Source organism: Chengkuizengella marina, assembly GCF_009910845.1.
GTDB classification, from domain to species: domain Bacteria; phylum Bacillota; class Bacilli; order Paenibacillales; family KCTC-33759; genus Chengkuizengella; species Chengkuizengella marina.
The window spans coordinates 173,015-230,685 of record NZ_SIJB01000029.1 but is presented as its reverse complement, the minus strand read 5'-3'; the positions used below and the strand labels follow the sequence as shown (position 1 = coordinate 230,685).

Annotated in this window: 54 protein-coding genes (1 of these 54 cut by a window edge); 13 read left to right on the top strand and 41 right to left on the bottom strand. The window is 34.1% G+C overall.

The genetic code is table 11. The features are described from left to right. The 4 genes from ERL59_RS14600 to ERL59_RS14585 all read right to left on the bottom strand — a co-directional run. A protein-coding gene (locus ERL59_RS14600) for a DEAD/DEAH box helicase (protein ID WP_160646959.1) crosses the window boundary here: on the bottom strand, nucleotides 1-282 show its beginning. The gene continues 2,997 nt to the left of window position 1, outside the view; only the first 282 of its 3,279 coding nucleotides appear in the window; the start codon lies at nucleotides 280-282; the stop codon falls past the left edge of the window. A gap of 245 nt (nucleotides 283-527) precedes the next feature. After that, nucleotides 528-845 carry a hypothetical protein gene (locus tag ERL59_RS14595; RefSeq protein ID WP_160646958.1) on the bottom strand — a complete coding sequence of 106 codons (318 nt, stop codon included), beginning with the start codon at nucleotides 843-845 and terminating at the stop codon, nucleotides 528-530. A gap of 69 nt (nucleotides 846-914) precedes the next feature. Beyond that, nucleotides 915-2,072, bottom strand: coding sequence for a D-alanine--D-alanine ligase (locus tag ERL59_RS14590; protein ID WP_160646957.1), 1,158 nt, complete (start codon nucleotides 2,070-2,072; stop codon nucleotides 915-917). Nucleotides 2,073-2,204: 132 nt separating this feature from the next. Next, nucleotides 2,205-3,209: an amidase domain-containing protein gene (locus ERL59_RS14585; RefSeq protein WP_160646956.1), complete on the bottom strand. Its 1,005-nt coding sequence runs from the start codon at nucleotides 3,207-3,209 to the stop codon at nucleotides 2,205-2,207. Nucleotides 3,210-3,431: 222 nt separating this feature from the next. Here ERL59_RS14585 and acnA point away from each other — a divergent pair, with 222 nt between their 5' ends. Both acnA and rraA read left to right on the top strand, forming a co-directional pair. Beyond that, entirely contained in the window at nucleotides 3,432-6,143 is a 2,712-nt protein-coding gene (gene acnA / locus ERL59_RS14580; protein WP_160646955.1) for an aconitate hydratase AcnA, read from the top strand. Between the two features lie 117 nt (nucleotides 6,144-6,260). After that, complete coding sequence (rraA, locus tag ERL59_RS14575) at nucleotides 6,261-6,740, top strand: ribonuclease E activity regulator RraA (RefSeq protein WP_160646954.1); 480 nt, start codon at nucleotides 6,261-6,263, stop codon at nucleotides 6,738-6,740. 98 nt (nucleotides 6,741-6,838) lie between these two features. On the opposite strand, the gene ERL59_RS14570 is transcribed toward rraA, so the two are convergent. From ERL59_RS14570 to ERL59_RS14560, 3 genes are all read right to left on the bottom strand, one after another. Continuing rightward, nucleotides 6,839-8,131 carry a homocysteine synthase gene (locus ERL59_RS14570; protein ID WP_160646953.1) on the bottom strand — a complete coding sequence of 431 codons (1,293 nt, stop codon included), beginning with the start codon at nucleotides 8,129-8,131 and terminating at the stop codon, nucleotides 6,839-6,841. A gap of 255 nt (nucleotides 8,132-8,386) precedes the next feature. Then, a complete protein-coding gene (locus ERL59_RS14565) occupies nucleotides 8,387-9,130 on the bottom strand; it encodes an IclR family transcriptional regulator (RefSeq protein ID WP_160646952.1) in 744 nt (247 codons plus the stop codon). A gap of 141 nt (nucleotides 9,131-9,271) precedes the next feature. Continuing rightward, nucleotides 9,272-10,678, bottom strand: coding sequence for a LysM peptidoglycan-binding domain-containing protein (locus ERL59_RS14560; protein ID WP_160646951.1), 1,407 nt, complete (start codon nucleotides 10,676-10,678; stop codon nucleotides 9,272-9,274). A 237-nt stretch (nucleotides 10,679-10,915) separates the two neighbouring features. On the opposite strand from ERL59_RS14560, the gene ERL59_RS14555 reads away from it, so the two are divergent. Next, nucleotides 10,916-12,043, top strand: a complete 1,128-nt coding sequence (locus tag ERL59_RS14555; protein ID WP_160646950.1) for a Fe-Mn family superoxide dismutase — start codon at nucleotides 10,916-10,918, stop codon at nucleotides 12,041-12,043. Between the two features lie 9 nt (nucleotides 12,044-12,052). Here the strand turns inward: ERL59_RS14555 and ERL59_RS21130 are convergent, their stop codons facing one another. The 9 genes from ERL59_RS21130 to ERL59_RS14515 all read right to left on the bottom strand — a co-directional run bounded on the left by ERL59_RS21130 (nucleotide 12,053) and on the right by ERL59_RS14515 (nucleotide 19,881). Next, nucleotides 12,053-12,946, bottom strand: a complete 894-nt coding sequence (locus tag ERL59_RS21130; RefSeq protein WP_235929906.1) for a translation factor GTPase family protein — start codon at nucleotides 12,944-12,946, stop codon at nucleotides 12,053-12,055. 36 nt (nucleotides 12,947-12,982) lie between these two features. Further along, entirely contained in the window at nucleotides 12,983-14,029 is a 1,047-nt protein-coding gene (locus ERL59_RS21125) for a GTP-binding protein (protein WP_235929905.1), read from the bottom strand. A 158-nt stretch (nucleotides 14,030-14,187) separates the two neighbouring features. Continuing rightward, nucleotides 14,188-15,675: an amidase gene (locus ERL59_RS14545; protein ID WP_160646949.1), complete on the bottom strand. Its 1,488-nt coding sequence runs from the start codon at nucleotides 15,673-15,675 to the stop codon at nucleotides 14,188-14,190. Between the two features lie 63 nt (nucleotides 15,676-15,738). Continuing rightward, entirely contained in the window at nucleotides 15,739-16,590 is an 852-nt protein-coding gene (locus ERL59_RS14540) for a helix-turn-helix domain-containing protein (RefSeq protein ID WP_160646948.1), read from the bottom strand. Between the two features lie 193 nt (nucleotides 16,591-16,783). Further along, a complete protein-coding gene (gene folE, locus ERL59_RS14535; RefSeq protein ID WP_160646947.1) occupies nucleotides 16,784-17,377 on the bottom strand; it encodes a GTP cyclohydrolase I FolE in 594 nt (197 codons plus the stop codon). A 32-nt stretch (nucleotides 17,378-17,409) separates the two neighbouring features. Next, nucleotides 17,410-17,619, bottom strand: coding sequence for a YneF family protein (locus tag ERL59_RS14530; protein ID WP_160646946.1), 210 nt, complete (start codon nucleotides 17,617-17,619; stop codon nucleotides 17,410-17,412). Nucleotides 17,620-17,703: 84 nt separating this feature from the next. After that, a complete protein-coding gene (gene queG, locus ERL59_RS14525; RefSeq protein ID WP_160646945.1) occupies nucleotides 17,704-18,879 on the bottom strand; it encodes a tRNA epoxyqueuosine(34) reductase QueG in 1,176 nt (391 codons plus the stop codon). Nucleotides 18,880-18,885: 6 nt separating this feature from the next. Next, nucleotides 18,886-19,329, bottom strand: a complete 444-nt coding sequence (rnhA, locus tag ERL59_RS14520; protein WP_160646944.1) for a ribonuclease HI — start codon at nucleotides 19,327-19,329, stop codon at nucleotides 18,886-18,888. 183 nt (nucleotides 19,330-19,512) lie between these two features. After that, complete coding sequence (locus ERL59_RS14515; RefSeq protein ID WP_160646943.1) at nucleotides 19,513-19,881, bottom strand: GNAT family N-acetyltransferase; 369 nt, start codon at nucleotides 19,879-19,881, stop codon at nucleotides 19,513-19,515. A gap of 283 nt (nucleotides 19,882-20,164) precedes the next feature. Between ERL59_RS14515 and ERL59_RS14510 the strand changes: the two genes are divergently transcribed. Both ERL59_RS14510 and ERL59_RS14505 read left to right on the top strand, forming a co-directional pair. Next, nucleotides 20,165-20,368: a hypothetical protein gene (locus ERL59_RS14510; protein WP_160646942.1), complete on the top strand. Its 204-nt coding sequence runs from the start codon at nucleotides 20,165-20,167 to the stop codon at nucleotides 20,366-20,368. Nucleotides 20,369-20,522: 154 nt separating this feature from the next. Further along, nucleotides 20,523-21,134 (top strand): superoxide dismutase, encoded by a 612-nt coding sequence (locus ERL59_RS14505; protein WP_160646941.1) that lies wholly within the window; start codon nucleotides 20,523-20,525, stop codon nucleotides 21,132-21,134. 382 nt (nucleotides 21,135-21,516) lie between these two features. Here ERL59_RS14505 and ERL59_RS14500 read toward each other — a convergent pair whose 3' ends face one another. From ERL59_RS14500 to ERL59_RS14485, 4 genes are read right to left on the bottom strand one after another with little or no spacing between them, the layout of a single operon-like run. Beyond that, a complete protein-coding gene (locus ERL59_RS14500; RefSeq protein WP_160646940.1) occupies nucleotides 21,517-22,452 on the bottom strand; it encodes an ABC transporter ATP-binding protein in 936 nt (311 codons plus the stop codon). 3 nt (nucleotides 22,453-22,455) lie between these two features. Next, nucleotides 22,456-25,350, bottom strand: a complete 2,895-nt coding sequence (locus ERL59_RS14495; RefSeq protein WP_160646939.1) for an ABC transporter permease — start codon at nucleotides 25,348-25,350, stop codon at nucleotides 22,456-22,458. 12 nt (nucleotides 25,351-25,362) lie between these two features. After that, nucleotides 25,363-26,619 carry an efflux RND transporter periplasmic adaptor subunit gene (locus ERL59_RS14490; protein WP_160646938.1) on the bottom strand — a complete coding sequence of 419 codons (1,257 nt, stop codon included), beginning with the start codon at nucleotides 26,617-26,619 and terminating at the stop codon, nucleotides 25,363-25,365. Continuing rightward, nucleotides 26,588-27,319: an ABC transporter ATP-binding protein gene (locus ERL59_RS14485; RefSeq protein ID WP_160646937.1), complete on the bottom strand. Its 732-nt coding sequence runs from the start codon at nucleotides 27,317-27,319 to the stop codon at nucleotides 26,588-26,590. The genes ERL59_RS14490 and ERL59_RS14485 overlap by 32 nt, the downstream gene beginning before the upstream one ends. A 336-nt stretch (nucleotides 27,320-27,655) precedes the next feature. On the opposite strand from ERL59_RS14485, the gene ERL59_RS14480 reads away from it, so the two are divergent. Then, on the top strand, nucleotides 27,656-28,714 hold the full coding sequence (locus ERL59_RS14480; RefSeq protein ID WP_160646936.1) for an endonuclease/exonuclease/phosphatase family protein: 1,059 nt from the start codon (nucleotides 27,656-27,658) through the stop codon (nucleotides 28,712-28,714). Nucleotides 28,715-29,152: 438 nt separating this feature from the next. Here ERL59_RS14480 and mutY read toward each other — a convergent pair whose 3' ends face one another. The 4 genes from mutY to ERL59_RS14460 all read right to left on the bottom strand — a co-directional run bounded on the left by mutY (nucleotide 29,153) and on the right by ERL59_RS14460 (nucleotide 34,186). Continuing rightward, nucleotides 29,153-30,274 carry an A/G-specific adenine glycosylase gene (mutY, locus tag ERL59_RS14475; RefSeq protein WP_235929903.1) on the bottom strand — a complete coding sequence of 374 codons (1,122 nt, stop codon included), beginning with the start codon at nucleotides 30,272-30,274 and terminating at the stop codon, nucleotides 29,153-29,155. A gap of 44 nt (nucleotides 30,275-30,318) precedes the next feature. Further along, nucleotides 30,319-31,545 (bottom strand): MDR family MFS transporter, encoded by a 1,227-nt coding sequence (locus ERL59_RS14470; protein WP_160646935.1) that lies wholly within the window; start codon nucleotides 31,543-31,545, stop codon nucleotides 30,319-30,321. Nucleotides 31,546-31,737: 192 nt separating this feature from the next. Further along, nucleotides 31,738-33,804 (bottom strand): heavy metal translocating P-type ATPase, encoded by a 2,067-nt coding sequence (locus ERL59_RS14465; RefSeq protein ID WP_160646934.1) that lies wholly within the window; start codon nucleotides 33,802-33,804, stop codon nucleotides 31,738-31,740. A gap of 49 nt (nucleotides 33,805-33,853) precedes the next feature. After that, on the bottom strand, nucleotides 33,854-34,186 hold the full coding sequence (locus ERL59_RS14460) for an ArsR/SmtB family transcription factor (protein ID WP_235929902.1): 333 nt from the start codon (nucleotides 34,184-34,186) through the stop codon (nucleotides 33,854-33,856). Between the two features lie 211 nt (nucleotides 34,187-34,397). On the opposite strand from ERL59_RS14460, the gene ERL59_RS14455 reads away from it, so the two are divergent. Next, nucleotides 34,398-34,889 carry a hypothetical protein gene (locus ERL59_RS14455; RefSeq protein WP_160646932.1) on the top strand — a complete coding sequence of 164 codons (492 nt, stop codon included), beginning with the start codon at nucleotides 34,398-34,400 and terminating at the stop codon, nucleotides 34,887-34,889. A gap of 110 nt (nucleotides 34,890-34,999) precedes the next feature. On the opposite strand, the gene ERL59_RS14450 is transcribed toward ERL59_RS14455, so the two are convergent. The 4 genes from ERL59_RS14450 to ERL59_RS14435 all read right to left on the bottom strand — a co-directional run bounded on the left by ERL59_RS14450 (nucleotide 35,000) and on the right by ERL59_RS14435 (nucleotide 41,917). Further along, nucleotides 35,000-37,132 (bottom strand): molybdopterin oxidoreductase family protein, encoded by a 2,133-nt coding sequence (locus tag ERL59_RS14450; protein WP_160646931.1) that lies wholly within the window; start codon nucleotides 37,130-37,132, stop codon nucleotides 35,000-35,002. Between the two features lie 132 nt (nucleotides 37,133-37,264). After that, nucleotides 37,265-37,615 carry a nitrite reductase small subunit NirD gene (nirD, locus tag ERL59_RS14445; protein ID WP_160646930.1) on the bottom strand — a complete coding sequence of 117 codons (351 nt, stop codon included), beginning with the start codon at nucleotides 37,613-37,615 and terminating at the stop codon, nucleotides 37,265-37,267. A gap of 43 nt (nucleotides 37,616-37,658) precedes the next feature. After that, nucleotides 37,659-40,079 (bottom strand): nitrite reductase large subunit NirB, encoded by a 2,421-nt coding sequence (gene nirB / locus ERL59_RS14440; RefSeq protein WP_160646929.1) that lies wholly within the window; start codon nucleotides 40,077-40,079, stop codon nucleotides 37,659-37,661. 359 nt (nucleotides 40,080-40,438) lie between these two features. Beyond that, the gene (locus ERL59_RS14435; protein WP_160646928.1) at nucleotides 40,439-41,917 is read right to left on the bottom strand and encodes a NarK family nitrate/nitrite MFS transporter; all 1,479 of its coding nucleotides are present in this window, start codon (nucleotides 41,915-41,917) and stop codon (nucleotides 40,439-40,441) included. Nucleotides 41,918-42,422: 505 nt separating this feature from the next. Between ERL59_RS14435 and ERL59_RS14430 the strand changes: the two genes are divergently transcribed. The 3 genes from ERL59_RS14430 to ERL59_RS14420 all read left to right on the top strand — a co-directional run bounded on the left by ERL59_RS14430 (nucleotide 42,423) and on the right by ERL59_RS14420 (nucleotide 44,532). Beyond that, nucleotides 42,423-43,019 carry an ANTAR domain-containing response regulator gene (locus tag ERL59_RS14430; RefSeq protein WP_160646927.1) on the top strand — a complete coding sequence of 199 codons (597 nt, stop codon included), beginning with the start codon at nucleotides 42,423-42,425 and terminating at the stop codon, nucleotides 43,017-43,019. Nucleotides 43,020-43,034: 15 nt separating this feature from the next. Continuing rightward, nucleotides 43,035-44,048 (top strand): anthranilate phosphoribosyltransferase, encoded by a 1,014-nt coding sequence (locus tag ERL59_RS14425; protein WP_160646926.1) that lies wholly within the window; start codon nucleotides 43,035-43,037, stop codon nucleotides 44,046-44,048. Between the two features lie 142 nt (nucleotides 44,049-44,190). Next, entirely contained in the window at nucleotides 44,191-44,532 is a 342-nt protein-coding gene (locus ERL59_RS14420) for a c-type cytochrome (RefSeq protein WP_160646925.1), read from the top strand. Nucleotides 44,533-44,639: 107 nt separating this feature from the next. On the opposite strand, the gene acpS is transcribed toward ERL59_RS14420, so the two are convergent. The 11 genes from acpS to ERL59_RS20785 all read right to left on the bottom strand — a co-directional run bounded on the left by acpS (nucleotide 44,640) and on the right by ERL59_RS20785 (nucleotide 53,744). Then, nucleotides 44,640-45,032 carry a holo-ACP synthase gene (gene acpS, locus ERL59_RS14415; RefSeq protein ID WP_160646971.1) on the bottom strand — a complete coding sequence of 131 codons (393 nt, stop codon included), beginning with the start codon at nucleotides 45,030-45,032 and terminating at the stop codon, nucleotides 44,640-44,642. 7 nt (nucleotides 45,033-45,039) lie between these two features. Beyond that, entirely contained in the window at nucleotides 45,040-45,849 is an 810-nt protein-coding gene (nadE, locus tag ERL59_RS14410; RefSeq protein WP_160646924.1) for an ammonia-dependent NAD(+) synthetase, read from the bottom strand. A 152-nt stretch (nucleotides 45,850-46,001) separates the two neighbouring features. Beyond that, a complete protein-coding gene (locus ERL59_RS14405) occupies nucleotides 46,002-47,102 on the bottom strand; it encodes a sensor histidine kinase (RefSeq protein ID WP_160646923.1) in 1,101 nt (366 codons plus the stop codon). After that, nucleotides 47,092-47,778: a response regulator transcription factor gene (locus ERL59_RS14400; protein ID WP_160646922.1), complete on the bottom strand. Its 687-nt coding sequence runs from the start codon at nucleotides 47,776-47,778 to the stop codon at nucleotides 47,092-47,094. Before ERL59_RS14400 ends, ERL59_RS14405 begins: the two co-directional genes overlap by 11 nt. A gap of 110 nt (nucleotides 47,779-47,888) precedes the next feature. Next, nucleotides 47,889-48,890 (bottom strand): acyltransferase, encoded by a 1,002-nt coding sequence (locus ERL59_RS14395; RefSeq protein WP_160646921.1) that lies wholly within the window; start codon nucleotides 48,888-48,890, stop codon nucleotides 47,889-47,891. After that, nucleotides 48,877-49,965, bottom strand: coding sequence for an alanine/ornithine racemase family PLP-dependent enzyme (locus tag ERL59_RS14390; RefSeq protein WP_160646920.1), 1,089 nt, complete (start codon nucleotides 49,963-49,965; stop codon nucleotides 48,877-48,879). Before ERL59_RS14390 ends, ERL59_RS14395 begins: the two co-directional genes overlap by 14 nt. Before the next feature lie 2 nt (nucleotides 49,966-49,967). Further along, nucleotides 49,968-51,335, bottom strand: coding sequence for a UDP-N-acetylmuramoyl-tripeptide--D-alanyl-D-alanine ligase (locus ERL59_RS14385; RefSeq protein ID WP_160646919.1), 1,368 nt, complete (start codon nucleotides 51,333-51,335; stop codon nucleotides 49,968-49,970). Next, entirely contained in the window at nucleotides 51,332-52,408 is a 1,077-nt protein-coding gene (locus ERL59_RS14380) for a D-alanine--D-alanine ligase family protein (RefSeq protein WP_160646918.1), read from the bottom strand. The genes ERL59_RS14385 and ERL59_RS14380 overlap by 4 nt, the downstream gene beginning before the upstream one ends. 196 nt (nucleotides 52,409-52,604) lie before the next feature. After that, nucleotides 52,605-53,042: a BrxA/BrxB family bacilliredoxin gene (locus tag ERL59_RS14375; RefSeq protein ID WP_160646917.1), complete on the bottom strand. Its 438-nt coding sequence runs from the start codon at nucleotides 53,040-53,042 to the stop codon at nucleotides 52,605-52,607. Between the two features lie 117 nt (nucleotides 53,043-53,159). Next, on the bottom strand, nucleotides 53,160-53,579 hold the full coding sequence (locus tag ERL59_RS14370; RefSeq protein WP_160646916.1) for a DUF3905 domain-containing protein: 420 nt from the start codon (nucleotides 53,577-53,579) through the stop codon (nucleotides 53,160-53,162). Nucleotides 53,580-53,597: 18 nt separating this feature from the next. Next, nucleotides 53,598-53,744, bottom strand: coding sequence for a hypothetical protein (locus tag ERL59_RS20785; RefSeq protein ID WP_201763574.1), 147 nt, complete (start codon nucleotides 53,742-53,744; stop codon nucleotides 53,598-53,600). A 176-nt stretch (nucleotides 53,745-53,920) separates the two neighbouring features. Between ERL59_RS20785 and mgrA the strand changes: the two genes are divergently transcribed. Further along, nucleotides 53,921-54,916 carry an L-glyceraldehyde 3-phosphate reductase gene (gene mgrA, locus ERL59_RS14365; RefSeq protein ID WP_160646915.1) on the top strand — a complete coding sequence of 332 codons (996 nt, stop codon included), beginning with the start codon at nucleotides 53,921-53,923 and terminating at the stop codon, nucleotides 54,914-54,916. 187 nt (nucleotides 54,917-55,103) lie between these two features. Here mgrA and ERL59_RS21625 read toward each other — a convergent pair whose 3' ends face one another. Continuing rightward, a complete protein-coding gene (locus ERL59_RS21625) occupies nucleotides 55,104-55,187 on the bottom strand; it encodes a putative holin-like toxin (RefSeq protein WP_407925719.1) in 84 nt (27 codons plus the stop codon). Nucleotides 55,188-55,333: 146 nt separating this feature from the next. Between ERL59_RS21625 and ERL59_RS14360 the strand changes: the two genes are divergently transcribed. Next, a complete protein-coding gene (locus tag ERL59_RS14360; RefSeq protein ID WP_160646914.1) occupies nucleotides 55,334-56,599 on the top strand; it encodes a BaiN/RdsA family NAD(P)/FAD-dependent oxidoreductase in 1,266 nt (421 codons plus the stop codon). Between the two features lie 62 nt (nucleotides 56,600-56,661). On the opposite strand, the gene ERL59_RS14355 is transcribed toward ERL59_RS14360, so the two are convergent. Continuing rightward, nucleotides 56,662-57,054 carry a hypothetical protein gene (locus ERL59_RS14355; protein WP_160646913.1) on the bottom strand — a complete coding sequence of 131 codons (393 nt, stop codon included), beginning with the start codon at nucleotides 57,052-57,054 and terminating at the stop codon, nucleotides 56,662-56,664. Between the two features lie 176 nt (nucleotides 57,055-57,230). On the opposite strand from ERL59_RS14355, the gene ERL59_RS14350 reads away from it, so the two are divergent. Then, a complete protein-coding gene (locus tag ERL59_RS14350; RefSeq protein WP_160646912.1) occupies nucleotides 57,231-57,557 on the top strand; it encodes a hypothetical protein in 327 nt (108 codons plus the stop codon). Nucleotides 57,558-57,671 lie beyond the last annotated feature (114 nt).

Genomic DNA, 57,671 nt, shown 5'->3' with positions numbered 1-57,671 from the left:
TAATAAGGTAGCAATGATATGTTTACAATAATTATAATATCCATTATGCGCCGGGCAATCACACTGTACATGTAAATCTTTAGAATGATCATCCATTTGAACACGGACATTATATTTATGATTTCCTTCTACAAGAGCCTCACATAACGTTTCTCTTCTTATAAAATTTAGTTTCGTCACATAACCATTTTTCCAGTAAGAATAACCGCGATTATAAACGGTCATATCATCAGCTAGATTCTGAATTTCTTCTACTGTTAAACCAAATAAAATCCCATTCATTTAAATATCATCCTATTAATATAATTTTTAGTCATGCTATATGTTTCGTTCTTTGTTATATCCTCCTATTCTTTCCATTCTAAAGGTACAAAAACCTTCATGCAAGAAAATTTATATATACCCCTGAAATCTGTATCCTTATTACTAACTATAGATCATTATACTTTCTGTTACATTTAAAAAGGCTCCTTAAAATTGGAGCCTTATCAAAAACACAAATTCAAATTACTTGCAAAGTTGAAATGCTAAGTATTATCTTTGAAGAACATTTCATAGGCTAAATCTGTCTGAATTTTTGCCTCATGTTCTGTTAACTTTCGAACTAAATCCATTTCCACTTTCGTTAATTCTTCACCTTGAAAGGTAATTTCTGCAATAGAAGCAGTAATTTTCACAATGGCTACTGCTTCGTTATTCGGTGTATAAGCGATCGCTTTTTGACCTGTTGGATACACTCGAAAACCTCTTTTAACCATTGCCGTTTTCCCGTATTCTAATAAGTCATGAAGCTCTTGTTCAGATTTAAATTTACACACTGAATTAAATTCTGATTGAAAACCCATAGATCCCCACCCCTTTATACCTACAAAAGTAACGAGATGACTTCGAAGTTTATCGGAAGACTCCTGAGATTATTCTACATCAAATCCATATTGTAGTTCTTGTTTTTCATTATATCTAAGAATGGCCAAATCAATCAAACGATCCAATAGTTCCTGATATGGAACACCTGTATGTTTCCATAATAACGGGAACATGCTAAACGGTGTGAATCCAGGCATCGTATTAATTTCATTTATGAATACTTTGTTATCAGATTTATCTATAAAAAAATCTACACGAGACAGACCCGTTCCTTCAATAGATTGAAAAGCTTTAATCGCTAATTTTTGTATAAACTCTGCAGTATCCGAATCAACTTCTGCAGGAATGGTCATGATAGATTCTCCATCCACATACTTTGCTTTATAGTCGTAAAAATCATTGGAAGATTTAATTTCTCCTAGTACAGAAACTTCCGGTTCTTCATTACCGATCACACCCACTTCAATTTCACGTGCTTCTATAAATTCTTCAACAATGACCTTATGATCATATTTAAAAGCTTCTTGAATTGCTTTAATTAACTGTTCACGTTCATTTGCTTTGGATATGCCAACACTAGAACCTAAATTAGCTGGTTTCACAAAACAAGGATAACCTATTGATATTTCAACATCCATAAGATAATAAGACTGATCTTTTTTCCATTGATGTTTTGTAAAATAACGATAAATACATTGTGGGAGACCCTCATGAGCGAAAATCTTTTTCATTACTGTTTTATCCATACCCATAGCAGAGGATAAAACCCCAGCACCTACATATGGAGTATTCGCCATTTCAAACATCCCTTGAATCGTACCATCTTCACCGTTTGTGCCGTGTAACAAAGGAAAAATTACATCCACTGCATTCATACCTTTTGAATTTTCATCAGAATGAAATTCAAATATGTCATTCAGTTGCTGTGAGGTAGAAAGTGAGGGCATTGAAGATATTACTGCTTTATCAGACGATGCTTTTGCATCCTTTTTATCATCTTCTAACAATAATAGTTTTTTATTCTCAACAGGAGCTTTTAAATAGGGACCTTTTCTCCAACTTCCCTTTTCTGTAATATATATAGGTAAAACATCATATTTTGAATAGTCAAATGACTGAAGTACTGCAAAAGCTGTTTCCAAAGAAACAGCATGTTCACCAGATTTCCCTCCATATATTAAGCCAACTTTAATTTTCTCCCCCATTTAGTCGTCCTCCAAGTAAATAATATTTTCAATAACAAAATGATTACTTCTATTCCTTCCAGTTTGAAAATGATCTAGACTAAAACCAGTCACTTCGATCATCTTAACCAGCAAATTATTAGTATTAGTTTTTTAAATTGTATCGTAAATATGGCAGAAGCTATACTTTGTTCTTTCAGACCAAGCATATGAATCTTTATAATCCCAATATCTGTGTTTGCTATTTACCGTTCTTGCATTAACGAGTGGCATGCCATTATCATCTTTGTCTGTCACTATTGCACTATGTTGAAATTTTGAATCTCCGTCCCAATCATAAAAGATAACGTCACCAATCTGCAATTGTCTTGGATCTTCCACTGTTTCAGCCCGAAGTCCATTTCGATTAGATATTAAATAATTTTTCAAGCATTGAGATACGGTCCAACTAAAACTCCAACCATCTTTTTCTCTAGCTGAATTATACCACCATCCTGAAGCCCTACTCTTAGTATAATTCATTGAAGCACCGCCTGCATAGATACATTGTGAGACAAAATTAGTACAATCATCGTTAAACGATCGAAAATCTGGATTGGGATTTTCCCACCAAACATCTGCATATTCTTTCACCTTTGAACGTAGGTAACGATAACTTTTCTTTGAAGATCTATTAAATATTTGCTCATTAATAAATGGTACAGAGTGTTTATCATATGGAAATAAGCTGGTTTGATTATTTATGTGAGGATTTGATGAAGTTACTGGTGGGTTTTTACAATACTTACGTTCAGGAACAGGAATATCAATTTTCTCAATCATCCATTTCCCTCTTTGCTTCTTTAGAATAATGTGTTGTTGCTCTATCCTCTCCTCCTCATATTTTTTATAGTTACCTTCATATAAAAAAAATCGTTTAAGTAGAATGTCCACTTCTGTACGATCATACCCGCTCTGTAATTTGATTATTTTCATTCTTGTTTCGTTTTTTTGTAGGTTAAACTTTTTGTCCTGAATTCTGTATAATCTTTTGTATTGCATATCCTTGTATTGTTCGTCCAATAATAGAGGAAGTAACGGATCTATGGAACAACGACTTTCAAATTGGTTATACATTCTTACATATTCATTTAATGTTGCTCTCCAATGTGAGCTCATAAGTGTCCCTCCATCACATTGTATTATAAAGATTGTTCAAAAAGTTCCTTTTTAAAGCATATTACCTCAGAGAACCAGCGCTGTATATACTATATGTTTTTATAGCTTATCACATGAAAAAAATCTTTACGTCCTGCTATTAAACCGCTATACTTAAATTAAAGATATTTTTGAAATTAAGTTTCATTAGATGAAACTATGAACATTTAAGGAGGAAATTTGATGACTAACAAAGATCAATTTAACGTTCGCACTCAACTAACTATAGGAGATAAGTCATATACTTATTATTCTTTACCTGAGTTAGATAAAGCGAATGTAGGAAATATCTCAAAGCTTCCATTTTCCATTAAAGTATTATTAGAAGCAGCAGTCCGTAAATTTGATGGTCGTGCGATTACAGAAGGACATGTAAACCAAATTGCTAACTGGGCAGAAAATAAGGGACAAAACAAACAAGAAATTCCTTTTGTTCCTGCTAGAATCGTTCTTCAAGACTTCACAGGTGTACCTGTAGTTGTTGACTTAGCAGCTATGCGTGATACAGTTGCCAAAGCAGGTGGAGATCCAGATAAAATCAATCCACTTGCCCCAGTAGATTTAGTTATCGATCACTCTGTTATGATCGATGCTTTTGGTTCTGAAAATGCATTGGAATACAATATGAATGTAGAATTTGAACGCAACGAAGAAAGATACCGCTTCTTACGTTGGGCACAAACTGCATTTGATAATTTCCGTGCGGTTCCACCAGCAACTGGGATTGTTCATCAGGTTAACCTTGAGTACTTAGCTTCCGTTGCAGCTACAAAAGAAGTAAATGGGGTAACAGAAGTATTCCCTGACTCACTTGTGGGTACAGATTCACATACTACCATGATCAACGGTTTAGGTGTTGTTGGTTATGGTGTAGGTGGGATTGAAGCTGAAGCAGGAATGCTTGGACAGCCATTATATTCAGTGACTCCTGATGTAATTGGCTTTAAATTAACTGGAAGTTTAGCGGAAGGCGCTACGGCAACTGACCTTGCACTAACCATTACAGAAACACTACGTAAAAAAGGTGTTGTTGGTAAATTCGTTGAATTCTATGGTTCTGGATTAAGCAACATTAGCTTAGCTGATCGTGCTACAGTAGCAAATATGGCTCCTGAATATGGAGCAACTGTTGGTTTCTTCCCAGTAGATAATGAAACATTAAACTATTTAAGAGGAACTGGACGTAGTGAAGAGCAAATTGCACTAGTTGAACAGTATTATAAAACACAAGGATTATTCCGTACGGATGATACTCCAGATCCAGTATTTACAGATACAATTGAACTAGATATATCTACTGTAGTTCCCAGCCTTTCTGGACCAAAACGTCCACAGGACCGTGTAGAACTAACAGAAATGAAACAAAAGTTTAACGAAGTTGTACGTAAGCCAGTTGATCAAGGCGGTTTAGGAATTTCCGAAGACAAAATCAAAGAATCTGTAGAAGTAAAACATCCAAATGGAGAAACGACTACTCTAACTACTGGTTCTGTTGTTATTGCTGCGATTACAAGCTGTACAAATACTTCTAACCCAAGTGTTATGCTAGGTGCCGGCTTATTAGCTAAAAAAGCAGTTGAAAAAGGGCTAAAAGTACCTGCTTATGTAAAAACAAGTCTAGCTCCTGGATCTTTAGTTGTTACTGAGTATCTTAAAAAAGCGAACTTACTTGACTCTTTAGAAGAGCTTGGATTCTATGTAGCAGGATACGGTTGTACGACATGTATTGGTAATAGCGGTCCACTTCCAGATGAAGTTTCCAAAGCGATTGCAGACAATGATTTAACAGTATGTTCTGTATTAAGTGGTAACCGTAACTTTGAAGGACGTGTTCATGCTCAAGTAAAAGCTAACTATCTTGCGTCACCTCCATTAGTTGTTGCGTATGCCTTAGCAGGTACAACTGATATTGACTTAACTACAGAACCCATTGGACATGATGAAAATAATAATGCAGTATACCTAAAAGATATTTGGCCTTCTAATCAAGAAGTAATAGATACTGTTAATCAAGCGATGAGCCCTGAACTATTCCGTGATAAATATCAAGATGTATTCCGTGCTAATCAACGTTGGAATGATATTCCTGTTCCTGAAGGTAAATTATATGAGTGGGATGAGAAGTCTACTTATATTCAAAATCCACCATTTTTTGAAGGTTTAACTCCTGAAGTTGGTGATATCGCAGATATTAATGATGCAAAAACATTAGCACTTATGGGTGATTCAGTAACTACAGACCACATCTCCCCTGCTGGAAATATCGCTATGGGCAGTCCAGCTGAAAAATATTTAACAGATAATGGTGTTGAACGTAAAGATTTTAACTCTTATGGATCTAGACGTGGAAATCATGAAGTCATGATGCGTGGTACATTTGCAAACATTCGTATCCGTAACCAACTTGCTCCTGGTACAGAGGGTGGAGTCACAACTTACTTGCCAACAAATGAAGTGATGCCAATTTATGATGCGGCAATGAAATATAAAGAAGCGGCTACACCACTTGTAGTATTTGCAGGAAAAGAATATGGTACTGGAAGTTCACGTGACTGGGCAGCAAAAGGAAGTAACTTGTTAGGTGTTCACGCAGTTGTTGCTGAAAGCTTTGAAAGAATTCATCGAAGCAACCTAGTCGGTATGGGTGTATTACCACTTCAGTTTGAAGCAGGACAAAGCTGGAAGTCCCTTGGTATTACTGGAAAAGAAACATTTAACTTCGTTGGTCTAAACAATGATGTTAAACCAGGGCAAATCGTTAAAGTTGAAGCGACTCGTGAAGATGGTACAAAGTTTGAATTCAATACGATTAGTCGTTTAGACAGTATGGTCGATGTAGATTATTACCGTAATGGCGGAATTTTACAAACTGTACTTCGCCAATTAATGAATTAACATTTAATACCCAGCAACCATTAATTTAATAATTGAATCAGTTTAATACAAACGTCCTAAGAGATTGCATCAATTAGGACGTTTTTTTAACTTATACGTAAGGAGGAAATGAAACAAATGGGTTTCAAAACAACAGATTTATGTGATGAATATGCGGAAGAATTATCAATATGCCAAACAGAATTTCGTTCATTTGGTAAGAAGCAAGCTTTTTTTGGCCCTATTGCAACAGTAAAAATATTTGAAGATAATGTTTTACTTGAAGAAGCCTTGAAAACGGTTCCTGAAAGGTCAGTTTTAGTAGTGGATGGAGGTGGATCAAAAAAATGTGCTCTGATGGGTGATCGTTTAGGTGAAATTGGCGTATCTAGGGGACTTAGCGGTATTATAATTAATGGATGTGTACGTGATTCAGTAGATTTATCAAAGTTAGAGTTCGGTATCAGAGCACTAGGTACTAATCCTTTAAAAAGTAAAAAAGAAGGTAAGGGAACAATGAATGTCATACTCAAATTTGGTGAGATGACTTGGGTACCAGGTGAATATGTATATGCTGACGAAGATGGCATCATTGTATCTCCTAGAAAGATCTTATAATTCTATATACATTTATTTATAATTGCTTAGTTTAGCCCATATTTCTAACAAAATAAACGCCCTATCGACTAGGGCGTTTTGTTATATAAAAGAAAAATTTATTTTTGACTTTTAAGTAAAGCTTGATCTAAATCATAAATTAAATCATCGATAAACTCTGTACCAATAGACAATCGAATCATTCCAGAAGTTACTCCAGCTGATAATAAATCATCACCTTTTAGTTGGGCATGAGTCGTGCTTGCTGGATGAATAATTAAAGATTTACAATCTCCAATATTGGCTAAATGTGAGAAAAGCTCTACAGAGTTAATTAATTTTTTTCCTGCTTCAAGCCCACCTTTCACCTCAAAATTCATCACAGCCCCCTGTCCACTAGGTAAATATTTCTTAACTAGATGATGTGTAGGATGACTTTCCAAACCTACATAACTAACCGTTTCAACAAATTCGTGATTTTCTAAGAATCTTGCAATCTTCATCGCATTTTCACTATGTCTTTCCATACGTAAATGTAAAGTTTCTAATCCTTGCATTAGTAAGAAAGAATTGAATGGTGAAATTGAAGCCCCCATATCTCTCATCAATTGAGCACGTGCTTTAACGATATATGCAATAGAACCTACGGCCTCTGTATATCTAACACCATTATAACTTGGATCTGGTTCAGTTAGTCCAGGGAATTTTCCACTAGCTTCCCAATCAAAAGTACCCCCATCAACAATAATCCCTCCCATTGAAGTACCATGACCACCGATAAATTTAGTAGCGGAATGTACAACAATATCTGCACCATGTTCAATTGGACGTAATAAATAAGGGCTAGGAATCGTATTATCAACTATGAATGGAAGGTTATGTTCGTGAGCAATTTTTGCAACTGCTTCTATGTCTAATAAATCACCTCTAGGATTTCCTAAAGATTCTGCGTATAAAGCTTTTGTTTTATCCGTAATTGCTCTACGGAAGTTTTCTGGATCATTAGGATCAATTAACTTAACGTCAATACCCAGCCTAGGTAAAGCTGTTGAAAACAAATTATAAGTGCCGCCATACAAACTTGAACCAGATACGATTTCATCCCCTGCACCCGCTATATTAAAGATTGAATAAGTGACTGCAGATAAACCAGAAGAAGTTGCTAAAGCTGCTTGACCACCTTCTAATTCAGCTACTCTTTTCTCAAAAACATCTGAGGTTGGATTATTTAGTCTAGTGTAAATATTCCCAAATTCCTCTAACGCAAAAAGTTTTGCAGCATGTTCAGTGTCTTTAAATCCATAAGCAGCGGTTTGATAGATTGGAAGTGCGGATGACATCGTAGTTGGATCAATCTCTTGACCTGCATGTACTGATAACGTTTCTAAACCTAACTTTCGTTTTTCTGACATAAATTGTCCCTCCATGATTTCCAAAAATATGTACTAATTAAACTCAATAAATACATTTATATCCAATATATATAAAATAATTTATCAACATATATATTATACTATATGTTACATATATTCAATAGGAAGGACTTCATAATGAAGGTGTTTTAAATTACACTTCTACACATAAAAAACCGAATAATGAGAACACTTCAATCCATGTCTCCTTATTCGGGTACAGTTTACAAATATGACTTTTATAATTTTATTTCATTAGGGTCTAATCATTTTCCCCATTCGATTTGCTGTTTCAATCATAATCCCAGCATGTTCTTTCATATTTTCTAATGTTAAACGATTTACCGGACCTGAAACGGATAAAGCAGCTACCAATTGATGCGAACTATTAAAGATGGGAACTGAAACAGCTGCGACACCAGGCTCCCTTTCTTCAATACTTGTGGCATATCCAACCTTTCTAATTTCTGCTATTTGATCCTTATAAGCAGAGATGTCTATTAGTTCTCTCCATTCTTTGATCATGTTTTCTTGAGTGTCCATATTATCAAATGCAATTAAAATTTTACTGGATGCACCAACATACAATGGTAATCTAGCACCTATCGGTGCAACTCTTCTAATAGAATGTTTACTTTGCACTGCTTGTATACGAATTCTTTCATTATTATCACGAATGTATAAACTAATGGTTTCACCTAAGATATCTCTTAATCGCTCCATTTCTGGTAAAAGAATCGTTGCTGGATCATCAGATTGTGATAAGTTTGCAGATAACTCCCAAATCCGAAAACCTAATCTATACTTCTCTGTAACAGAATCACGAATCACAAACCCTTTCACTTCTAAGGAAGCTAATAAACGAAAAACGGTGCTTTTATGTAATCCTGTCTTTTCTGCTATTTCCGTCAAACCTAAATCAATTTCATCTGTAAAACATAACAAAATATCTAATGCTCGTTCAACTGCACGAACTGTTCCACTTTTTGTTTGTTCCATAAATTACACCACCCTTGATATGTGTTTCACATGATGAAACTCTGTTACAATAATTATACCTTATTTAGTTTAAAATTAAAACTTATTTTGGGAAATTTCAGTCAATTTATACCTATCATAACTGGGTGATGGAAGTATGTTTTATTCTTCTGTTTGTTTTGTAACCGTAAAATTGTCTTCAAGCAATACCCAATTCTGTGGAAATGGATAACCTAGAACCCAATAACTAATTCCTTTTAAATTATAATCTTTTACGGTATCAAATTTGGCTTGTGCACTTCGCGCATCTTCAAACCATACCTCATGCATTCTGCCTTGTTCATCTCTGTAACGATAATATGGCGACTGAGTTATATTATCGTATTTAATATCTGCTCCGTACTTTATAGCCCTTAATATAGCTTCCTGAGAACTAAATGTTTCAGCCTCTTGACCTTGTACATGAGGAAGCAACCAATCTCGTGCATAGATTTGAAAGCCAAAGTATATTTTGTCTCTAGGTATAACTGTGACTGCGTAATCCAGAACACGTTTAATTTGATCTATTGGTGAGATAGCTTGTGGAGGTCCAAGTCTGTAACCCCATTCATATGTCATTAATATGACAAAGTCAGCAATTCTGCCATGTGCTTCATAATCATATGCATCATTTTTAGGACCTACTTTTGGTACTAAGGCACTTGAAACAAAATAACCTTCTGGATGTAAACGATCTACAACAAGTTGAAGAAATTGATTATATGGCTCACGGTCTTCTGGGAGAACATTTTCTAAATTTACATTTAAACCTTGATACCCTTTCTCTTTCATCGTCGTTAAAATGTTTGTTATCAATTTCTCTTGTAATTCTTGATTATTTAGAACATCATGTGCAAGATCTGACCCTGGATCTGTTGCAGTAAAATTTGTAATCGACATCATCGGTACAACATTTTCTTCAAGGCTAGTCTCAATGGCTTGAGAATCCTCAATTTGTTGAAGACTCCCATCTTCTTTAATCACATAAGCAGAAGGAGTTAAATAAGTTATATATTCACCAACTTCTTTGACGATTGGAATTGCCTCATCCCCTAGTTTGTAAATATATGCATTCACATCAACAGCAGGTTTTTCTTTTCGGGGGATGATTAACATCATACCTGGATATATAACATATGGAGGTTTAATATCGTTTACACTTATTAATGTTTGTAATGAGATCCCATAATTCTGAGCAATTTGCCACAACGTATCTCCAGGTCTAACATAATATCGTGGTGCTGGAATATACAACCTTCCCCCTGGAAAAATATTTGCAGGATCACTAATTTGATTTGCCTGTACTATCGTTTGAACTGATGTCCCATAATTTTGAGCAATTTTCCATAATGTTTCTCCTGGCTTAATAATGTGAACAAAATCTTCTGTTGGTATTACTATGGATTGACCGACCACTAATTTATTTGGATCTGGTAATTTATTAATTTCAATTATTTTCGCCATCGGTACACGATAAGATGTTGCAATTTGCCACAGTGTTTCGCCTGGGTTTATCGTATGAATTACCATAAAGTACCCTCCTCTTTTTTTATATAAGTATTCAAAATGTTTTAGAGAAATGACGTTAAATATATACATTCAATATAGATGTAACGACTGTTATAAAAGAGGAGAGTGCTCTTTATAGACATAGTTTTCTTTTTTTCTTCATATGATTTCACATACAACCTTTTTTTTAAAAAGGCAGGTCATCACGATTGATCACTATTGAACAAGCTTTTTTCTATTTTATAGGGGGAAAACTTTATGCTTAAAGTGTATGGCAGTTTAATGCCACTTCGAATTTTAGAGGAAATTCGTTTTTGGAAAATGCAAGAAAAGGAACATACGGTTGTTATACGTGAACTCGCTCCTGATTTAGAGGAACAGTATGTCAAACTACTTCAGGAATGGGAAATCGTCTTTGCTAAGATGGAAAGTGCAGCTCAACAATGGATCGAATCTATTATCCGATCACAAAACCAAAACCATAAATTAGAACATATGGAGCAATTTATTGAGAGCAGTATTACACAATCACAGCAATTCATTAAACAGTTATATCAAATGATGGATCAAAGTGAAGTAATTAAAACCAATCAAACGCTCGTTACTGTCATGTTACATATTATTCGCGAATCTGACTATTTCTTAGGAGTACTTAACGGATATTTACTAACTCCAACTGATTCTCAAATGGATAATACGAATGAGTCAGTTCGAATCTCAACAGACTCACAAGAAGAAGAAAGTGTAATAACAGAACAGCCAGTTCCAATCGGAAAGCATACTTTACCTCCTCTACCTTATTCGTATGATGCATTGGAGCCATATATAGATGAAGAAACAATGAAAATACACCATGATAAACATCATTTAGCTTATGTAAATGGTTTAAACAATGCTGAAATACAATTAGAAAAAGCTAGACAATCAAACGATTTCTCTTTAATTAAACATTGGGAAAGAGAGTTAGCTTTTAACGGGGCCGGTCATTATCTACATACCATCTTTTGGAATATCATGTCCCCAGAAGGTGGGGGGGATGCTTCCGGGGCAATTAGTAAGCAAATCACGAAAGATTTTGGCAGCTTTGATGAATTCAAAAAACAATTTTCCGCAGCTGCTAATAATGTTGAAGGGGGAGGTTGGGCTATTTTAGTGTGGAGTCCAAGAAGTCATCGACTAGAAATTTTACAAGCAGAAAAACACCAAAATCTATCACAATGGGATGTTATCCCATTGCTTGTATTAGATGTGTGGGAACATGCCTATTACTTGAAATACATGAACAATCGACCAGAGTATGTTGATGCTTGGTGGAATGTGGTGAATTGGGAGCATGTGAATGAACGTTTTGCACAAGCTAGAAGGTTGAAATGGGTGGCATACTGAAATCTGCAACTATGAAAGTGCCTTACGAACACTTAATATATATTTGGACTGATCCAAGGGGTTAATACCTCTTCTTTCTCTAGTAACCAACACCCCTTCTGGACATTCCTGATAACCGTGAAAAAAGGTTGTCATTGTTCCCCTTCCTTTTGTTAAAGAAGCAAGTTCAACGGAATATTCCATCGAAGTAGACAATGGTATGATTCCTTCTACAATCAATCGATCTTCTTGCTGCATCGGTGAATCAAATGTTGCTCTCATCTGAGACAGATCATGAAGAATCTTTCCTCCAAATTGTTCAGGAACAGATATTCTAAAGTTCAACATCGGTTCCAACAACTTCGTTCCCGTTTGATTCAAACCATTCATAATTCCCATAGGTGTAGCTACAGCGAAATCGAGTGGATGAGTATGAACTGCATGATGCTCCCCTTCTATTAATGTGATTTTTAAGTCTACTACATTCCATCCGTACAACCCTTGTTCCAATGCTTCGGGAACTCTCCGAGACACCTCATTCTGATAGCGCTCTAACAAATCTTCTTTACGTACAATAGAATGATAAGTCACCCCACTCCCTCTCTCACCAGGTTCAATTTTAAATCGTAATACTGCCCAACAAGGTTTTGGCATCGTATAACGAATAATTCCTTGTCCTATTTGTTTTGGTGTCTCCTTGTATATTACAGACGGCTGTCCAAATTTGACATTTAGCTGAAAACGGCTTTTTATTAAACTTGTTAGGATTTCAAGTTGAATTTTCCCCATTACTTTAATATGAAGTTCTCTATCCTCTTGATGCCACTGCAAATTTAATAGTGGATCCTCATCAGACAATTCTTGCAATGCTTTAACAACAGCTGGATATTCCTCTTCTTCCCCCCATTCTACTTTTACTGTCAAAAGAGGAATAGCCATGTGAGGGTGTAAAGGAACACCTTAAGCACTGCCTAATATATCTCCAATCTTTACATGACTCAAACCGCTAAGTGCAGCAATATCTCCTGCATGGAGCTCTCCCAAGTCTTCACTTTTATTGCCATGGATTTTCCGGATTTGTGTTACTTTCTCTTCAATAGCTTGTGTAACATTATAAATTGAATCTCTATTTTGAATACTGCCTTGATACAACCTGACATAAGCCAGCCTTCCTAACTTATGATCTCTATCGATTTTAAATACAATCCCAGACAAAGGAGCATCCTTTAATCCTTCAGGATGCGGGAGGTAATCAATCATGGCATCCATAAGCTCCTGGATTCCTATTCCTTTATTTGAAGCACCAAATAATACGGGAAAGACCTGCCCATCTTTTGATAATAAAGATAATTTCTCCTTAAGCTGTTCGTTTGATATATGTTCACCTTCTAAATACTGATTTAAAACGGAGTCATCGTGTTCTGAAACGACTTCTACAATTTGATCATAAAGAGGTTGTTCAGACACCTGTTCTTGTTCATGCCAAAAACAAACACCTTCAAAAGACTCTTCTACCCCCTGAATATTTTGTATCGGAACAGCAGTTGTTGATAACTCATGATGAATATTCTTAATCACTCGATTAGGATCAGCCCCTATCCGATCTATTTTGTTAATATAAATCAAAGTTGGAATGTTAAGTTTACGAAGAGCATGCCAAATAACCTCTGTTTGAGGCTGAACACCTTCAACTGCAGATATGATAAGTATAGCTCCGTCCATCACTCGTAAGCTTCTTTCTACCTCTGACAAAAAATCAACGTGTTCCGGAGTATCCACAATATTAATAAAAGTATTTCTCCATATTAACTCTATTGTCGCCGCAAGCACCGAAATACCGCGTTCTCTTTCAACATCCAACCAATCCGTCTGTGCTGTTCCTGTATCTACACTTCCAAGGGAGCGAATTTGCCCCCCCTTAAATAACATCTGTTCTGTTGTAGTTGTTTTTCCAGCATCTATATGTGCAAAAATTCCAATATTTCTTCTATTAAATGAATTTAACAAATCTGTACCACCTATTTCTTGAGTCTTTTCAATGCTATTTTCTATACTAAATAGTATTGTATCAGTAGATATTAGTTGATTACAACTGAACTAAGACTTACTACATAAAATACAGCCATCTTATTAGATCTCGACTATTAATAAGTTTAAAATATGTTCTAAAATGGCACTTTTGGAACATCCATATTCAATTCATTGACGATCTGATTCACAGTGTGTAGTAACTTGAAGTCATCCCATCTCTTTCCGACACACTGTACTCCTACGGGCATATTATCTTTATTTAATCCAATAGGTATGGTTACAACTGGATTAGCTAATACATTAAATAAATTTGTATAGGCTCCAGTCGCCTGCCAATAGTTCATCGGTTTATCATCGACATACACTGGGTTTTTATAAATTGGCTGATATCCTATTAGTTTGTCTTTTTTAATATGTGGAAAAGCTGCCGTAACACTAACTGGCAAAATAAACATTTCATACGATTGCATGAACGCTTCAAATGATGAAATAAGATCTTCCCTCTGTGTTAAAGTTCTCATATAATTTTTAAAAGTTAGAGGTATTAATTTACTTGAAGTTGGATATTTTTTCTGAAGATTTCTTGTAAAGAAGTGCTCAATTCCCCTTATAAGTGATGGTTTACCTGAATTCAACTCTGCATCAATCATTTTCCCCCATGTTTGCCAAACTTTGTTTGTACTCACTGGAAACTGCTCTATTTTTACAGTTTGTATACCAAGCGATTTAAGCTTTTCTACGTATCTATGAATATAATCTATAACTTCCCTGTCAGCAGGAACTTCTTCAAGCTGATCCATCCAAGCGATTTTAAAATTGCTTAAATTTAACTTTTCTATTTTGTGATTGTTTAGAGGAGGCACTTTCATATCATTTAGATCGGAACCAGTTATTGTGGAATAAGCTAAAATTAAATCATCAATAGACCTTGCTAAAGGGCCATAACAAGCAAGGTGTCTTGATGAGCGATATTCAGGGGGTTTTGACTTTTTCGGCATAGGAAAATGTCCGAATGCTGAAACTGAATGTTCTGTGGGCTTCAAACTATACACACCACAATAATGAGCAGGTATTCTTAATGAGCCACCTATATCACTTCCTATATCTAAGTAACTAAAACATGCAGCAACTGCTGCAGCTCCACCACCACTGCTCCCTCCGGGTGTACGATTCAAATCCCAAGGATTATTTGTTCTTCCATAAATCTCATTATCGGTTTGTAAATCCATCAACAGTGGTGGCACATTTGTTTTACCTATAATGAGCGCTCCAGCTTCCTTTAAACGACGTACAACAGTAGCATCATATTCAGTAGTATATTCTTTGAAAGGAGTATACCCAATTGTTGTTTTCATACCTTTGATGGCATAAGATTCTTTTATTGTGATGGGAACTCCGTGAAGTGGTCCACGAACTATACCCTTATTCAGTTCCCTATCCGCTCTCTTTGCATCATTTATTAGTTTTTCTAAATCCTTGTTCACAACTGCATTTACTTTTTGATCATATGTGTGAATCCTTTGAATTAGTGCGCTTGTCACCTGCTCTGAAGTCAACTCTCCTCTTCGAATTAATTCGGCAATTTTTGTAGCAGAATAAAATAAAAAATCATCTTGTTTCATGATCATCTCTCCCTTCATATTTAAAGATACAGGAGAAAAGATATAAAAACTTGATGATTAGTGCTATACTTTTTGAACAGGTATGCAAATTTCAATCACTGGATTTGATCGATCTGCAAATGAATGATATCTTTCAAAATCATAAGAACTACTTACTACATACTTTGACTTTGATAACCATACCCCATAAATATATTCATAAGATAAGGGCAAATCCTTAGTTGATCCTCTATGTGAAAAAACGATGTACTTACTATTAGGCAAACTCACTGACTTCAAATCCGGATCATTATGGTTTTTTAAATGAACGGACTTAACTGCTGCAAGATATGTGAAATCAATCTCTAAACCAAAAGTATCTGGATATTGAATGACTCCATAGGCATTAAAATCCCTCTCATCGATTGCAGTTATGTTCCCACGTAGTTTTGACCAGCTTGATAAGATCTCTTCCCTTGAACCATTTGCAGTCTGGTAACCACTAAGTAACATATTTTCAAATGATACTTCCTCTATATCATCTAATAAATTAAAGTTTTTATTTGTTAAGTATTGCGTATTGATCGGTTTTTTATAGAGGTATTCCGTTGTTATCCTGATTTGTCTAAATTGATATGGGCTGACTTTAAATCTTCTTTTAAAAGCTCTTGTAAAAACTTCATGGGAGTCGTAACCGAATTCAAAAGCAACATCTATTATACTTGTAGTATCACTGACTAATTTTTTAGCTGCTTCAGTTAATCTTCGATTCATAATATATTGAGCTACTGTTTCCCCAACCACTTGATGAAATAGTCTTTGAAAGTGAAACTTGGAATAACCACTTTGTTTACTAATTTGTTCAATTGTTATTTTGTTTGTTAAATTATCTTCTATGAAAATAATTGTTTTTGAGAGGTTTTCAATATAGTCCACAATTCTACCTCTTTTTCTTTCAAGTAATAAATTATAAAAATTCATTAGTACTTTTTAATGATACTAAAAACCGAATATAAGCAATTCTATCAATACCTGCTTTGGATTAACCCATTTTTTAAGATACCTGAGTCTATATTAACAAAAAAACACCAGTTCATGAACTGGTGTTTTAAATTCCATTATCATTTTCTTAATCTTTTAAAAGAGAGAGACATTCAGCTCTAGATGCTGGGTCATTTAAAAATGCACCACGCATAGCTGAAGTGATGGTATTACTACCGTACTTTTTCACACCTCTGGAACACATACACAAATGTTCTCCTTCAACGATGACCATAACAGCTTGAGGATCTAAAACCTCTACCATGATATCAGCAATCTCTGATGTTATACGCTCTTGTACCTGTAACTTACGTGTAACTGCATCCACTAATCTAGCAAATTTACTTAGACCAGCTATTTTTCCTTTTGGAATATAACCGATATGGATTTTACCAAAAAACGGTGCCATGTGGTGCTCACACTGACTATAGTACACAATATCCTTGACTATGACTAACTCCTCATGATCTTCATCAAAGGTAACATCTAAGATTTTCCGCGGATCAACATTGTAACCTGAGAAAATTTCTTCATACATACGTGTCACACGAGCTGGGGTATCTAACAATCCTTCTCGTTCCACATCTTCCCCAATAAGTTTTAAGATTTCTCTGATATGATCCTCTATTATTTTTCTATTATCACTTACTAGGTCATTTTTATAATCTTTAAAACCTGCCATGATAAATTCCTCTTTTCTTAACTCAATACAATTTATCTAAACTTTTTATTTTTCATCATTTTCTGCATTTGATTCATTTGCTGATTATTTACATTATAACCCATCTTCTTTGCCATTTCCTTAAGCATGTCTGGATTATTTTGCATTTTTTCGAGTTGCTTTCTTAAATAAAATACACCAACAAAAAAACCTATTATAAGACCTACAATAAGGGTCACAATTGGAATAATAACATCTGCCATACATATTCACCTCGTCAATATTTATCCAATCAAACTCCAATCAACCATAATACACTTTACTTGATTCATGTGAATTCGTCAAATTTATAACGACTCTGAATTCGTAATACGTTGTTCTGCTTTTGCCAGTGAGTCTAATACAACTTCGTTTTTTTCTTGAGAAATTCCTTGCTTAATTACTTCAAGTGCCTCTTCTGTATTGATTTTACCCAATGACCATGCTGCAGCTTCTCTTATTTCTGGTCTCTGATCTTTGAAAAGCAGCTCTTTTAATACAGGAATTGCACTTTGATCTTTAAAGACACCTAATGCAGTAATTGCGTTTCGTTGAATGGGTTTTTTACCTCTCCAAGCTGCAGCGCTAAATCCGTACTTTTCTTTAAATTCACGATTACTTAATGATAATAATGGTTTAAGAAGTGGTTTCACAATCTCTGGATCTGGTTGAAACTCTGTTTGATGAGTAAAATGTTTCCCTTTATTTTTAGGACAAACGATTTGACATGTATCACAGCCATACAGACGATTACCTATCTTTTCCTTTAATTCGTCATCTACAAACCCTTTCGTTTGCGTTACAAATGATATACACCGATTTGAATTTAATTGACCTGGGCCTACAAGAGCATCTGTAGGACAAGCATCAATACATATCGTACAATCTCCACACTCTTCTGTTACTTCCTGATCAGGACTAAATGGTATGTTAGTAATCATTTCTCCAAGATATACCCAAGAACCAAACTCAGGTGTAATAACAGCGCAGTTCTTACCTACCCAGCCTAAACCAGCACGCTCAGCTACTGCCCTATCAACTAAAACCCCTGTATCCACCATACTTTCAAGTCTGGCATCAGATACTCTATCTTTAATAAAATTCTCCAACTTCAACAATCTTTTTTTCAGCACATGATGGTAATCTTCTCCCCATGCTGATCTGGAGATCATGCCTCTGTATGCACCTTTTTCAGATTTAGGTGGGGCTTTCAACTTTGAAGGATAAGCAATAGCTATGGATAAAATAGAGCGGGGTTGTTCCATAGTAAGTTTAGGATCAACTCTTTTATCTAGATCAGGTTCTTCAAAACCAGATTCATGTCCTTTATTACGATGATTTAATAAAATTTGCTTTAATTCTAAAAAAGGGTCTGCCGAAGCAAACCCTATCTTATCTATTCCGAGTGAGGATGCTGCTTGAATAATCTCATCTTTTAATTGTTCCCAATCATTTCTTGATGATTTAACAACTGAGTATTTCAAAACTTTTCACCTCAAAGATTGCTCTTTTGCCGCTTGTACAGCTAAAAAATCACAGCGGTTATTTAACTCGTTATCACTATGACCCTTTACTTTAATATACTCTACATCATGAATTTTCATCAAACCATCTAGTGTCTTCCATAAATCTTGATTTTCCACGGGTTGTTTCTTACTATTTTTCCAACCGTTTCTTTTCCAATTATCAATCCAACCTTGTTTAAAGCAGTTCACTATATATGCAGAATCACTATGAAGTTTTACTTTGCAAGGAGATTTTAATTGTTTTAAAGATTCAATAACTGCAACCAACTCCATACGATTATTGGTTGTGTTTGGCTCTCCTCCTGATATTTCTTTGCGGTGTTCTCCATATAATAAAATAGCACCCCAACCTCCAGGGCCAGGATTGCCAGAACATGCTCCATCTGTATATATTGTAACTTCTTTCATCTTATAACCCCCCTCATTTCAAATTGGGTTATCATATAACTAAATCGACCATATCATATATCCAAAAAAAAGTGAAGTCAAGTGAATCATCCTATCACATCATACATTAAAAAGTAAAATGCTTTATTATCAGCTTCTCATACCTCTTAAGGTATAATATGAAAAACAAATAAACTTCTTATTTTATGAACAGACTGAGTCAATTTGATGAGATTCTTCAATTTGAATATCATGCATAGTGACATTCATTTCCTTTACTTTTCTTTGTACAAAACGTTCCCTTAATTTCTTTACCATTTTCTTTCCAACTTCATTATGTGTATAACTAGGATCTTCTACTAAAATGAACAGACCTTGTTTATTCTCAATCGATCCTATAATAACGCCAGCAACCTCACTATCATTTTCTGCGATAATAACTAGTTCACTATCGTAAGACAATTGTTTAGAAAAAACCTTAATTGTTTTTTTGAAACATGTATCAGACAATACTTCCTTTAATAAGTTTGTAACCTTCTCACAATCAGATAGTTGAAAAGAACGTAAATTCATCTTAAATGACTCCCCTTCATTTTTCATTCATTACATAAAGAATAGCATTTATAAAAATAGAACCTTATTAACAGTACTTTCATGAATATTATTACGAATACAATAATGTCTGCATATTTATTTTATAATAAAATTCGACAAAAATCGTTAAATTCCTGCAATATTATTAATTTTTTTTAAGTTATCTCTTATTTTCTCTTGAAAACGCTTTATTTTAAGCGTTTTCATAATTATGCAGAATAAACTAATTTGTAGATGTAAATATTAATGCTGAGGTGATGAGATGTATTTCAATGAAAGAAATTTACAGCATCTACAAGACGTTCAGCTAAAAGATTGGAAGATAGAAGAGTTAGAATTGCATCATCAAACAATGAGTGACTTATCCCCCTGGTTAAATGCCGAAGGTGTTTCTTATCATCATAAAATAATAGATGAAATTAAAAGAAGAGGAGGTGATACAGGTGACACAAATTTTACAGATTGAAAACACTTCCTACTTTACATAAATATATTGAAAATGTTTATTAAACCAAAAAGGCATACTTTTTAAACATAAATGTTGATTTATTATCAAAAATAAGTGATAATATGGTTGTAATAATATTGTTTGAATACATATAATGGGAGGTTTTTTTAACATGGCACATCAATTATCTGAATTACCATATGCAAATAATGCACTTGAACCACACATTGACGAGCAAACGATGATGATCCATCATGATCGCCATCATGCAACTTATGTAACAAAATTAAACGATGCAATTGCTGGAAATGCTGAGCTTGAAGGTAAAAGTATTGAAGAACTTATTGCTAACTTAGATAGTGTTCCTGAAAACATCCGCGGAGCTGTTCGTAATAACGGAGGTGGACATGCTAATCATTCATTATTCTGGCAAGTCATTGCACCAAACGCTGGAGGAGCACCAACAGGAGCTTTAGCAGATGCAATTGAAAGTGAACTCGGTGGATTTGATAAATTCAAAGAGGATTTTGCTAATGCAGCCATTACTCGTTTTGGAAGTGGTTGGGCTTGGTTAAGTGTAGACCAAAACGGAAAACTTGAAGTAAGCAGTACTCCAAATCAAGACAGCCCGATTATGGAAGGTAAAACTCCAATTTTAGGATTAGATGTTTGGGAGCATGCTTATTATTTAAAATATCAAAACAAACGTCCAGATTACATCGGTGCATTCTGGAATGTAGTGAATTGGGATGAAGTAGCTAAGCGTTACGAAGCTGCTAAATAAATCTTTACCTAAATGAAATAAGGAATAGAATTATGAAAACCCACAAATCTAAATGTAATGGTATACTACCCTTTATTTAATAATCTGCTATTTAAGGGAAGTATATCAAATTAGGTTTTGTGGGTTTTTATAAATTTTAATAAATAAAGGGGAATACTAGACCTATATTGCTCCCTTTAGACCAATTGCAGCCAAATAAAAAAGCTTCTCCCACAGGAGAAGCCTTCAATAAAAGAAAGGAATGTTTATGACAGTAATCAAAGTACCTCTGTGTGCAATTATTTCTAATTGCTTAATTTATAATATGTAATACTTGAGTTTATGTGCTAGGCTTTTGCGGATTGTTAACAACACACTCATCAGGATTTGCATCAAGCCATTTTTAATTCTCTGTCTCTTTATCCTCTTTATACTGGTTCTCAATCTTGCCTTTTTTCCCTTTTTCGTTATCATTTGGGGAGGTAAGAATAATTTTGCTATCCTCAAGTTGCAGTTGGACTTTATTACTATCTTCTAATCCTATGGACTTTAAATAAGTATCAGGAATTTGCAATCTACCAGCTTTATCTAGAATTGCGAATTCTTCATGTGTCTCATCTTCTTCAAAGCCAAGACCTAATTGATCGAGCTCCTCAACTGATCTTTTTCGAATCATTTCTGATGAGGTTTTTCCATCTCGAATAGCGACAACACGATTCACCTTTTTAGCTAATAATGGATCATGTGTTACGATCACAATCGTCAATCCATATTCTTCGTTTAATTTTTGGAACAAATCTAAGATTTGATCAGACATTTTAGTATCTAAAGACCCTGTAGGCTCATCGGCTAACAGTAATTTTGGACGATTCGCTAAAGCGATAGCGATGGCTACACGCTGCTGTTCTCCACCTGAGAGCTGATTTAATGTGTTATTCATTCGATGTCCTAGTCCAACTGCTTCCAGAAGTTCCTTAGCCCGTTCTTTTTTACGACGACCCTTTAAAAGAATAGGTAGCTCTACATTTTCTAAAGCTGTTAAATATGGAATTAGATTCCTTGCATTATTTTGCCAAACAAATCCTACCGTCTCTCGTTTATATTTAACATAATCTTTCTCTTTAAACTTTAATAAATCTAATCCATTGACAGAAACAGTTCCTGCTGATGGACGATCTAAACCACCTAACATATTTAATAGAGTAGATTTGCCACTGCCGCTATTTCCGATGATAGCCATTAGTTCGCCATCCTTCACTTCAAGATCTAACCCCTGTAAGGCCACTACCTCAAGATCGGCAATTTTGTAAATCTTCACTAGATTTTCGCACAAAATCATATCTCAATCCTCCCCTAATTTTAAGGCCTGATGAATTTTGATTCGTGATAGCATATATCCTAATATCATAATACCAATCAAAATAATCATGCTAACTATGATATAAATCTGCCTTTGATCTGAAGGATCGATGACAACTTGAAACGGTGGGACCTGTTCAAGTGGATTAAATGTAATTTGAAATAAAGTTACAAACAATCTGCTCGTCACAACACCTGTTATTATTCCCATTATCATCGCTGCACCCGTTGTCAGTGTTTGCTCTAATATCAGCATTTTAACCAACTCTGAAAATCTAAGCCCCATTGCACGCAACATTCCTAATTGAAGTGTTCTGCCCTTCAGTGTTAAAATCCAGTACAATAAAAACCCACATAAGCTAATTAAAATAGAAATAATAAAACCTAAGGTCATAACACCGTTAATCGCTAACTGAAATGGATCATTTTTAACCTTAATAATCTGAGCATTTGAATTTGTTAAATCATTTAACCAGATACGCTTTTCTTCTATGGAATCATACAACTGAGCTGTATTTGAAAAATCAGGCTTTAATTTAGCCCAAAATTCATAAGGTCTAAGTGCCAAGCGAGATTGTATGAAATCTAAATGGCCTACAACCAATTGTGGTGTTTCTGAAGCTGTTATACTAGGCTTTGGTACAGAATTTGGATTCCAGCTTGGCCAATAATCAATAATCCCATACACAATAAATTCAACATTATTCGTACCAATCCACCCCATGTTCACAATATCACCTACTTTAATTTCATGAGTATCTGCAATAGATTTTGAAATCAAAATAGCCTGAGGATTGGTTGCGATTAAATTTAAATAATCATAAAAATGATGATCCATTAAACCTTCTTTAAACCATGCTACACGTCCAAAATCTGCTGTATCAATTCCCATTAATTGTACTTTTGTATTTACTTTACTATTGGTGAAATTCACATTATTCTCTTTAAATACTCTTGTGATATGTTCAATTCCGGGTAAGTTTTTAAAAACCTCTATAGAAGGTTCAATATAGTTTGTATGTGTATTATCCAATGCATCTTCTGAAGCTCCAGGCAGATATTGGTCAGGATTGTCGTTTCCAAATTCCACTTCCATCACGATATCTGCTCCATTTGTATAGGAAATTTTATCAATCATATTACTATTAATTGTTCTTGCTGCACTAGCACTAAACATCCCTGTTGAAAGTGTCAAAATAATAAATACCATCAATAGTTGATATTGTGTAGAAGAACGCCCGACCTGCAATAAGGTAGAATAAGAGGCTGGACTCCATCTTTTTTTACCAAACCAATATATAAACTGAATCATCCATGGGTATATACGAAGAAGAAATAATCCCATTCCGATTATGAAAAGGTTAGGAACGATAAATAAAAGAGGATCAATTGAAAATTCATTCGTAAATACTCCAGAATTAATAAAATCTTTCATTTGATTTTTAAAAGTATATAACCCATACAACCCAACGCACATAAATACGATATCTAAATAAAATTTATGTAAAAATGAAGTCTTTTTACTTCTAGACATGCTTCTCTTTAAGCTAACAATATTTTGACGTGTATGAATAAACGCAGGCACTAACATCATAATAATAGTTCCTACAACGGCAAAAGCTGCGTAAACATAAGCTCCACCAGTAATTTCAACCGTTAAAGATGTTCGCTGCACAAATTGTAAAAAACCATTAGAAGAACCTAATATCAAAGTAAACAATTTTGCCAAATATATTCCAGAAAAATAAGCGATACTCCCTAAAATTAACCCTTCGATTAAATAACCGCCTAAAATTTGTAGACGATTTGCACCTCGACTTCTCAAGACAGAAATTTCCGTTTTCTGCCTTTCAATGATTAAGTTCGAAACTAAAAAGATGTAAAAAGCAATCATAATTAATACTGGAATGTATAGAAACGAAACCATCGTTTTTAACTTTTGTTGTTTCATATCATAGTTTTCCAGTATGCTTATAATTGGAAATTCAACTTCATTCCCTTTAATATTTTTGTCATTATTTGTATAAGGGGTTAAGTATCCTTTCAGACCCGTAAAAGCATCAATTAATTTATCAACCGATGTTAATCGTATACTTTGATAATCAAAAGATACGTTCCAATAACTGTTCCTTACAGGTAATATATTCTCTGAAGTAAATTTCTCTTCGAACAAGTCAAAATCTAAATAAAGTGATGTATTAGATAGACTTTTATTAAAGTACACATCACTATAATCCTTAGGTTCAAAAATACCAACAGGATTCACAGTGATTAGTTTATTACTACCATCTAGAATAACAATTTCTTTATTTAATGTAATGTTTAATGCAGAAAGGGACCCTTCCGTTATCATTACTTCATAAACATCATTTTCTACTTGGTTTGATGGCAGTCGCCCATCTACAAGCTTGATATGATCATTTAATTCAGATGAACCCACTATATTGATTTTTTTACTACTCAATGGATTTGTTTTCTCTTCATCATCTGCTAATTCATTTAAAAAATTAAATTCTTCAAGTGGAATAAAAGAGTAATTTAATGTTTCTCTATGTTTGGCATAACTTATTATTGGTAATGAAAGTTGCTCTGGAATTTGTACCTCCATATATTTATCTACACTTGAAAGATAGCTTTCCCGATCTTCAGGCGGCATTGAACTTCTTATAGAAGATGAAACATCAAATCGACCAGGAAATATGTCTTCTTTCAATTGTAAATTCTGAAGATCTTTTACTAACATCCGATGCAAAATGGCATTTGTATAGATAGGAATACTACTAGTGAGGGCAACGGAAAGCATTAAACCGAGCAGTAAACTGACTTCAAGCCATTTGTTTTTGATCATTTTTCGAATGATCATTGTAAGAATAGCCATCATTTACCCCCTTTAGTTAAGAATCAATTGTTGACCTTCTTCTAAACCACTAATGATTTCAACTTCTGTTTTTGTTTCTATACCAATTTCAACATCAACCTCAACTCTACTTTCACCATCTAACACTTTTACAAAGTTACGAGCCAAATAGCTATGTAAACTAGCAGAAGGAATTACAATCGTATCTTCCTTTTCAACTAACGTAATCTTTACATCAACACGATCACCAATGTCGACCCCATCAGGAAGTTCCTCATTTGGTTTCACAAATATGGATGTCTTATTAAGTTCTGTCACTTCTCTATCCGCAGATTCTGGAGCAGTTTCAGGTGTTTGTACTACTGTTCCTATATAGGTCTTACCATCGTATGTTACTTCAACAGGCTGATTAATTTCCGCATCTTTGGCTTCTAAAATTTCTTCTGCATTATCCAATGTTGCTAGAATGAATAAATTTTCAGAATTAGAAATGTCAACGATAGGATCGTAAGCAATGACTTCTTCCCCTCTTTTTAAAGTATTAATATAAGTAACAACACCATCAATATTCGCGACCAATTTCGTATTACTCAATTGCGCCTGCAGATAGTTATATTCAATCTGGGCAGTTTCTACGTTAATTTCTAATAATCTAATGTATTGTTCATCAACTGGATAAGCCTTACTACCTTCAGTACTAATCAGGAGTTTTTCATAAGAAAGCTCCAATTGCTCTACTTGTTGCTGTGCAACTTCTAGATCTTGCAGGGAAACAGCTCCTTCTTCATATAAACGTGTTGTTCTTTCTAAGTTCGTTTTTGCATCCTCGATAGATGCTTCTAAACTTTTTAAATCAAGATCGATTTGCGTGTCTGGCAAATTCAACTCAATTTCTTGCTGAGCTCTTTGCAATTCAATTTTTGCTCTCTCCAACGCAAGCTTTTGTTGTTGAACTCTTTTGGTTAATTCTTCATTTTCTAACTGAGCGATCACATCTCCTTTGGACACTGTATCTCCTAATTTCACATCAATGGACACAATTCTTCCACCATGTTGTTTAAAATATAGAGATTCTGATATAGAAGATCTGAAATTCCCTTGTAAATTAAGGTTTTTTACAATGGAGCCTTTTTCAACAGTTAACAGCCTCACTTCTTCTTTTTTTGGTTCTATTAAAGGGGGAGCTAAATCATCTTCTTCTACAGGAATCAATGAACATCCAGCTAGGGTGAAAATTAAAAAAGGTATGAAAATAAATTTAATCGATTGCATTTTGGTTTGATTGAACAATTTCGCCATCCTCCAATTCATACAGATAATCTACCAATTCCATAACATCCGGGTCATGTGTAGTTAATACAATCGTCATACCTGTATCTTGAATGCATTTCTTAAACAATTGAATAATTTGAAAACCCATTTTACTGTCTAATTCAGCTGTTGGTTCATCCGCTAAAATTAATGCTGGCTGCTGAGCAATACATCTGGCAATGGCTACTCTTTGTTGCTCCCCTCCAGATAACTCATAAGGTCTATGTTTCATTCTTTTTTTCAAACCTACCAAACTTAAAGCTTCCTCTGCTAGTTTCAAATGCTCTTTACTTGGAATGCCAGCAATTCTTAATGCAAATTCAACATTTTCTAACGCAGTCATATAGGGTGTTAGAGCAAACGATTGAAAGATGAGTCCAATATCTTTCCTTCGAAGATTCGTCCGTTCTTTATCTGATAAATTCGATATATTATTGTTTTGAAAAAAAACATTCCCTTCCGTAGGTTGATCCAATGTTCCCAGTACATTTAATAGTGTTGTTTTACCAGAACCAGATCTGCCTTTTAGTGCTACTAAACAACCTCTAGGTATGTTTAAGTTCACATTTTTTAAAGCGTGAACAGCATTGTGCCCTTTGCCAAATGTTCTTTTTACTCCTTGTGCTACCATAATTGAATCTTGTTTGGGATCTATTTTACGTTGTTGTTCGAGAATCATTACATTCCCCCTATCTTTAAAAGTTCTAACTACATCTTCTATGGGTATTTTAAAACAATTATACTTGGTATAAAGGTGAACACAATGAATTTGGCTTATTATCTAATGAAATAACAAATTATCTTAAAATAACACAAAAGAAAACCCCAAACTTTAATGAAATCGAATTCAATTTATATGATTTAACTACGAGAAGAGATTAGAAGAGGTTTCATTTGATTTTACATCTTGTCCTTTGTTTGATCAAACTCTGAAAGATTGGGTTCATTAATGATTTATAAGAAGGTGGGAGTCACAATAATCTAGAATAATAAGTTAATAAGGGGGAGTATTCATTTGAAAAAAACAATTAAATTATTTGTAATTTTAATAGTTGTTGTAGGTCTTTCTCTTGCATTGTTTTTAGCCTTTATGACCATAACGGAGGAAATGCCTGAAGATGTTATTGAGTTGGAGGTTGAAAATAACAACCAAAAGGTATTAAAGCAGGGAGAGCCATTTAGTACGACTATTTTTAATATTGGATATGGGGGATTGGATAAGGACCAAGACTTTTTTATGGACGGGGGAAAAGGCTCACGTTCAAGTAGTGAAAAGCAAACGTTGAACAATCTTGAAAATACTCAAAGTTTTTTACAAAATACAGATTCTGATTTTATTCTTATACAAGAAATAGATGTTAAAGCTAGTAGATCCTATAACACGAATCAAGTAACTATGTTTAAAGAACGTTTAAAAGGTTATGGTTCAACCTTTGCATATAACTATAACACTCCATGGGTACCCGTTCCGATTTTAAATCCAATGGGCTATGTCAATAGTGGTCTACTTTCTTTTTCTAAGTATAAGATAGATGAGTCTACAAGATACCAGCTTCCAGGAAGAGAAAAATGGCCTGTTCAATTGTTTGAATTAGATCGAGCCATTATTGAAACCAAAATACCAGTTGATAATGGAAAATATTTAAGAATGATAAACGTTCATTTATCGGCATACGATAAAGGTGGGAAAATAAGAGCTCAACAAATCACTTTCTTAAAAGAATATATGAAGGAACACTACAAAAATGGCGATTATGTCGTTTTAGGTGGTGATTGGAATCATCTTCTGTTTGAGGCTCAGTTGGAAGACCCGAAATTTATGGAGGAATGGCCTGAATGGCTCGTACAATTACCAGAGAATTTTACCGAGGATGAATTTCAATGGGCGATCGATACTACTGTTTGGACCGCACGGGATAATATAAAACCATTTGTGGAGGGAGAAAATTTTGTAACCATCATTGATGGATTTTTAGTGTCAGAGAATATAGAAATTGTAGATGTAAAGGGACATGATTTAGGATTTGAACATAGTGACCATAATCCTGTTACTACAATATTAAAGTTAAAATAATTAGGCTCTTGTTTTATTCTGTTATTATAACAAGAGAGAATGGGAAACTTGGCTTTATCCGTGACTGTAATTCAACTTAATCATTTCACCTGAATTGTGACATTTCAGTGCTAAACTATTTCTTCATATTCTAATTAAAAAAATATACCATATAATATTGTTTAGAAAGCTCTTACAACAACTTTCCTTTTAACTGCTTGTGGGTCCTAAACTGTTACTAAGTTTTTCCTTCAACCTATATGGCGCAATTGTTGGAGAAGATAGATAATATAATGATCACACTTTTTTATAATAATCAAGAAGTCAATCTCAAATTTAAGAATCCATTTTGAATCAATCTTTTTTTCAAAATGGATTCTTTTGTTTGCCATAGAATATGGGTTTGCATGAAATTTTAGATCAGACTTTTACTATAGATAAAAAGATATATGATAAAAACTAAACCTGTTTAAAAATTCTCAAGAATACATTTGGAAACACATATTGATCTACTTCATGTAATGAAATCCAAACATAACGATATTTATTTTTTTGTTGCATTAAATCTTTTTCTATTAAACTATGATCTTCTTTGAATCGAAATACTTTCATATCCCAATAAATATGACTAAATACATGATTGATATCAAACATATACTGTCCATGACCAAGCTCTGTTCCTGTTTCTAAAGCATATTGATCAATCACATAATCCTCATTCATTTCATCAGATCCCATCCAATCTGTAGTTTGATTCTCTGTTATGTAATGAGGTAATTCCCACATCCCAGCTAATAAACCTTTATTAGGTCTCTGACGAATCAAAATCTTACCTTCATTAACACCTTTTCCTTCAATAAGAGCAACTAATCTTTGTTCTACTTTTGGAGGTTTTTGCTTTTTCTTAATTGGTAAAGAAGTTTCTATTCCATTTAAATGCGCTTCACAATGTTCCATCACTGGACAAGTCTGACACCTTGGTGATTTTGGAGAACAAATTAATGCCCCTAACTCCATAAGCCCTTGATTAAAATCACTAGCAGCATGATGTGGGATGATTTCTCTTATGATTTTTTCCATAGAGGTTCTAGTAGAAACTTTTGTAATATCTTCTTGAATTAAAAAGTACCTAGACAATACTCTCATCACATTCCCATCAACCGCTGGTTCAGGTTTATCGTATGCAATACTTAATACAGCACCCGCAGTATAAGGACCTACCCCTTTTAATGAAGAAATATCATTTTGGTTATTGGGTACAACAGAACCGTAACTTGCCTTCACTTCTTTTACTGCACTATGTAAATTTCTAGCCCTTGAGTAATAACCTAAACCTTCCCATGCTTTTAGAACTTCATCTTCAGAAGCATCTGCAAGTGCATCTATTGTAGGAAACTTATTTATAAAATTTTGAAAATATGGAATAACTGTATCTACTCTCGTTTGCTGTAACATAATTTCTGATATCCAAATAAAGTATGGATTTTTGTGCTTTCTCCAAGGCAAATCTCTTTTATTTTCTCTAAACCAATTTAATAATTCCTTTACAAAAACTTGTTTTTGTATTGTCATGTTTGCCATATTACTCTCCTAAATAATTAATTTCGCTTAATCCTTCGACAAATCTATAGTGTGGAGTCGGTCCTTCGCCCGCGTTTTTTATTTAAATAATTTACATAGATAAGAATCGGAAAAGCAATTGCATTGATAGCAGCTAAAATTCCAAAAACAATTTCTGATGCAGCAAAACCATAATGTCCAAGCAACACGCCACCAATAGCAGGTCCAAGCGCACCTCCTAAAATAGACAAGGCCATAACCCCAAAATAAGTTCCTTTCAAAGAGGGTTTTGAAATTTGATCTACAAACAAATCCGTCATCGTAAACATCATTACTTCACCAATCGTGAAAATAATCATAGAAAATACGAGGAACAACGCTGTTTTAAATAAACCTATTCCAAACAACCCTATCGATATAAAAAGAATACCTATCATAATTGAAAATAATGGAGAAATCCATTTCCCAATTCTTGTAATAGGATATTGAATCATTAAAACTGTAATTGCATTTAGGATGATTAAATAGGAATAAATTTTCACTCCATTAGTTAGATGAGGTGCATTTTCAAAAAATTGAGGCATGGTTGAACCGAATTGACTAAATCCGATAAAACCAAAAATAAAACCTATTACTGAAAACAATAACACCTTATCATTTTTTACGGTATGAACAGCTTCTTTTAGCTGAATGCGTTTTGTTAGTTCAACTGTTTTTTCATTAATTTTATACTTGTGGAATACAACAAGTAAAACAATCCCATAGATGATATAAATGCTAGAAGTTAGATAAAAAGCAAACGTATTATTGGAAGAACCTAACCACAGTCCGATTAATGGTCCTATAGCTGCGCCAACATTTATTGCTGTATATCTTAAATTAAAAACAAAAAGTTTGTCTTCTTGTTTAGTCAAATCAGACAAAAGTGCTCTGGCGGTAGGTTCAAAAAAAGACTGGCACAATCCGTTTAAACCACTTAAACAGAAAAAGAGAAAGAGATGATCCGCAAGTCCAATGCCTATAAACACGAGAGACCAGCAAAGTATACTGAGGATGATGATCTTCTCTCTTCCATATCGGTCAGAAAGACCCCCACCTATTATACCACCAAATATGCTCACAAGAGCGCTCGTCCCAAGAATATAACCGATCATTTCCAGACCTATTCCTTTTACTTTATATAGATAAATGGATAAAAAAGGAATAGTCATAAAAACGGCTATTCTTGTAAAAAGGGTACCAAAAATCAGCACTTTATTAATCGGATGGATTGAATTTAACCTCATTAGCATATAAAGTTCTGCTCCTTTATTTACAATTCAATCAATACAAAAAACATTGTATCAAATACATCCTAATATTCCAAAGTCACTACAATGATTACTGATTCTATTTAGACAAAAAAAATCACCAATAGGTGATTTTTTTTGTCTAGGATGATATAAACGTATCGTTGACTAGCTTAGATTAATTCATTAAAAGCATCATTTCACTTTATTTTCAATCAATATCGTTAAACTAATTAGAGAAACTAAAATTGTTGCACCCATATCAGACAAAATTGCAATCCAAAGCGTCAGCCATCCTGGAATCGTTAATAACAGTGCAATCAATTTTAAACCTAAAGCTAAAGAAATATTTAATTTTATCACCTTGTTTACCTTTTTTGAAATGGAGATGGCACTAGGTAGTTTTCCTAAATGATCCTGCATTAAGACGATATCTGCTGTTTCTATTGCACTATCTGTACCTTTTCCCATTGCAATCCCAAGCTCAGCTACTGCAAGTGCTGGTGCATCATTGATTCCGTCACCTATCATCGCAACACTTCCATTTTCATTTAAAGTTTTAATTTTTTCAACTTTCTGTTCTGGCAACAGGTTTGCATGAGATTCTGATACCCCAACTTGATTTGCTACTTTCTTAGCAGTTTGTATATGATCACCTGTCAGCATTACTGTTTTGATTCCTGCTTGGCGAAGTTTATCCATCACTGCTTTGCTTTCCTGACGGACCTCATCAGAAACTCCAAAAATCCCTAATACATGCTCTAAATCTGCGACAATCACTAATGTTAATCCTTGAGCTTTCAACTCATCAATATCCCTTAAAACTTCTTCATTGAAATTCAGATGTTCAATGCTCTTTTCATTGCCTAAAAAATACTTAATACCATCTACTGTTGCTTCTATACCACGTCCAGATAGAGTTTTGATTTCATCAGATTCTGAGAAACCAGCTCCAGCTTCCTCAACTTTTTTCATAATCGCTTTTGCTATAGGATGAGAGGATTTATTTTCAACTGCACCAGCAATGCTCAATAATCTGTTGTCGTACTCTACTATTTTTTCAACGTGTGGTTCACCTTTAGTTAAGGTACCCGTTTTATCAAATGCAATTGTAGTTATTTTACCTAATTGCTCTAAAAACACACCGCCTTTTACTAATATTCCATTTCGAGCATTTCGTGTAATACCAGATACAATTGCTATGGGTGAAGACAATATCAATGCACATGGACATCCTACAATTAAGACCGCCAAACCTTGATAAAACCATGTTCCCCATGTCCCACCAAAGAATAATGGGGGTAATGTCATTACTAAAACAGAAATAATCATAATGAATGGAGTATAATATTTTGCAAATTTATTAATAAATTGTTCAGTCGGGGTTTTAGTTTCCTGGGCTTCTTGAACTAGATGTAGTATCTTGGCTAATGAAGAATCTTCAAATGCTTTTGTTATTTTAATCTTTAAAACACCTTCATTATTAATACTTCCACCAAAAACCTCAGCATTCACTTCTTTTTCAACAGGCAACGATTCACCTGTGATAGCAGCTTCATTAACCGAACTGATGCCATCAACAACAATACCGTCAGAAGGAATTTTTTCACCTGACTTCACTAAAACGATATCATCCTTCTGCAGAACGTCAATTGGAACCACTTTTTCTACTTCATCTTTAATTAATACGGCTTCTTTAGGTGCGACCTTCAACAGCTTTTCCATTGACTTTCTAGCCTTTTCCATACCTAGACCTTCAAGATACTCATTAAAACCAAATAAAATGGCTACAAGTGTTGCCTCTTTCCATTCACCTATAGATATGGCACCAACTAAAGCAATAGTCATCAATGTATCAATATTAAATTTCAAACGAAATAGATTTTTAAGTCCTTTTATAAAAGTTTGATATCCACTCATGGTGATTGCTGTTAAATAAAATATAACGGACAGTATGTTTGGAAAAGAGGCCTCAAAAATGATGGTGAGTAAAAACAACCCTGTAGAAATCCCCAAAAATAGTTTTAACTTATTGTTATGAGTATGAGAATGATCATGTTGTTCCTCATTAGTAATTAAAGAAGCTCCGTCACTAGCTAAAATCTTCTTTACTTTAGAAATATTCGCTCCTTCATCTATCTTTAACTTAGAAGCATTGAATGAAATTGCAGCCGATTCTCCATGATCTAACTTTTTAATTTTTTCTTCCATATCTGCTGCACAGCTAGCACAACTTAAACCTTCTATTTTATATTCCTTCATACTTGTTCCTCCTCTTAGTTAGAAATAAATAAAGGAATGTTAATGCTTGTTAAAGATGCTGGGCATGGATAATTGCCTGCTCTAACAAATCCACTACATGTTCATCATCATGAGAATAATACATCGTTGTACCCTCTCTTCGATATTTTACTAATCGTAAGTTTTTTAAAAAACGTAACTGGTGTGAAACAGTGGATTGAAGCAATCCTAACTTTTCTGAAATTTCATTCACTGAATATTCTTGGTTCGTTAACAAATGTATAATGCGAATTCTAGTTGGATCGGACAAGGCTTTAAATGTTTGAGATACGATAAATAATGTTTCCTTATCCAATTCATTATAGTCATTTCCATTAAAATGATTATTATTTTCCTCAGTCAATTTAAACACCCCATTTATTATATATGCACATATGTTCATATTGTCACTAATTGTTTTTAAAATACCATAAAATTATACTAAACGTCAATTAATATAAAAGTCACAAATTATTAATCTATCCAAAGTTTATAAAGTTACAGGCACAAGTCCAATCAAGCCTTCAATTAAACTCATACAATATTATAATTAAAACAAGAAAGAAGGTGGGGTAATGACAGTTTTTGATGACAATCTCTGTGATTGTTGTGTTTGTCCAATGCAATGTGTGTTAAAGGAGTTAGTAGGGGTAAGTGCTTTACAGATATTAATTATTCCCAATACAATAGATGAAATTGTATTTCAACAAATTATAAACGTAGAAGATTTACTATTGTTTTCTACTGATCAAGTTATTCCAATAAATAATATTTTTAGTATTCGATTTCTAGACAATAATATTAGCGTAATTGATAATATAGAGAGTAAAATAAAACTAAAACCGACCAAAAATAGTAAAGGAGAATGTCGCTGTATAGAAAATTCAACAACTAATTTATTACAAACTATGATAGGGAAAGATGTGTCAAGAATTATACCGGGATTTAATTTACCAGGTACTATTATTGATGTAGGTAGGGGAATTGTTGTAGCAAGAGGTAATCCAGACAGAAGAGTTCTATCCTTTGTTTCTACTTGTAGAATAAGTAATATCATTCTTAATTAAATACACTTTCATTATAGTACCGTATACCCCATTCTAGTTTTCTTCTTAAAAACGTGGATGGAGTATACATACTGATTGGGGTTGAATATAAATCATACTGAAAGAGACATTCAATCTAATGCTTTTACTTGAACAGCACAGATTTTAAATTCTGGCATGCGGCTGATTGGAGCTAATGCATCATTCGTAATTCGATTAATAGCTAATTCTTTCCCCCAATGAAACGGAACAAAAATCGTTTTAGGTTGAATCCCTTCTGTAATTTTCACATGAAAATCAAGTGATCCTCTTCGACTTATAATTTTCATTTTTTGATTTGGAATCAAACCCATTTTTTGGGCTAACCAAGGATGTATTTCTGCAACTGGTATCGGAGATTTTTTGTTCAAAACCTCAGTTCTCCGAGTCTGGGCGCCACTTAAATAATGATTCGCAAGACGACCTGTTGTTAAAATATAAGGATATTCTTCATCTATTGGCTCAGCAGGTTTTTCTGGTTTAATGGCAAATATTTTTGCTTTTCCATCTTCGTGGTAAAACCTATTGTTAAACATCATGGGTGTCCCTGGATGATTTGACTCTGGACAAGGCCAAAACAAGCCTTTTTCCTCTTTCAAACGATCATAAGTCATTCCACCATAATCAGCTTTCCCACCTGCTGAAGCTCTTGTCAATTCATTAAATATATCTTCAATTGAATGATATTGAAAGTACTGCCCACGGCCTAATCTCTCAGCAAACTCACAAATAATTTCATAGTCTAGTGGATTTTCATTTGGAGTTTCCAATACTTTAGCCCTATGAAAAACACGACCCTCCAAATTTGTTAACGTACCTTCAGCTTCTAAAAATGAAGATCCGGGTAGCAACCAATCCGCATATTCTGCTGTTTCAGTTTCAAATAAATCTACTACAACTAATAACTCTAACCTTTTTAATGCTTGCTCGACCACAGCATTATTAGGACTCGATACAATCGGATTAGAACCTAATACAACCATTGCTTTAATCTCACCAGCATTGATTTTCTCAAACATCTCAAAAGCTGAGACGCCATTTCCAGGCAATTCACTTGGGGAAATTCCCCACACTTTTGCAACATGTGCTCGTGCTGATTGATCCTCTAACATACGATAACCGGGAAGTTGATCTGCTTTTTGACCGTGTTCTCTTCCCCCCTGACCGTTTGCTTGACCTGTGACTGCGCCAAAACCACAGCCTGATTTACCAATTTTCCCTGTAGTTAAACATAAATTAATATAATTTAATGTATTTTCTACACCGTTTATCTGCTGTTCCAACCCTCTTGCAGTGAATACAATTCCTGTTTTTGCTTTGGCAAACCCACGAGCAATTGTTCGAATTTTAGGAGCAAGGATACCTGTCATTTCCTCTACAACATCAGGAGTATATGGCTTTACCGTTTCTACTAACTCAGAAAATCCATTTGTTCTATTCTGCACAAACAGCTCGTCATACAGTTTTTCATTCACTATGACATTTAATAAAGCATTAACAAACATGGCATCAAAACCTGGTTGTAAACGTACATGAATATCAGCCAGTTTAGAAGTTTTTGTATTTCTAGGGTCTATAGTAACGATTACTGCGCCTTTTTTCTTTGCTGCTATTAAGTATGACATCATCGTTGGTTGGCATTCCGCAATATTAGTTCCTGCTAAAATAATGTATCTTGCATTCTCTAATTCAGTTAGAGGCAGTGTTAATCCTCGATCCACTCCAAATGCTTTATTTCCAGCTGCTGCAGCAGAGGACATACAGTACCTTCCGTTATAATCAATATATTTAGATTGCAACGCCACACGGGTAAACTTGCCTAATAAATAGGAAACTTCATTTGTTAAAGATCCGCCTCCAAAAACGGAAACTGAATCTTTCCCATGTTTGTTTTGTAACTCTTTCATTTTATTTGAAATTTGATCAAATGCTGTTTCCCAACTGGTAGTAGACCATTTCTTATCAACATTGCCATCTACTCTAACCAATGGCTTCCTTATACGGGATTTGTGTTCAACATGATCTAATGAATTTAACCCTTTTTGACAAAGCCGTCCAGTAGCTACAGGAAAATCATGACTGGGTTTAACTTTCATTCTTGATCTTTTTTCATTTTGAACAAGCTGCAAGCTACACTGCATACTACAAAAACAGCAGTGAGATTGATTAGATACGGGCTGGTTTTTTTTTGATTTTTTCTTTTTTTTAAACATCGTTAAAGCCATTTAACTCCCCCCCGTAAAATTACCCAAAAGTAACTTAACACAATCTTTCGATTCCATAAGTTAAGCAGTCACTTTCTTAATTTCATATATTCTCAATATTAGTAACCTATAAGAAGGATTCGATTAATGTTGCTAACTAGCGATTCCGCTTTTTTCTAATAAGGCAATATATACTTTTCCATTTTGAACGAATACATCAAAAGTTTTTACACATCCAGTGTCTGGTTTTTGCACTAAACCTGAAGATAAATCAATTTTACGATCATGTAAAGGGCAAAATACATATTCCCCACTTACGATCCCTTCTGCTAGAACACCATCTTTATGAGGACAGCGATTTTCAATCGCTAGTATTTTCCCATTCGTTAAACGAAAAATAGCTAACTCTTTTTCTTTAAAACGAACCGTTTTTCCTGAATTCACAGGTAATTCGTCATATTTGGCGACTTCTATCCATGATTTATCCTTATTTAAATTGTTCATTCCTTTCTTCCTCCTTTTTCATTTTGAAACGTCTATTTACTAATCACTTTGCTTCTATGACTTCATATAAATCCTTTTGGATTTTTTCATTTTCAACAGCTTGCTTCCAAGGATCTTTTAATACTGAGAGTGCCGTATCCATTCTTCCACAAAGCTCTTCACGTTTACTTTCATCTGCCAAAATATCTTGAATATGTTGGACTCCTAAGCGTTCTACCCATTCCGATGTACGTTCACCATATACTCCTGTTTCACGGTAGTATTGTAAATAAGCTTCTGTAAATTCTATAACTTCCTCTTCCGTTTTTACAGTGGCTACTAAATCACCCTTTCGAAGTTTAACACCACCATTTCCTCCAGCATACAACTCCCAGCCTCCATCAATAGCTACTACCCCCAAATCTTTAATACCTGATTCAGCACAATTACGCGGGCAACCGGATACGGCCATTTTCACTTTTGCAGGAGTATTTAAACGTTCAAATCGTTTTTCAATTTGAATCCCCATCCCCATAGAATCGGCGGTTCCAAATCGGCAAAACTCTTCACCAACACATGTTTTTACTGTTCTAATTGCTTTACCGTAAGCATATCCAGAAGGCATATCTAACTCTTCCCACATACTTGTTAAATCTTCTTTTTTAACACCTAACAAATCTATTCTTTGACCACCTGTGATTTTAACTTTAGGAACATTGTATTTTTCTGCAACTGTAGCAATCTTTTTCAAGTCTGCTGGATTTGTAACTCCACCATACATACGAGGTACTACAGAGTAAGTGCCATCCTTTTGAATATTCGCATGCATTCTTTCATTTACAAAACGTGAAGTGGAATCATCTTGATATTGCTTAGGATTCACCATGCCTAAGTAATAATTGATAGCAGGTCTACACTTAGAACAACCCTCTTCATTTAACCAACCTAGGACACTCATAACCTCTCGTACGTGAGAAAGCCCTTTCTCCTTTATCTGAGCTACGATTTCATCTTTTTCTAAATCTGTACATTCACACATTGTCTCTTTTTGTGCTGATTTATCAAATTCATCTCCCAATGTGTACTCTAATAAATCACTTACTAACGGTTTACATCCTCCACAAGAACGCGAAGCAGTAGTACAGTTTTTGACTTCTTCAATTGAACTTAATCCTTGTTCTTTAATCGCTGAACAAATTGTACCTTTACTTACACCATTACATCCACATATAATCTCATCCTCATTCATATCAGCTACACTTAAACCACTACTTCCATGATTACCTGGTTCTTGTAAAATAGCTGATTTTTCAAATCCAGTAATGTCTGTTTCATTTCGAATCATTTGCATTAATCTGTTTCCATCTGAAGTATCTCCAAATAATACTGCACCAACAATCTTGTTTTCTCTTATTAAGACCTTTTTATAAATACCTGAAAATTCATCTTCTATTTTAATCGATTTTGTATTCTCTCCATCAATAAATTCTCCACCTGAGAATACGTCTACACCAGAAACCTTTAATTTGGTATATACAACAGAACCTTCATACGGATTTGTATCTACACCAACAATTTTCTTAGCTAATACAGCACCTTGTTCAAATAACGGCGCAACTAAACCATATCCGATTCCTCTATGTTCTGCACATTCACCAACTGAAAATATATTTTTTACACTCGTTTCTAGAAAATCATTTACTACTATGCCTCGATTAACTTCAATACCTGCATCTACTGCAAGCTGTACATTTGGAGAAATTCCTACCGCCATCACAACTAAATCTGCATCAACTTTAGAGCCATCGGAAAACTTCAGCCCTTTCACTCTATCTTTTCCTAAAATTTTCTCTGTTTTTTTATTTAATAAAAAATTCATACCTTGAGACTCTAGTTTGTCTCGAAGCATTTTGGAAGCTGTACGATCCAATTGTCTTTCCATAATAGAGTCACAGATATGGACTACATCCACCTTCATGCCAAGGTTTAAAAATCCTCTTGCTGCTTCTAACCCTAATAGTCCCCCACCGATTACAACTGCTTTTTTGTAATTTTTCGCAGCTTCCATCATATATTCACAATCTTGAATGGTACGATAAGCAATAACTCCTTCTTTATCTGCACCTGGCAATGGTAGCATAAATGCACTGGACCCTGTAGAAATAATCAATTTATCATAAGATATTGTCGTACCTTTATCACTTGTCACTGTTTTTGTTGCTGAATTAATCCTAATGATGGTTTCCCCTGTATATAGTGAAATATTATGTTCCTCATACCATTCATAACTATTTATGACGATATCATCTACTTTGGAATCTCCTGCTAATACATAAGATAGTAAAATACGATTATAGTTTGGATGCGGTTCTGAACCAAATATAGTTATATCAAACTGATTTGGAGCTAGTTTTAATATATGTTCAACTGTATTCACACCAGCCATCCCGTTCCCTATCACTACTAGTTTTTCTTTTTGAGTCATTATTCACTCGCCCCTTCCTTATAGTTAAAGGTAAACAAAAAGAGACCTACCGATGTTTTAGTTATACATCAGATAGGCCTCGTTGCCATCTTTCATTTACAGACACCCCATTGTGTCATTCGTTATAACATTAAGAATTTATAAGGTAACAAATTCAATGTTTCAACAAAAACTACTTCTAAATGAAGGACTCGACTACATCTCCGAGAAACTCCGATAGGAGTTTTTGTTATTGTTAACACAATTATATGCCTTTTGAAGTCTTATGTCAAGTTTATTGACATAATATAAACGATTTGAAGTGAATTATTTCATATTTATTAAAAAAGAAACATTATGTGTTATATTGATGTAATGTATTATGCAACTACCTTTTCACCTGGTACTGTTTCAATCTCCATTGCTTGTTGTTCTATCGCTTCAACATCAGGTTCTTTTAAGAAGAAACATGCTGCGAAACAGACTAGAGAAGCACTACCGATGACTACAAAAAACGCCTGTGGACTTACAAAAGTAAGAATGGTTAAAAACGTAGTCGCACCTACATTACCATAGGCTCCAACCATACCTGCTACCTGACCGGTTAAACGCTTTTTAACTAATGGCACCATTGAAAATACAGACCCTTCACCTGCTTGAACGAAAAATGAACAAGTCATTGTTAAAGCCAGAGCTCCAATGATCGACCAACTAGAATTAACAAATCCCATGCACAAATATGTTATAGATAATCCAGCTACTAAAATAGTTAAAGTTCTTTTACGACCAAATTTATCACTCAACCATCCTCCACTTGGACGAGCCACTAAGTTCATAAATGCATAACTTGAAGCAATCATCCCCGCCTGTGTTACTGAAAGGTTAAATGTAGTCAGGAAAAATAATGGCAGCATAGATACAACTGCTAATTCAGAACCAAACGTACAGAAATATGCTAGATCTAATATCGCTACTTGTTTGAAAGAATACTTTTCTTTTTCTTGCACACCTTCTTTTATATGATCTTTGTTTACAGACCATATTTTATAACAATTTGTAACAAATAATAATGCTAGTAAACCATATATTAAACCTGATATAACAGAATTAATTAATCCTAACCCCTGCACTTTCCATGTAAGGACCCCTAAAATGACATACATTGGCAATGTCATCGCCATTAAAAAGATCATGTCTCCATAACTGCTAACTTCCAAAGCACCACTGCGTTTAGGACGTTTATATTCTCGACCTGGAGGAGTATCTTGCACAGATTTAAAATAAATAAAAGAATATGCCAAACTGACTAATCCAGTGAATCCTATTGCCCATCTCCAACCATTTTCCAAACCAAAAAATTGTTCCATAATGTAAACTGCGATTAATGGAAGTGTAAAAGCTGCTGCTGCAGAACCAAAATTACCCCATCCTCCATATATACCTTCCGCAATCCCTACTTGTTTTGCAGGAAACCATTCAGATACCATACGAATCCCAATGACAAAACCTGCTCCAATCATAGCAAGTAAAGTACGGGCAATAAAAAGCTGAACAAAACTATCTCCTAGTGCAAACATAAAACAAGGTATACTCATGATTGCCATAAGAGATGAGTAAACTTTACGAGGACCAAATCGATCAACTAACATTCCTATAATAACACGTGCTGGGATTGTTAAAGCAACGTTCATGGTTAGTAATACTCCAACTTCTTGATCCGTCAAATTTAAAGTTTCTTTAATAGTAGCAACAAAAGGGGCCATATTAAACCAGACGACAAATGTAATGAAAAATGCAAAAGTTGTTAACATTAAAACCTTAATATTTCCTTTGTATGGGTTGCCCGTTTTAGTATCCATACCAATCACTCCCTCATCAATTTTTCTCCAATTTGTAAATAAAACAGACACCCCATTGTGTCTACATCACCCTAAAAAGTCTTTAAAAAACAAAACCTACCCATAGAATGAACTTGCGAAAGAGGATCATTCTATAGGTAGGCACCTTTGCCTGCTGGCCAACTCAACACATCTTCGTGTTGAAACGTTTTTATTTAAAATTATTATATTTAAATTATAAACCCATGTCAACTTAATTCACACATTTTTATAAATATAAAATTTAATTTAAAATATGAAATTATGAAGTTAATCCTTCTTAAAACATTTGAAAACGCTCTCTTAAAACGTACATTAAAGAAAATTCACTCATTTTTGTTCGTTTTTTAAAGGAAAGACATAGACTTTTTTCATCTAACTATGTTATATTTATAACTAATTCATGTTAGTATATGTGACATAAAGTTGTCCTTTTAATAAAATAATCAATTTTAGTAGAAAAAATAACTTTGATGGGGGTATTTTTATGCTACAGTATTTTCTTCTCATCAACGATTCAAATGTGTTACAAATGGATGAGGAAAAAGTGAATTCAACTTCAAATTTCATTGAAACATTAAACACAATAGGCTATCGTGTCCAATCCATTACTACAAAAAAAAATATTGAAAAGAAAGATTTAAACCCCATTGATGCAGTTATTTTAAGGGTTAAGATATCTGATTTATTTGGGTGGTCCCAAAAGATTATATCTATAAAAGATGTGCCTCTTATTTGGTGGTGTGATTCTTATACTTCAGAAAATAATGAATGTAAACTAAATTTAGGGATTGATGGTATCATCTTTCCTCAAATGAAACCAGCTGAATTGCATTGGAGTTTTCATCTTTGTGCTAATCAACACCAACTAAAAACACAGTGGAAAAAAGAACGTCAGCAATTATTGTCTAAATTAGAGGAGCGAAAATGGATCGAACAAGCAAAAGGAATTATTTCTAAGATGAAAAATATCTCTGAAGCAGAAGCCTATGAATTTTTACGCAAACAAGCTATGAACGATAGAAAGAGAATAGCAGATGTAGCGATTTCAATCGTTAAGGTTCATCAACTACTTAATGAATAATTGGGAGGGGAATAAATGATTTCATTATTAAAGGAAGTGGGTAGAGGAAAACGGAGTGCTAAAGATTTATCTTATAAAGAGGCATTAAGAGCTGCTGAAAATATTTTAAACGGAAGAGCTACACCTTCTCAAGTTGGCGCCTTTCTCATTGCAGAACGTATAAAAATAGAATCTCTAGAGGAACTTCAAGCATTCATTGAGGTATGTAAATTACATTCCCTAAGGTTTCCCTTGGAAAACAGCATCGATTGCGCTGGTCCTTATGATGGGAGAAAATCTTCATTTTTAGCAACTGTACCTACCTCATTTGTATTAGCTGCCTGTGGATTGCCAGTTACATTACATGGGAGTAAAACCCTACCCCCTAAATTTGGAGTTTCTTTATATGATGTTATGAATGAATTATGTAATGACGGTAATATTTCAAATAAAAACCTTCTAAGAGGTGCTGATGAAGGGGGTGTTTTGTTTATTGAAACTGAAAAATGGTGCCCTCCACTAGAAAAACTAAGAAATATTAGAGAGGAAATAGGATTAAGAACTATGTTTAATACCGTAGAAAAATGTCTGCGCTTCTCTAATTCATCTTATATGGCTATCGGTGTCTTCCACGGTACAATATTTGAAAAAATAGCTAACCTGCTCACCAACTTAGGTGTTGAAAAAGGAATCATTATTCAGGGAATGGAAGGCTCGGAAGACATTTCTATTGAAAAACAGACCAGAACTTTAATTGTAGAAAAAGGACAACATGATTTGTACATCATTGATCCTGAGGTACTTGAACTACAGTGCGAACTCCCAGAAGTGAGTTGGACAGTTGAAAAACAAACTTCAACAATGTTAGACGTATTGAAAGGAAACGCCCCACTTCCATTTCACAATTTGGTTATTTTAAATAGTGCAGTGAGATTGTGGATTGCAGATAAAGTCGACTCCATTGAACAAGGTATCTACAATGCCCGTCATGTTTTGGAACAAGGTTTGGCTTGGAAACAATATAATAAATGGATTCGTGCGATTCATTAGCCTTTATTTGACAAAATTATTTCTCGGGAAATATGATTTGACAAAATATTTCACACTTTGTCCTTTGATCTCCTATCACTTTTTATTTATGATTAAAAGTAAGGAAAGGATCTATATTGAGAAAATGTCTGGGGGCAATTTTATGTCAAACCATAGGAATTTTGTGCTTTTTGCATTTAGTCTCATTTTCATATTTACAACAGCTTGTGCTCAGAATACATCTGAATCGGATACTGTGGACAAAAACTCATCAGAATATAAAATTTATAAAAAAAATCAATGCATTTCATGTCACGGCACTGATTTAGAAGGTCGTATGGGGCCGTTATCTAACCTACAGCAAGTTGGTTCTCGATTAGAAAAAGAAGAAATCAGAAGTATACTGCTTCAAGGAAAAGAAGAAACTCATATGCCTGGTTATGAGGGTATTATAGAAGAAGAAAACATTGAAATTCTATCCGATTGGTTATCTGAAATGGAATAACATTAAAAACCATCCATTTGACATGAACTGCATCTCCAATGTTAGATTGTGACTAACTTTATGGAGGCACTTCAACCTCGGATGGTTTTTGTGCACCGACAGTAAAATTAATCATTCAAGATTTCAACTACTACAAATGCTGCTGCCATCGTAACACTATGTGTAATGCTGATATGTATTTTTGATTCGGATGAAATACCAAAAAATTCTAAAATTTGCCCTGAAATATGACATATTGGTTTTCCTAATTCATCTGGGACAATATTTATGTCTTGAAAACCAATTTTTTTACCGATCCCACACCCAAGTGCTTTTACAACTGCTTCCTTAGCTGCGAATCTTCCGGCGATAAATTCAACTCTGTTTTTTTCACGTTTCATATATATGTTTTTTTCCTGGGGAGTTAAAATGCGGTTCACAAATTTTTTGCCATGATTTTTATTTACGACATTTTCTACCCTTGATATTTCAATAAGATCATTACCGATGCCATATATCATAATCAACCTAAATTCCTGGAATCAGATTTCTTTTATGTTCAGTATTTTTGTATAACTGTTCCAATTTTTCTCTAACTTTAGCATCTACTTCTTTTCCTTCAAGAAAATCACTGTTATGTTCGTAGGTAATGCCTAACTCTGTTTCATCTGTTTGACCAGCCCACAAACCAGCTGTAGGAGCTTTTTCAATAACGGTTTTCGGTACACCTAGCTTGCTAGCCAACATTCTAACTTGTCTTTTAGATAACGTACTTAGAGGAGTAATATCTACTGCACCGTCCCCATATTTCGTGAAAAATCCTGTGAGTGCTTCCGATGCATGATCCGTTCCTACAACAAGTAAATTTCTTTCAAAAGCTAAAGCATATTGCATGACCATACGAGTCCTTGCTTTCACATTTCCTTTTCCTTTAATACTTATATGTCTGGAATCTCCAATATTCTTTAATGCATATTCTACTTCGAGAGCAATTTCATCTACGGCTTCTTGAATATTTGTTTCTGTAACTGATTCTAATTGAAAAGCTTTTGCAACGGCATAACTATCTTCGATATCTTCTTGTTCAGCATAAGGTTGAAAAACGCCTAATGTTTCATAAGGTTTTCCTGTTTCCTTGGCTAACTCATCTGTAGCCATTTTACATAAGCCTGTAGTAACAGCACTATCTACTCCACCACTAATGGCTATTAGAAGACCTGTTGTTTTTGACTGCAATATGTACTCCTTTAAGAAGTTTACTCTTTTGCGAATTTCCTCATCCACATCAATTTCAGGTTTAACTCCTAACGCAGCAATGATTTCTCTTTGTATACTCATTATCCATCACCTCAAAAATGTTATAAGACATAATCTATATATTTATAAACTTATTAATATATATTTTACCATGAACAAAGAACAAACACGATTTTTATGTACAAAAAAAAAGTGCCTGTTCAACAGGCATTAGTTTGACTATAACTCATATGTTAAGTTGTCATAGGTAATTCCACTTGAAAATCAGTCTCCATTTCATTACTTATCACACTGATTTTTCCATGATGTAATTCAACAATTCCTTTGGCAATGGCTAAACCTAATCCAGCTCCTCCTGTTTGATCTGAACGTGACTTTTCCCCCCGATACAATCTGTCAAAAATATGAGGAAGAACATTTGAGGGAATTTTCTCTCCGTAATTTTTCACATGAACGACAACTTGTTCTTCTTTTTTTACTACAATAATGTCAATTTTATTCCCATTACTACCATATTTAATTGCATTTGAAATTAAATTCTCAAAAACTCTCATTAGTTTGTCTGGATCAGCATCAATATTAACTCCCTCATCTTCATGATGAATGAATATTTCCATATTAGCTTGTTTTAATTCAAGAAAAAATTGAGCTGAAAGCTGTTTAAGCAGCTCAATGAGATTAAATGACTGATAGTTGATCATTACATCCTTATTGTTTACTTTTGTAAACTCAAATAAGTCATTGACCATCCGATTCAATCGAATGGATTTCTCATATGCAATATCTACATAATATCTTAGCTCTACCTCATCCTTGTATTGATCATTTTGAATTAATCCTAAGTAACCTATAATAGAAGTTAAAGGCGTTCGCAAGTCGTGAGAAACATTTGTAACTAATTCATTTTTGGATTGAACGGCTCTCTTTTCCTCCTCAATTCTTAATGATAGTTGCTCTTTCATTTCATTTAAATCATCTATGATTCCACTCGCTTTAAGCACTCTACTTTGTTTAATTTCAATATCAAAATGGCCATTGGCAAGTTTACCTATCACAGCACTAATTTGGTTAAGTCGTGCCAATATGATGAAATTAAAAATTAAAAAACAAACAAGCATCAGTACGAAAATAGACAAGAATACATATGGAACAATTCCAAAAGAATATAGTACAGATTCACGAAAGGATTCTATTATATTTGAAAATAGGGGCATATCTTTAAATAAATAAGCCATTTGTAAAAGTAATAATGTTATAAAAACTGCAAGTATTAAACTCACACCAAAAGATAAAATCATGTATACAAAAATCACTCTTCCAAGTTTACGATTCAATGGTATATCCCACCCCCCAAATGGTTTTAATTATTTTATAACCCAGAACCTTATCTAGTTTCTCGCGAAGATTACTCATGTGAACCATAACTGTGTTATTTGAAGAATAATAATCTTCCTTCCAGACGATTTCAAATAAATTCTCAGAGCTGAACACTTTTCCAGCATTAGATGCCAGTGTATACAAAATATCAAACTCCTTAGCAGTTAACTGTACGGGTATATCTCCTGCTTTTACTATGTGTAAAGCTTTGTTTATTTCTAAATCATTGATTTTTATAACCTTTTCATTAGGTGATTTTTCAGTTTGATAATTATAAGATCTTCTTAGCAATGTTTTTACTCTCGCCACTAACTCTAATGGATTAAACGGCTTTGTTAAATAATCATCAGCTCCAACCATCAACCCAGTAATTTTATCCATATCCTCAGATTTTGCACTTAACATTAAAATAGGAACAACATGTTTTTCCCTTAAAGACTGCGTTAACTCGATTCCATTCATTTCAGGCATCATGATATCTAATATAAGCAAATCAATTTCTTCATTATTAAATATTTCAAGGGCCTCCACCCCATTCTTTGCCTTATAAACTTCAAACCCTTCATTTTGCAAGTAAATGGTAACCAACTGTACAATTTCTTGATCATCATCTACTACAAGAATGCTCCTCATTTTTATTCACCACCATCACATTTAAGACTTAACACTGCAAACAGGATTAAAATTTTCTTCTATTCATTAGTCTTCCTCTCAATCTGCCTTTCATTCCCAATGATCTGTTCTTAATAAAATTGTCTTATATAATGATTCTTTTTCCCAGACCAAATCAAAGCAAAAGCAAATACGTTGGATAATATAAACACCAGTATAAAAAATAACAACGAATTTAAATCAAATAATGCACTTAAAGATAGTATAAAAAAGCCATGAGATGCATAAATGATAAAACTAACCGGTCTTAATCGTTTATAAATGGGTCGATTTTTGAGTTGAAGATCCTTAAACATAGAAAATAAAAAGTACACAGTCGGTATAGTCATAAACCACATGCCATTCCCCTTAGAAAAATCCGATTCCATCATATTAAAAACTTCCCCACATAATAAGAGAAAAGACAAAACAAACATTATTAAATTTGTTGAGAAACGTTTATTGTTGTCTCTCATTTTTAAATACATTCCTAGGCAAACAAAAAAGCTGCCAAAAAATAGACCATTACGAGTAGTTAGAAATAAAGAATAATATCCTGATAATAATTCTTTGTTTGGTAAAATATCATAATAAGATTGCATCATAGTACCTGTAGCAAATAGAAGAAAAGTGATAAACAAGACGGTTTTAGGACGAAAATAAGAGAACAGCATATATGAAAAGATACTTGCAAATATAAGAGCAGGAATGTACCAAAGCGTATAATAACCCCCTGCAAAAATAAACTTCTGAACAAATTCTTTCCAAAATAACCAATCACCATCTGTAACATACCAAATGACAGCTTGAATCGGTAAATAAACTAAACTCCACAACACATATAACTTTAATATTTTCAATGCAAATTTTCTTACATACCCCCTTTTTTGTAGAACACTGTCTCTCTCTCCCAACTTTACAGCCAAAAAATATCCGGACGTCATAAAGAAAAAAGGCACCGTCAATCGAGACAAAATATCTACCACAAAGTAATTAAGCGTTGGCGATAAATCAATAAAAGGGTAGGTATGATTGCTAACCACAAGTAAAGCTGCCGCAAAACGCATCACATTAATTGCGTTATACGACTTCATATTTCAACACCTCTTGCTGTATATAAGAAGAAGCCATAGCCGTTATAATACTTGAGTACGTAACTACATCAAATTCAATCATTTGTCCTACCTTATAAAGCTGCTCACTCTCTGATATGTCTATGATTAAATGATCACTGCTTCCACCCTCAACCGTAACATGAGGATCACTAGGATGCAGTCCATTAATATCCATATCCTGTCTGCCTATCGCTAAAATAGCTCTTGTTCTAATCCCTTTATCTTTGAAGGTTTGAATTTCACCAAAAGCATTCATTTTAGCTTGAATACCTTGTGGATATGAAGGTTTCTTATGAATTTCTATTATTTCTGCTTGCAACTTCACAATTTTTGTTTCCCAATTAGACAACTTTTTTCCATAACCGATTTCAAGTCCCAAAAAAACGGATTGATTTATTCTTAAATGTGTAATTCCTTTTGGCAACCTTCCTTCGTATATCATTTGAAGGCTGCTGGAATTACCTCCAGAGACAATGGGCAATGGAAGATTAAATTCGGTTCTCAGCTCTTCAGCTAACTGTACTAAAATGGTATAGTTTTCTTCTGTTGGCATGACACCCCCAAAACACGTAAGGTTAGTTCCTATCCCTTCAAGTTTCACGCCTTTTAAACCAACAATGGATTGAACGGTTTGAAAAATTTCATGTCTATTTCTATACCAAATCCCTTCGCGTAAATCTCCTAAATCTATCATGAGAATAATAGAATGAAGCACACCCTTATTCACTGCGGATTTGCCTAAAGCTTGAATAATCTCAATCTCGGAATTCAAGCTATAATCCGCATACTCAACTACCTCATCTACCTCACTCTTTTTAGGTGATCTGAGAAGCATTTTCTTTTTATCAAGATGTTTCAACTTCTTTAAATTTTCAATACGTGAGTCTGCTAAATAATCTACTCCTGCTTCTAACTGGGCCTTCGCAAAATCTTCATTACCACAAACACCTTTCGTAATTCCAGCTACACTGACACCATACTGACGTGCTAACTTAACGATCTGAGCCGTATTATGTTTTACTTTTATCAAATTCATATTTAGAATCGGCTGCATAGCTATATCTCCTTTTCGACTCTTTCAACCAAACGATCAAATTGAAGGGCTCGAGATGCTTTGAATAGTATTATGCAATCCTCTTTTGCATAGTCTAAAATCCGACAAACTAATTTATCTTCATCTTCAAAAAATACGGCTTTCTTTTCGTTAAACCTCTCCCTTGCTTTTTGGATTGTATATTCCGTCAAATCTCCCATACCAAATACAGCGTCAAGATGCTCTGGTAATAGATCATCTGCTACTCGCTGATGAATGCTTATTTCTTCATTCCCCATATCCACCATATCACCCATGACGAATAATTTTTTGCCATTTTCATTGATATTGTACAACGAATGAAGTGCTGCTTTTACACTCTCAGGATTAGACTTATACGTGTCATTTATAATAGTGATTTTTCCAATTTTTCGAACATCATTCCTTTTATCCGAAGGAATCGTTATTTCTAAACCTTTTTGTATCTCCTCTTCTCCCATACCAATATATTGAGCAATCGCTATCGCTGATAATGCATTCATAACTTGATGTTCTCCCAATAATGAGATATGAAAAAGAAAGTTGGAACCAGAAGTCATAAATTGATTTCCATTTCTAGTTGATTTTATATTTTTAAGATCATAGTCATTGTTTGCACCTCTTCCAAATGTGACCGTATTCACTGTATTTTTATTGATATGATTCTCAAGTACTTCTTGATCCCCATTGTAAAAGAGCACCCCATCCACCCTTAGACCCTCTACTAACTCCACCTTAGCAGCAGCAATTTTTTCTATAGATTCAAAATTGTTTATATGGGCATGTCCAATATTGGTGATCAGTCCAATATCCGGTTTAACAATACTCGTTAAAAAGCTAATATCTCCTTTGTGACTCAGACCTAGTTCTACTACTGCAAAATCTACATCTTTATTTAAATCTAATAAAGTAAGGGGAACTCCAATTTCATTGTTAAAATTTCCTTTTGTTTTTCCTACTTTATAATCAACTGACAAAATATTTCCTAAAATATCCTTTGTTGTTGTTTTTCCATTACTTCCTGTTATACCAATAAAAGTACCGTTCATTTGATGACGATAGGATGCAGCAAGTGTTTGCAGAGCTTTTAATGTATCGTCAACAAAAATTAGGGGAAAATCTTTGGGCGGATTTGGTTCTTCTTTTTGCCATAACGCAGCGCTGGCCCCATTTTTTATCGCATTTTCAATAAACTGATGACCGTCGCTGTTATTGCCATGGAGTGGTATGAATAAGTTCCCTTCTTTGATATTTCTAGTATCAATTGAAACCCCGCATATATTGACATTATCACCTTGAAAAACTTCAGCCTTTGTCATGCTCACAATTTCCTCTAGATTTGTCTTAATCATGATGTCCTCCTATGATATTGAAGTTTATTTTTTTGTTTATGCTTTAAGAAACCAAGATGAATTAATTGATCAAGCAATTCGGAATAAGTGCAACCCTCTGTTTTCTGAACCAATAGCGGAAACATACTATGCTGAGTGAAACCAGGAATCGTATTCACTTCATTTAAATATATTTCATTTGTTTCAGTGATAAAAAAATCCGCTCGCAACATTCCTGAACAACCTAATGCCCTGTAAGCTGTTTCGGCATATGAACAAACCTTCAAGTAAGTATCATCTGTGATATTTGCTGGAATTATAGGAGATAGGTCATTATCCATATATTTGTCTTCATAATCAAAAAAAGAGACATTTCTTTTCCACTCTCCTGCTACGGAGCATCGAATAGATTCATTTCCTGTTAAAGCTACTAATACTTCTCTGCCTATAATTTCTTGTTCTACAACAATTTTGTGATCATAACAGAAGGCTTCTAACATTGCCTCTTCAAGATCTTGAGGATTCTCGCATCGATTAATACCTATGCTTGAACCCATGTTTGCAGGTTTAACATAACAAGGATATCCGATTTTTTCTGTTACTTCCTCTATACAGAAACGAGGTCTTATTTCAAAATCTGAATGTATATAAGTCACAAAGCAGACTTGCGGGATATCATGATAGCTAAACACCTTTTTTGATATGATCTTATCCATCGCCAAAGCTGAGGCACCTACATCATTACCAACATAAGCTATGTTCAACATATCTAGGAGCCCTTGAACTTTTCCATCCTCTCCGTAAGTTCCATGTAATACTGGAAATACAATCGTATCTTCATCTAATTCATTTGTTAGAAATTCAAGAAAGGAACTTAATTGGGATCGATTTGAGTTTTCCAAAATATCTTTATTGGTAACTTTTATTTCATTTACTGACCAAGGGCTTGTCCACTTTCCATCCCTTGTTATATATAAAGCAAAAACTACATACTTTTCTTTATTTAATTCATTTAACACATTTAAGGCGGATTTCACTGATACTTCATGTTCACCCGACTTGCCTCCAAATAGTACAAACACTTTTTTCTTCAATTTTGTTCCACCTTTATATAAAGAGTTTTTTAAACTACTTAGAAGTATAAAGATCAAAATTAAATATTTTATAAAACAAAGATAAAGAATATCTTAAGAAATTGATTTAGGATTGAAATATGTAGATACAACAAATAAAACCAAACCTGTGTAGGTTTGGTTTATTTGTTGTTTATGGTTCAAATGTGTATTATTTTTAGTCACAATATTTGTCAAAAGCATCCGTTAAGTTCTTAGCAATCTGCTCAGCAGAATGATCTTCTATTTCATGTCTTTCAACAAAATGAACTAATTTCCCATCCTTCATCAATGCAATAGAAGGTGATGACGGCGGGTAAGGTGCAAAATATTCACGTGCTTTTGCCGTGGCTTCTTTATCCTGCCCTGCAAAAACAGTAAATAAATGGTTTGGAATTTTCTCATGATTTAATGCAAGTGCAACACCTGGTCGGCAAAGCCCTGCAGCACAACCACATACCGAATTCACAACAACTAGTGAGGTGCCTTTTTTATATTCTTCAAAATTCCCTTCAACTTCTTCAGCTGTTCTGAGTTCCTTTACACCAATTCTAGTTAGCTCATCGCGCATCGGCTGTATAACATCATGCATATACATATCAAAAGACATAGACATGTGGATTCACTCCTCAAAAAATAAATTTCATTAATAAATCACTTGTTACCTTCATTTTATTATACATGGCTCTGAGGAATGAAAGCAATGTTAGCTATTTGTATCATTAAATGAATACTATTCTTCATCTTCATTAGAATCTGATTTATTTCCATCCTCTTTACTGTGAATGGGAGGTTCAAATGAGACATCTTTATCAGGATGGGTAAATATACCTGCTTCTGGTTCGATACCCTTTTCAAAATAATCTTTATTTTGTTCAGTTTGAAAGCCTATATCCTTATATGGATGTACCCACTCATTCCCTGCCATTATTTCAGGATTAGTTTCTTCCGTCCACTTAGTTAATGGGGAATTGGGAGATTCATATTCGTGGTCACCTATGATAACGCCATGTTTATTTACAAAAGCCCCTTTGGGTCCTCTATCCTTTTTAAATTGAGGAAGAAAATTAATTTCATAAGGATCTAGATCAAATTGTTGATTTTCTTGACTGAAATTTGATTGATTTTGTTTCTTTTTTTTATTTTTAGCCATCATATCTATCTCCTATTTTTATGTTGCAGGTTGATTTGGTCCATCCAACTTTTTATCTATATTTTTTAAGTCATTAGACTCTTTAGCTTCGTTTTGTTGTTGAAGTTGGTTTTCTCGTTCCTGTTCCTGCTGTGCTTTTGAATCTTGATTAGGGTTTGTATTCAATGTAATCTACTCCTTTTTACTATTATTATGTCTAGGTTTCTAAAAAAGATTCAGGAGCTTTGTTAAGCAATGTCCTGTTTTGAATCATCTTTCAAGAACTTGAATTTTTATAGTTGCTTAATTTAGAATAGATGAATCAATACAATTCTAAAGTATAGAATTAGGAGGAATCATTTATGACATACATAGCAAGTAACAATAGATATTCTGATATGAAATACAACTATTGTGGTCGTTCTGGTTTGAAACTACCCGTTATTTCTTTAGGTTTATGGCACAATTTCGGAGGAGTAGATCCTTTTGAAAATTCGAAATCAATGTTACTTAGTGCATTTGACTTAGGTATTACTCATTTTGATTTAGCAAATAATTACGGTCCTCCTCCCGGATCAGCGGAAGAAACACTAGGTCATATCTTAAAATCTGATCTAGCAAGTTACCGAGATGAGTTAATCATTTCAACAAAAGCTGGTTACGGAATGTGGGAAGGTCCTTACGGTGAATGGGGTTCTAAAAAATACTTAATCAGTAGCCTAGACCAAAGCTTAAAAAGAATGGGATTAAACTACGTAGATATTTTTTACAGCCACAGATTTGATCCAGATACACCTTTAGAGGAAACGATGGGAGCTCTTGATCAAGTGGTCAGACAAGGAAAAGCTCTTTATGTAGGTATTTCAAATTATGGTGTAGAAGAAACGAAAAAAGCTATTCGTATTCTTAAAGATTTAGGGACTCCTTTATTAATCCACCAACCAAATTACTCTATGTTTAACCGTTGGATTGAAGACGGACTTCAAGATGTACTTGAAGAAGCTGGAGTTGGTTCCATTGCTTTTGGACCATTAGCACAAGGTATGCTTACAAATCGTTATCTTGGAGGGATTCCTACAGACTCCAGAGCAGCAAAAGAAGAAAGCATATTTTTAAATAAAGGAGATGTTACTGAAGAAAAAATCTATAAAGTTCAACAATTAAATGAATTGGCTTCAAACCGCGGACAAAGTTTAGCACAAATGTCATTAGCATGGGTATTGCGAGGGCATGTTACAACTGCACTTATAGGAGCAAGTAAAGTTAGTCAAATCGAAGAAAACGTAAAAACAATTAATAACCTCGAATTTAGTAATGAAGAATTAAATAAGATTGAGAATATTTTAAATGGAGAATAATCCTTTCTATTTCTATTCTGGATTGTTGTTAAAATCAAGTATTTTAGTATATAATATGAATATAATTAAAAAAGACCACAGATACGATGAATATCTGTGATCAATGTGCAAGTAGATTGCCCATTAGGGCGGTCGGCTCATATTTCGTTTAGTGTAAACCGTCTAGATGCTTGGAGGCAAAGACGGTTTACTTTCGTTTATGAAAGGACAGCACTGCAACAATTAGCAGTCCGAATGAAATCATAAGAGAGATTCCTTCAAATACTGTCATAGACATCACCTCCTTCTTATGAAAGCAGGAAGTGAGCTAACCGCCTTTGCATCGAGCCAGTCTATAGCACGTGTGTTTATTATAGCAAAAAATTACTTAATTTTGTTAATTTTTATTCACTCGAAGAATGGTAAGGAGTTTGATATATGTCTTATGATGTGATTGTAATTGGTGGAGGTCCTGCTGGTTTAATGGCTAGTATATCTGCTAGTGAAAATGGAGCTAAGGTGTTACTCATTGACAAAGGGAATAAGTTAGGAAGAAAGTTAGCCATTTCTGGGGGCGGCAGATGTAACGTTACAAACGCTCATGAAGTGGACGAAATTATCAAAAACATTCCTGGAAACGGGCGTTTTTTATTTAGTGCGTTTTCTAATTTTAATAATCAGGATATCATACAATTTTTTGAAAATTTAGGGATTCAGTTAAAAGAAGAAGATCGAGGTAGGATGTTTCCAGTCTCAGACAAAGCAATGACCGTTGTACGTACTTTAATTAATAAGGCAAAAGATCTAGGTGTACATATAAAAACCAATTCTCCAGTCAACCAAGTCATTTACGCTAATCAACAAACAAAAGGAATTGAATTACAAACAGGTGAAACAATAAAGAGCAACGCTATTATCATTGCAGCTGGAGGAAAATCTGTTCCACATACAGGTTCTACAGGGGATGGTTATGCTTGGGCAAAAGATGCAGGTCATACAATTACTGAATTATTTCCGACAGAAGTTCCGATTACCTCTAATGAGACTTTTATTCAAAAAAAAGAACTACAAGGTCTATCCTTAAGAAATATTGAACTCACCGTTTGGAATCCTAAAAACAAAAAGGTAATTACTCATGAAGGGGATATGATTTTTACCCACTTTGGGATTTCTGGGCCAGTGGCATTACGGTGCAGTCAATTCATCATAAAAACAATGAAGAAGTTTAATACAAATCAAGTACAAGTGTCTATAGATCTTTTCCCTTCACAATCTGAAGAACAATTACTCCAAACGATTCAACATATTGGGGAAAATGAACCTAAGAAACAAATCAAAAACTTGTTTAAAAAAATGTTGCCTGAACGTTTCATTCCTTTATTGTTAAAAAAAGCAAAAATTCAGGAAGAATTCAATTTTAAAAATGTGACTAATTCTAAGTGGTTAGAGTTCATATCTAATTTAAAGAAATTTAGTTTTTATGTGAAAGGGACACGCTCAATTGAAGAAGCTTTTGTGACAGGTGGGGGAGTACATCTAAAGGAGATAGATCCTAAAACGATGCAATCAAAGTTGATGAACGGATTGTTTTTTTGCGGTGAAATATTAGATATTCATGGGTATACTGGAGGATACAATATTACCGCTGCTTTTGTAACAGGACATACTGCTGGTAAACATGCTGCAAAAATGATTACCGTATAGTTTATAAATAGTTCATACAAGGTAGAAAAGAGCCAGATGATATAAGAAGGCTCTTTTCTTACTTATATATGAACATCGTCCGCTGATAAATAATTAGTTTCCTCAAATTCATTCGTTTGTTCTATCAGTTCATTATTTTCATTATTACTTAAATAATGTTCTGGTAGATCCTCAATAACAGTATGTGCAGGTATGGGGATTTGTCCTTCTTCAATTCCATAAGCTGCATTGATATATTTACTTTCATCTCCAGCATTTTCCACCATTATTCCCCCATGTGCTTGAATAATTTCCAAAGCAGATGTTAGATCATTTTTTTCAATATGAATGTGTAATGTTGGTTTGCTCAAGTCATCATGATAAAACACCTCATATCCTAACTCCTCTAAAGTATCTAAAGCCAGAAATGCTGATCTTTTATCCTCAAATTCAAAAATAATTGGTTTTTTATCCATTGGTTCAATTCCCTTTAGTTTTTTATATAGCTTATCCTCCTAAAAAGCGTTCTATACAAATACATTCCTATTCCATTTACAGTCTCATCGTATTAAATGTCATCACGCTCTAAATTGAAACATAAAATAAAAAATAACATGAATACACCTTTTAGGAAAAGGAGGTCGTATAATGAATGCAACATCCACATCATATAAACTCAAAAGATATTGAAGAGAATAAAATTTGGGCTGTCTTAGCCTATTTTATATTTTTCTTACCATTAATAGCTGCAAGAGATTCAAAATTTGCTATGTATCATGCTAATCAAGGTCTCATTTTATTGATTTTTGCTGTTGCAGTTAATGTAATTGGTACTTTTATTCCTATATTGGGTTGGTTACTTATTCTTCCTTTTGGAAATTTAGCGGTCATTATTTATATGATCATTGGAATTTTTAATTCAGCATCTGAAAAAACAAAACCACTTCCTCTGATTGGAGATTTCGATATCATTAAATAAACGATAATTTTTACAAATATGTTTTATTCAATTATTAAATACCTTAACTAAACCTAAAAAACAGTGAATTCATTTTGAATTTACTGTTTTTTATAGTCTAATGTAAATCTATTA

Excerpts from the sequence above, each read along its gene's own strand:
- ERL59_RS14555 (WP_160646950.1), top strand. The coding sequence starts at position 10,916 with ATGCTTAAAGTGTATGGCAGTTTAATGCCACTTCGAATTTTAGAGGAA.
- ERL59_RS14545 (WP_160646949.1), bottom strand. The coding sequence starts at position 15,675 with ATGAAACAAGATGATTTTTTATTTTATTCTGCTACAAAAATTGCCGAA.
- ERL59_RS14435 (WP_160646928.1), bottom strand. The coding sequence starts at position 41,917 with ATGGATACTAAAACGGGCAACCCATACAAAGGAAATATTAAGGTTTTA.
- ERL59_RS14590 (WP_160646957.1), bottom strand. The coding sequence starts at position 2,072 with ATGGGGGAGAAAATTAAAGTTGGCTTAATATATGGAGGGAAATCTGGT.
- ERL59_RS14455 (WP_160646932.1), top strand. The coding sequence starts at position 34,398 with ATGACAGTTTTTGATGACAATCTCTGTGATTGTTGTGTTTGTCCAATG.
- nadE (WP_160646924.1), bottom strand. The coding sequence starts at position 45,849 with ATGAGTATACAAAGAGAAATCATTGCTGCGTTAGGAGTTAAACCTGAA.
- ERL59_RS14400 (WP_160646922.1), bottom strand. The coding sequence starts at position 47,778 with ATGAGGAGCATTCTTGTAGTAGATGATGATCAAGAAATTGTACAGTTG.
- ERL59_RS14360 (WP_160646914.1), top strand. The coding sequence starts at position 55,334 with ATGTCTTATGATGTGATTGTAATTGGTGGAGGTCCTGCTGGTTTAATG.
- rraA (WP_160646954.1), top strand. The coding sequence starts at position 6,261 with ATGGGTTTCAAAACAACAGATTTATGTGATGAATATGCGGAAGAATTA.
- mutY (WP_235929903.1), bottom strand. The coding sequence starts at position 30,274 with ATGGCAAACATGACAATACAAAAACAAGTTTTTGTAAAGGAATTATTA.
- ERL59_RS14350 (WP_160646912.1), top strand. The coding sequence starts at position 57,231 with ATGCAACATCCACATCATATAAACTCAAAAGATATTGAAGAGAATAAA.
- ERL59_RS14530 (WP_160646946.1), bottom strand. The coding sequence starts at position 17,619 with ATGGCAGATGTTATTATTCCAATTGTGACCCTTATTGTAGGTCTTATA.
- ERL59_RS14485 (WP_160646937.1), bottom strand. The coding sequence starts at position 27,319 with ATGATTCTCGAACAACAACGTAAAATAGATCCCAAACAAGATTCAATT.
- ERL59_RS14500 (WP_160646940.1), bottom strand. The coding sequence starts at position 22,452 with ATGATTTTGTGCGAAAATCTAGTGAAGATTTACAAAATTGCCGATCTT.
- ERL59_RS21625 (WP_407925719.1), bottom strand. The coding sequence starts at position 55,187 with ATGACAGTATTTGAAGGAATCTCTCTTATGATTTCATTCGGACTGCTA.
- ERL59_RS14450 (WP_160646931.1), bottom strand. The coding sequence starts at position 37,132 with ATGGCTTTAACGATGTTTAAAAAAAAGAAAAAATCAAAAAAAAACCAG.
- nirB (WP_160646929.1), bottom strand. The coding sequence starts at position 40,079 with ATGACTCAAAAAGAAAAACTAGTAGTGATAGGGAACGGGATGGCTGGT.
- ERL59_RS14355 (WP_160646913.1), bottom strand. The coding sequence starts at position 57,054 with ATGGATAAAAAACCAATTATTTTTGAATTTGAGGATAAAAGATCAGCA.
- ERL59_RS14515 (WP_160646943.1), bottom strand. The coding sequence starts at position 19,881 with ATGAATTTACGTTCTTTTCAACTATCTGATTGTGAGAAGGTTACAAAC.
- nirD (WP_160646930.1), bottom strand. The coding sequence starts at position 37,615 with ATGAACAATTTAAATAAGGATAAATCATGGATAGAAGTCGCCAAATAT.
- ERL59_RS14585 (WP_160646956.1), bottom strand. The coding sequence starts at position 3,209 with ATGAGCTCACATTGGAGAGCAACATTAAATGAATATGTAAGAATGTAT.
- ERL59_RS14570 (WP_160646953.1), bottom strand. The coding sequence starts at position 8,131 with ATGTCAGAAAAACGAAAGTTAGGTTTAGAAACGTTATCAGTACATGCA.
- ERL59_RS14420 (WP_160646925.1), top strand. The coding sequence starts at position 44,191 with ATGTCAAACCATAGGAATTTTGTGCTTTTTGCATTTAGTCTCATTTTC.
- ERL59_RS14375 (WP_160646917.1), bottom strand. The coding sequence starts at position 53,042 with ATGTCTATGTCTTTTGATATGTATATGCATGATGTTATACAGCCGATG.
- folE (WP_160646947.1), bottom strand. The coding sequence starts at position 17,377 with ATGGCAGGTTTTAAAGATTATAAAAATGACCTAGTAAGTGATAATAGA.
- ERL59_RS14465 (WP_160646934.1), bottom strand. The coding sequence starts at position 33,804 with ATGAAGGAATATAAAATAGAAGGTTTAAGTTGTGCTAGCTGTGCAGCA.
- ERL59_RS14390 (WP_160646920.1), bottom strand. The coding sequence starts at position 49,965 with ATGCAGCCGATTCTAAATATGAATTTGATAAAAGTAAAACATAATACG.
- acnA (WP_160646955.1), top strand. The coding sequence starts at position 3,432 with ATGACTAACAAAGATCAATTTAACGTTCGCACTCAACTAACTATAGGA.
- ERL59_RS14505 (WP_160646941.1), top strand. The coding sequence starts at position 20,523 with ATGGCACATCAATTATCTGAATTACCATATGCAAATAATGCACTTGAA.
- ERL59_RS14430 (WP_160646927.1), top strand. The coding sequence starts at position 42,423 with ATGCTACAGTATTTTCTTCTCATCAACGATTCAAATGTGTTACAAATG.
- mgrA (WP_160646915.1), top strand. The coding sequence starts at position 53,921 with ATGACATACATAGCAAGTAACAATAGATATTCTGATATGAAATACAAC.
- ERL59_RS14565 (WP_160646952.1), bottom strand. The coding sequence starts at position 9,130 with ATGGAACAAACAAAAAGTGGAACAGTTCGTGCAGTTGAACGAGCATTA.
- ERL59_RS14560 (WP_160646951.1), bottom strand. The coding sequence starts at position 10,678 with ATGGTAATTCATACGATAAACCCAGGCGAAACACTGTGGCAAATTGCA.
- ERL59_RS14510 (WP_160646942.1), top strand. The coding sequence starts at position 20,165 with ATGTATTTCAATGAAAGAAATTTACAGCATCTACAAGACGTTCAGCTA.
- ERL59_RS14425 (WP_160646926.1), top strand. The coding sequence starts at position 43,035 with ATGATTTCATTATTAAAGGAAGTGGGTAGAGGAAAACGGAGTGCTAAA.
- ERL59_RS14370 (WP_160646916.1), bottom strand. The coding sequence starts at position 53,579 with ATGGCTAAAAATAAAAAAAAGAAACAAAATCAATCAAATTTCAGTCAA.
- ERL59_RS14470 (WP_160646935.1), bottom strand. The coding sequence starts at position 31,545 with ATGCTAATGAGGTTAAATTCAATCCATCCGATTAATAAAGTGCTGATT.
- rnhA (WP_160646944.1), bottom strand. The coding sequence starts at position 19,329 with ATGAAAGAAGTTACAATATATACAGATGGAGCATGTTCTGGCAATCCT.
- ERL59_RS14395 (WP_160646921.1), bottom strand. The coding sequence starts at position 48,890 with ATGAAGTCGTATAACGCAATTAATGTGATGCGTTTTGCGGCAGCTTTA.
- ERL59_RS14495 (WP_160646939.1), bottom strand. The coding sequence starts at position 25,350 with ATGGCTATTCTTACAATGATCATTCGAAAAATGATCAAAAACAAATGG.
- ERL59_RS14385 (WP_160646919.1), bottom strand. The coding sequence starts at position 51,335 with ATGATTAAGACAAATCTAGAGGAAATTGTGAGCATGACAAAGGCTGAA.
- ERL59_RS14595 (WP_160646958.1), bottom strand. The coding sequence starts at position 845 with ATGGGTTTTCAATCAGAATTTAATTCAGTGTGTAAATTTAAATCTGAA.
- acpS (WP_160646971.1), bottom strand. The coding sequence starts at position 45,032 with ATGATATATGGCATCGGTAATGATCTTATTGAAATATCAAGGGTAGAA.